Annotated in this window: 55 protein-coding genes and 4 pseudogenes (1 of these 59 cut by a window edge); 25 read left to right on the forward strand and 34 right to left on the reverse strand. The window is 57.3% G+C overall.

Annotated features, from left to right (window positions below; all coding sequences use genetic code 11):
• Nucleotides 1-317: 317 nt before the first annotated feature.
• Complete coding sequence (locus M1E10_RS01455; protein WP_499173246.1) at nt 318-563, reverse strand: DUF982 domain-containing protein; 246 nt, start codon at nt 561-563, stop codon at nt 318-320.
• A gap of 434 nt (nt 564-997) precedes the next feature.
• Here M1E10_RS01455 and M1E10_RS01460 point away from each other — a divergent pair, with 434 nt between their 5' ends.
• Nucleotides 998-1,159 carry a hypothetical protein gene (locus M1E10_RS01460; RefSeq protein WP_499173247.1) on the forward strand — a complete coding sequence of 54 codons (162 nt, stop codon included), beginning with the start codon at nt 998-1,000 and terminating at the stop codon, nt 1,157-1,159.
• A gap of 30 nt (nt 1,160-1,189) precedes the next feature.
• Here the strand turns inward: M1E10_RS01460 and M1E10_RS01465 are convergent, their stop codons facing one another.
• Together M1E10_RS01465 and M1E10_RS01470 are read right to left on the reverse strand one after the other, a co-directional pair.
• Entirely contained in the window at nt 1,190-1,312 is a 123-nt protein-coding gene (locus M1E10_RS01465) for a hypothetical protein (protein WP_499173248.1), read from the reverse strand.
• Between the two features lie 585 nt (nt 1,313-1,897).
• The gene (locus M1E10_RS01470) at nt 1,898-2,446 is read right to left on the reverse strand and encodes a polysaccharide biosynthesis/export family protein (RefSeq protein WP_499173433.1); all 549 of its coding nucleotides are present in this window, start codon (nt 2,444-2,446) and stop codon (nt 1,898-1,900) included.
• Between the two features lie 381 nt (nt 2,447-2,827).
• Between M1E10_RS01470 and M1E10_RS01475 the strand changes: the two genes are divergently transcribed.
• Both M1E10_RS01475 and M1E10_RS01480 read left to right on the forward strand, forming a co-directional pair.
• A complete protein-coding gene (locus M1E10_RS01475; RefSeq protein ID WP_499173249.1) occupies nt 2,828-4,918 on the forward strand; it encodes a GumC family protein in 2,091 nt (696 codons plus the stop codon).
• Entirely contained in the window at nt 4,908-6,446 is a 1,539-nt protein-coding gene (locus M1E10_RS01480; RefSeq protein WP_499173250.1) for a hypothetical protein, read from the forward strand. Before M1E10_RS01475 ends, M1E10_RS01480 begins: the two co-directional genes overlap by 11 nt.
• A 39-nt stretch (nt 6,447-6,485) precedes the next feature.
• Here M1E10_RS01480 and M1E10_RS01485 read toward each other — a convergent pair whose 3' ends face one another.
• Nucleotides 6,486-6,761, reverse strand: a complete 276-nt coding sequence (locus M1E10_RS01485) for a hypothetical protein (protein ID WP_499173251.1) — start codon at nt 6,759-6,761, stop codon at nt 6,486-6,488.
• Nucleotides 6,762-6,948: 187 nt separating this feature from the next.
• Nucleotides 6,949-8,145, reverse strand: coding sequence for a glycoside hydrolase family 5 protein (locus tag M1E10_RS01490; protein WP_499173252.1), 1,197 nt, complete (start codon nt 8,143-8,145; stop codon nt 6,949-6,951).
• A 201-nt stretch (nt 8,146-8,346) separates the two neighbouring features.
• On the opposite strand from M1E10_RS01490, the gene M1E10_RS01495 reads away from it, so the two are divergent.
• Nucleotides 8,347-9,360 carry a glycosyltransferase family 4 protein gene (locus tag M1E10_RS01495; protein WP_499173253.1) on the forward strand — a complete coding sequence of 338 codons (1,014 nt, stop codon included), beginning with the start codon at nt 8,347-8,349 and terminating at the stop codon, nt 9,358-9,360.
• A 144-nt stretch (nt 9,361-9,504) separates the two neighbouring features.
• Here M1E10_RS01495 and M1E10_RS01500 read toward each other — a convergent pair whose 3' ends face one another.
• Together M1E10_RS01500 and M1E10_RS01505 are read right to left on the reverse strand one after the other, a co-directional pair.
• The gene (locus M1E10_RS01500) at nt 9,505-9,717 is read right to left on the reverse strand and encodes a hypothetical protein (RefSeq protein ID WP_499173254.1); all 213 of its coding nucleotides are present in this window, start codon (nt 9,715-9,717) and stop codon (nt 9,505-9,507) included.
• 962 nt (nt 9,718-10,679) lie between these two features.
• Nucleotides 10,680-11,735 (reverse strand): IS110 family RNA-guided transposase, encoded by a 1,056-nt coding sequence (locus M1E10_RS01505; protein WP_499173255.1) that lies wholly within the window; start codon nt 11,733-11,735, stop codon nt 10,680-10,682.
• A gap of 165 nt (nt 11,736-11,900) precedes the next feature.
• Here M1E10_RS01505 and M1E10_RS01510 point away from each other — a divergent pair.
• A pseudogene (locus M1E10_RS01510) lies at nt 11,901-13,003 on the forward strand (IS256 family transposase); the annotation flags it as partial.
• 265 nt (nt 13,004-13,268) lie between these two features.
• Here M1E10_RS01510 and M1E10_RS01515 read toward each other — a convergent pair.
• The gene (locus M1E10_RS01515) at nt 13,269-14,306 is read right to left on the reverse strand and encodes an IS110 family RNA-guided transposase (RefSeq protein ID WP_499172832.1); all 1,038 of its coding nucleotides are present in this window, start codon (nt 14,304-14,306) and stop codon (nt 13,269-13,271) included.
• Between the two features lie 680 nt (nt 14,307-14,986).
• Nucleotides 14,987-15,180: pseudogene (locus M1E10_RS01520) on the reverse strand (transposase); the annotation flags it as partial.
• 1,268 nt (nt 15,181-16,448) lie between these two features.
• On the opposite strand from M1E10_RS01520, the gene M1E10_RS01525 reads away from it, so the two are divergent.
• A complete protein-coding gene (locus M1E10_RS01525; RefSeq protein WP_499173256.1) occupies nt 16,449-16,592 on the forward strand; it encodes a hypothetical protein in 144 nt (47 codons plus the stop codon).
• A 255-nt stretch (nt 16,593-16,847) separates the two neighbouring features.
• On the opposite strand, the gene M1E10_RS01530 is transcribed toward M1E10_RS01525, so the two are convergent.
• Both M1E10_RS01530 and M1E10_RS01535 read right to left on the reverse strand, forming a co-directional pair.
• On the reverse strand, nt 16,848-17,339 hold the full coding sequence (locus M1E10_RS01530; protein WP_499173257.1) for a hypothetical protein: 492 nt from the start codon (nt 17,337-17,339) through the stop codon (nt 16,848-16,850).
• Between the two features lie 3 nt (nt 17,340-17,342).
• Entirely contained in the window at nt 17,343-17,543 is a 201-nt protein-coding gene (locus M1E10_RS01535) for a hypothetical protein (protein ID WP_499173434.1), read from the reverse strand.
• Nucleotides 17,544-17,924: 381 nt separating this feature from the next.
• Between M1E10_RS01535 and M1E10_RS01540 the strand changes: the two genes are divergently transcribed.
• Both M1E10_RS01540 and M1E10_RS01545 read left to right on the forward strand, forming a co-directional pair.
• Nucleotides 17,925-18,200 (forward strand): hypothetical protein, encoded by a 276-nt coding sequence (locus M1E10_RS01540; protein ID WP_499173435.1) that lies wholly within the window; start codon nt 17,925-17,927, stop codon nt 18,198-18,200.
• Entirely contained in the window at nt 18,181-18,360 is a 180-nt protein-coding gene (locus M1E10_RS01545) for a hypothetical protein (protein WP_499173436.1), read from the forward strand. The genes M1E10_RS01540 and M1E10_RS01545 overlap by 20 nt, the downstream gene beginning before the upstream one ends.
• Before the next feature lie 55 nt (nt 18,361-18,415).
• On the opposite strand, the gene M1E10_RS01550 is transcribed toward M1E10_RS01545, so the two are convergent.
• From M1E10_RS01550 to M1E10_RS01570, 5 genes are all read right to left on the reverse strand, one after another.
• Nucleotides 18,416-18,613 (reverse strand): hypothetical protein, encoded by a 198-nt coding sequence (locus tag M1E10_RS01550; protein ID WP_499173258.1) that lies wholly within the window; start codon nt 18,611-18,613, stop codon nt 18,416-18,418.
• 714 nt (nt 18,614-19,327) lie between these two features.
• Nucleotides 19,328-19,687, reverse strand: coding sequence for a hypothetical protein (locus tag M1E10_RS01555; RefSeq protein WP_499173259.1), 360 nt, complete (start codon nt 19,685-19,687; stop codon nt 19,328-19,330).
• Nucleotides 19,688-19,816: 129 nt separating this feature from the next.
• Nucleotides 19,817-20,680: a GNAT family N-acetyltransferase gene (locus M1E10_RS01560; RefSeq protein WP_499173260.1), complete on the reverse strand. Its 864-nt coding sequence runs from the start codon at nt 20,678-20,680 to the stop codon at nt 19,817-19,819.
• A 71-nt stretch (nt 20,681-20,751) separates the two neighbouring features.
• Nucleotides 20,752-21,063, reverse strand: a complete 312-nt coding sequence (locus tag M1E10_RS01565) for a hypothetical protein (protein WP_499173261.1) — start codon at nt 21,061-21,063, stop codon at nt 20,752-20,754.
• Complete coding sequence (locus tag M1E10_RS01570; RefSeq protein WP_499173262.1) at nt 21,060-21,599, reverse strand: GXWXG domain-containing protein; 540 nt, start codon at nt 21,597-21,599, stop codon at nt 21,060-21,062. Before M1E10_RS01570 ends, M1E10_RS01565 begins: the two co-directional genes overlap by 4 nt.
• 145 nt (nt 21,600-21,744) lie before the next feature.
• Between M1E10_RS01570 and M1E10_RS01575 the strand changes: the two are divergent.
• Nucleotides 21,745-21,881, forward strand: a pseudogene (locus M1E10_RS01575) (DUF3606 domain-containing protein).
• A gap of 137 nt (nt 21,882-22,018) precedes the next feature.
• A complete protein-coding gene (locus M1E10_RS01580; RefSeq protein ID WP_499173263.1) occupies nt 22,019-22,147 on the forward strand; it encodes a hypothetical protein in 129 nt (42 codons plus the stop codon).
• Between the two features lie 41 nt (nt 22,148-22,188).
• On the opposite strand, the gene M1E10_RS01585 is transcribed toward M1E10_RS01580, so the two are convergent.
• From M1E10_RS01585 to ku (M1E10_RS01595), 3 genes are all read right to left on the reverse strand, one after another.
• On the reverse strand, nt 22,189-22,515 hold the full coding sequence (locus M1E10_RS01585; protein ID WP_499173264.1) for a hypothetical protein: 327 nt from the start codon (nt 22,513-22,515) through the stop codon (nt 22,189-22,191).
• Between the two features lie 190 nt (nt 22,516-22,705).
• The gene (gene ku, locus M1E10_RS01590) at nt 22,706-23,518 is read right to left on the reverse strand and encodes a Ku protein (protein WP_499173265.1); all 813 of its coding nucleotides are present in this window, start codon (nt 23,516-23,518) and stop codon (nt 22,706-22,708) included.
• A gap of 10 nt (nt 23,519-23,528) precedes the next feature.
• Nucleotides 23,529-24,434 (reverse strand): Ku protein, encoded by a 906-nt coding sequence (gene ku / locus M1E10_RS01595; RefSeq protein WP_499173266.1) that lies wholly within the window; start codon nt 24,432-24,434, stop codon nt 23,529-23,531.
• Nucleotides 24,435-24,764: 330 nt separating this feature from the next.
• Between ku (M1E10_RS01595) and M1E10_RS01600 the strand changes: the two genes are divergently transcribed.
• The 4 genes from M1E10_RS01600 to M1E10_RS01615 all read left to right on the forward strand — a co-directional run bounded on the left by M1E10_RS01600 (nt 24,765) and on the right by M1E10_RS01615 (nt 26,933).
• Nucleotides 24,765-25,394 (forward strand): alpha/beta hydrolase, encoded by a 630-nt coding sequence (locus tag M1E10_RS01600; RefSeq protein ID WP_499173267.1) that lies wholly within the window; start codon nt 24,765-24,767, stop codon nt 25,392-25,394.
• Complete coding sequence (locus M1E10_RS01605; protein WP_499173268.1) at nt 25,391-26,278, forward strand: hypothetical protein; 888 nt, start codon at nt 25,391-25,393, stop codon at nt 26,276-26,278. The genes M1E10_RS01600 and M1E10_RS01605 overlap by 4 nt, the downstream gene beginning before the upstream one ends.
• A 45-nt stretch (nt 26,279-26,323) precedes the next feature.
• The gene (locus tag M1E10_RS01610) at nt 26,324-26,551 is read left to right on the forward strand and encodes a hypothetical protein (RefSeq protein WP_499173269.1); all 228 of its coding nucleotides are present in this window, start codon (nt 26,324-26,326) and stop codon (nt 26,549-26,551) included.
• Between the two features lie 67 nt (nt 26,552-26,618).
• Nucleotides 26,619-26,933 carry a hypothetical protein gene (locus tag M1E10_RS01615; RefSeq protein WP_499173270.1) on the forward strand — a complete coding sequence of 105 codons (315 nt, stop codon included), beginning with the start codon at nt 26,619-26,621 and terminating at the stop codon, nt 26,931-26,933.
• Between the two features lie 1,084 nt (nt 26,934-28,017).
• On the opposite strand, the gene M1E10_RS01620 is transcribed toward M1E10_RS01615, so the two are convergent.
• Entirely contained in the window at nt 28,018-28,410 is a 393-nt protein-coding gene (locus M1E10_RS01620) for a DUF1236 domain-containing protein (protein ID WP_499173271.1), read from the reverse strand.
• Nucleotides 28,411-28,761: 351 nt separating this feature from the next.
• On the opposite strand from M1E10_RS01620, the gene M1E10_RS01625 reads away from it, so the two are divergent.
• Entirely contained in the window at nt 28,762-28,947 is a 186-nt protein-coding gene (locus tag M1E10_RS01625) for a hypothetical protein (RefSeq protein ID WP_499173272.1), read from the forward strand.
• Nucleotides 28,948-28,951: 4 nt separating this feature from the next.
• Here the strand turns inward: M1E10_RS01625 and M1E10_RS01630 are convergent, their stop codons facing one another.
• The 7 genes from M1E10_RS01630 to M1E10_RS01660 all read right to left on the reverse strand — a co-directional run bounded on the left by M1E10_RS01630 (nt 28,952) and on the right by M1E10_RS01660 (nt 36,294).
• On the reverse strand, nt 28,952-29,143 hold the full coding sequence (locus tag M1E10_RS01630) for a hypothetical protein (RefSeq protein ID WP_499173273.1): 192 nt from the start codon (nt 29,141-29,143) through the stop codon (nt 28,952-28,954).
• 374 nt (nt 29,144-29,517) lie between these two features.
• Nucleotides 29,518-30,975: a glycoside hydrolase family protein gene (locus M1E10_RS01635; RefSeq protein ID WP_499173274.1), complete on the reverse strand. Its 1,458-nt coding sequence runs from the start codon at nt 30,973-30,975 to the stop codon at nt 29,518-29,520.
• 23 nt (nt 30,976-30,998) lie between these two features.
• Nucleotides 30,999-32,342, reverse strand: a complete 1,344-nt coding sequence (locus tag M1E10_RS01640) for a lipopolysaccharide biosynthesis protein (RefSeq protein WP_499173275.1) — start codon at nt 32,340-32,342, stop codon at nt 30,999-31,001.
• The gene (locus tag M1E10_RS01645; protein ID WP_499173276.1) at nt 32,339-33,454 is read right to left on the reverse strand and encodes a GNAT family N-acetyltransferase; all 1,116 of its coding nucleotides are present in this window, start codon (nt 33,452-33,454) and stop codon (nt 32,339-32,341) included. The genes M1E10_RS01640 and M1E10_RS01645 overlap by 4 nt, the downstream gene beginning before the upstream one ends.
• A 109-nt stretch (nt 33,455-33,563) precedes the next feature.
• The gene (locus tag M1E10_RS01650; RefSeq protein ID WP_499173277.1) at nt 33,564-34,376 is read right to left on the reverse strand and encodes a WecB/TagA/CpsF family glycosyltransferase; all 813 of its coding nucleotides are present in this window, start codon (nt 34,374-34,376) and stop codon (nt 33,564-33,566) included.
• 413 nt (nt 34,377-34,789) lie between these two features.
• Entirely contained in the window at nt 34,790-35,074 is a 285-nt protein-coding gene (locus tag M1E10_RS01655) for a hypothetical protein (protein ID WP_499173278.1), read from the reverse strand.
• A gap of 140 nt (nt 35,075-35,214) precedes the next feature.
• On the reverse strand, nt 35,215-36,294 hold the full coding sequence (locus M1E10_RS01660) for an acyltransferase family protein (protein ID WP_499173279.1): 1,080 nt from the start codon (nt 36,292-36,294) through the stop codon (nt 35,215-35,217).
• Between the two features lie 324 nt (nt 36,295-36,618).
• On the opposite strand from M1E10_RS01660, the gene M1E10_RS01665 reads away from it, so the two are divergent.
• The 10 genes and pseudogenes from M1E10_RS01665 (at nt 36,619) to M1E10_RS01710 (ending at nt 47,530) form a co-directional block, all read left to right on the forward strand.
• On the forward strand, nt 36,619-37,866 hold the full coding sequence (locus tag M1E10_RS01665) for a GNAT family N-acetyltransferase (RefSeq protein ID WP_499173280.1): 1,248 nt from the start codon (nt 36,619-36,621) through the stop codon (nt 37,864-37,866).
• A 325-nt stretch (nt 37,867-38,191) separates the two neighbouring features.
• Nucleotides 38,192-38,758 carry an acyltransferase gene (locus tag M1E10_RS01670; RefSeq protein ID WP_499173281.1) on the forward strand — a complete coding sequence of 189 codons (567 nt, stop codon included), beginning with the start codon at nt 38,192-38,194 and terminating at the stop codon, nt 38,756-38,758.
• Nucleotides 38,759-38,925: 167 nt separating this feature from the next.
• A pseudogene (locus tag M1E10_RS01675) lies at nt 38,926-40,073 on the forward strand (IS3 family transposase).
• Nucleotides 40,074-40,401: 328 nt separating this feature from the next.
• Complete coding sequence (rfbB, locus tag M1E10_RS01680; protein WP_499173282.1) at nt 40,402-41,451, forward strand: dTDP-glucose 4,6-dehydratase; 1,050 nt, start codon at nt 40,402-40,404, stop codon at nt 41,449-41,451.
• A 253-nt stretch (nt 41,452-41,704) separates the two neighbouring features.
• A complete protein-coding gene (locus M1E10_RS01685; protein ID WP_499173283.1) occupies nt 41,705-42,595 on the forward strand; it encodes a sugar nucleotidyltransferase in 891 nt (296 codons plus the stop codon).
• Between the two features lie 328 nt (nt 42,596-42,923).
• The gene (locus M1E10_RS01690; protein WP_499173284.1) at nt 42,924-44,030 is read left to right on the forward strand and encodes a glycosyltransferase family 4 protein; all 1,107 of its coding nucleotides are present in this window, start codon (nt 42,924-42,926) and stop codon (nt 44,028-44,030) included.
• Nucleotides 44,031-44,067: 37 nt separating this feature from the next.
• Nucleotides 44,068-45,072 carry a Rossmann-fold NAD(P)-binding domain-containing protein gene (locus M1E10_RS01695; RefSeq protein WP_499173285.1) on the forward strand — a complete coding sequence of 335 codons (1,005 nt, stop codon included), beginning with the start codon at nt 44,068-44,070 and terminating at the stop codon, nt 45,070-45,072.
• Between the two features lie 21 nt (nt 45,073-45,093).
• The gene (locus tag M1E10_RS01700) at nt 45,094-45,807 is read left to right on the forward strand and encodes a nucleotidyltransferase family protein (protein ID WP_499173286.1); all 714 of its coding nucleotides are present in this window, start codon (nt 45,094-45,096) and stop codon (nt 45,805-45,807) included.
• Between the two features lie 3 nt (nt 45,808-45,810).
• Nucleotides 45,811-46,734 carry an NAD-dependent epimerase/dehydratase family protein gene (locus tag M1E10_RS01705; RefSeq protein ID WP_499173287.1) on the forward strand — a complete coding sequence of 308 codons (924 nt, stop codon included), beginning with the start codon at nt 45,811-45,813 and terminating at the stop codon, nt 46,732-46,734.
• Nucleotide 46,735: 1 nt separating this feature from the next.
• On the forward strand, nt 46,736-47,530 hold the full coding sequence (locus M1E10_RS01710) for a glycosyltransferase family 2 protein (RefSeq protein WP_499173288.1): 795 nt from the start codon (nt 46,736-46,738) through the stop codon (nt 47,528-47,530).
• Here M1E10_RS01710 and M1E10_RS01715 read toward each other — a convergent pair.
• The 7 genes from M1E10_RS01715 to M1E10_RS01745 all read right to left on the reverse strand — a co-directional run.
• Entirely contained in the window at nt 47,472-49,694 is a 2,223-nt protein-coding gene (locus M1E10_RS01715) for a glycosyltransferase (protein ID WP_499173289.1), read from the reverse strand. The genes M1E10_RS01710 and M1E10_RS01715 overlap by 59 nt on opposite strands.
• A gap of 73 nt (nt 49,695-49,767) precedes the next feature.
• On the reverse strand, nt 49,768-50,514 hold the full coding sequence (locus M1E10_RS01720) for an ABC transporter ATP-binding protein (RefSeq protein ID WP_499173290.1): 747 nt from the start codon (nt 50,512-50,514) through the stop codon (nt 49,768-49,770).
• Between the two features lie 3 nt (nt 50,515-50,517).
• Nucleotides 50,518-51,318, reverse strand: coding sequence for an ABC transporter permease (locus M1E10_RS01725; protein ID WP_499173291.1), 801 nt, complete (start codon nt 51,316-51,318; stop codon nt 50,518-50,520).
• Nucleotides 51,319-51,572: 254 nt separating this feature from the next.
• Nucleotides 51,573-52,727, reverse strand: a complete 1,155-nt coding sequence (locus M1E10_RS01730) for a glycosyltransferase family 2 protein (RefSeq protein WP_499173292.1) — start codon at nt 52,725-52,727, stop codon at nt 51,573-51,575.
• A gap of 36 nt (nt 52,728-52,763) precedes the next feature.
• A complete protein-coding gene (locus M1E10_RS01735) occupies nt 52,764-53,684 on the reverse strand; it encodes a glycoside hydrolase family protein (protein ID WP_499173293.1) in 921 nt (306 codons plus the stop codon).
• An 83-nt stretch (nt 53,685-53,767) separates the two neighbouring features.
• Nucleotides 53,768-54,586, reverse strand: a complete 819-nt coding sequence (locus M1E10_RS01740; protein ID WP_499173294.1) for a phytanoyl-CoA dioxygenase family protein — start codon at nt 54,584-54,586, stop codon at nt 53,768-53,770.
• A gap of 86 nt (nt 54,587-54,672) precedes the next feature.
• Nucleotides 54,673-56,532, reverse strand: the 3' portion of a protein-coding gene (locus tag M1E10_RS01745) for a glycosyltransferase 61 family protein (protein WP_499173295.1). The gene runs 33 nt beyond the window's last position; only the last 1,860 of its 1,893 coding nucleotides appear in the window; the start codon falls outside the window, past its right edge — the gene reads right to left on this strand; the stop codon is at nt 54,673-54,675.

Here is a 56,532-nt window from a genome sequence, read left to right on the forward strand (position 1 = left end):
ACATGGGCCACCGCTTCCTTTACCTAGCCCGCGAAAGACCAATAACGGTCCGTAGGTTCGCTCCAGCGACGTAATTGGCGGAGAAATAAATAACGTCGAAGCGATCTCCCGCAAACTGATCGAGACGATTGCAGACGCCGCTGACGACCCCGAGTGTGCCGCATCGAACTGCCGCGAACGGATCCGTGCGCGCCAAAAGCTGCAAAACGTCCGGCGGACAGGGATCACCTGCCCAGCCTGACCGGTCCCTGTTCGGCAACGGTTGCGAGGTCGACACCCCAGCGTTCCACCTGGCGATCGGGTCGGAAATAGGAAAACTAATGCTTCAGGATACCCGCCGCCTCGGCGGCCTTGATGAACGCGGCTTCAGCGACAGACAAAGGCGCATTTCCCGCAATCGCCTGGAGACACGCTCGCTTCGCAGCCGATTGAGATCTGTCGCAGGACACCGGCCAGGAGTTCGCCAAACAGGCGAGAGCCTCTCTGGGACTACAAACACTTTTGAAGTGATCGCCGCCATCATATGTTATCTCGATCGGCCTGTCCCATATGTCTGTTTGCATGGTTTCGTGGTCCTCTCATTTCAGCAGAATCAACGGCTGCCGCGGAAAGGCGTTCCTGGCCGTGAGGGTAAATGACCGAAAAATGCGCGTACCCGGCATGCGGGAGAAAGCGGCTTTACGCACGTGATGCTTTCGATAACCCTAAGATGCGGCAACAGCGGCTAGAGCCTCTTTGAGACTGTACTGGCACAGTAACCGTAGCCAGCCGGTTATGCGTTGTCCTCCTGTGCTTTCAAGCTGAACCAATCAGTCGCGGTCAGGAGGCCAGGTTGAGGGGAGAGGGGATCGCAGGGGCTCGTCCGGGCAGAACAGGCTTGGGGGCAAGCCGTCGCCCCTGCGATGATTGGTAAACTCGCGAGCGCTCCATAGGTTCCCTGCACCCGTAAATTTGCCTTGCGCCGCGTCCGCTAGTCCAAAAGGCCAAGGGGTTGCCCATGACTGAAGCTGTACCGATTGTCCGCCGACCGAATCCCACCGAAAAGCGGGCGTTGACGGACGCGGCCGCGCAAATCATCATCGACCAGGAGGTCTCGGAGCGGGAGAAGAAGACCGAGCGCTTGCGACATTGCGACTGGCGCAGAGTGTCGCTTCCTTAGATAAGACAAAGCCTAATCGCACTTAGGCCATCAGCTGATCAAAGCCTTCAGCTGCTCTTCTTCTCGAACACCGAGCTGGTAAAGCTGAACCAGTTCGCTCGCGACCAGTTCGGATTCCACATGATTCGAGATTTCTGGTTCCGCGGACTTCATCGTAGACCTCCTGGAGGAGCTGGAGATCTTCGGGAGCGAGGGGTAAGGCGGTCTGTTCTGTCATGTCCCAATCTCGCATGTCTGAAATGAATCAGGCATGAACGGAGACGCGACGCGCAGGACGTCTCGGCGCTAACTCCTGGCGGTGCGCAACCCAAGACCACATCATCACGTGCAGTAACCTTGCCTGCGCCTCGAGCGGTTGCTGAGGATGTTTCTTCGGTCGGGATCCATCACCTTACCCTCAGCTCGACGCGCTGCCGCCTGAGGCAAAAAACAGAGACTTCCGATGCAGAGCGCATATCCAGGCGCGGGAACGAAATCGCGACCCTTGCGTTAACGCGCCTGGAATGCTGACCAGATCCCACTTTACTGAGGCCGGACATTTGCGACGTTTGTTCCACGATGTAGCCGTTCACTTTGGCCCAGCGTGCGTCGTGCTCAGCTTCAGCATGATCGCCATGCGTTATGCCTTGGGCCTCTGAAACAATGGCATCTGTCCGCCAACTGGCGCTGTCGCATAACAGCGCCAGCGTGACGCCGCCCCCTTAGCACCTTCCAACGATCTCAACCTCAACCAGTCCATCAGAAGAAACGTTCGCGAACGTATATGGTATCGCCAGCTAGCACCGAGACCGACGATGGGGTGCGGCCGGTGATGACCCGATCGTTGATCTTGCGGGTCACGTCGACGTCACGCTGGTTGCCCCTTGGCGTGTAGCCGCCGGCGATGGCCACTGCATTCTGCGCTGTCATGCCTGGGACGTAGGCATATTGCCCCGGACGTGCAACCTCACCCATGACGAAGACTGGTCGGTAGCGGTCGATCTCGATCGTCACATCGGGATCGCGCACATAGCCTTGCTTCAGCTGAGCGGCAATCGTTCCTTCCAGTTGCGGCAGCGTCTGTCCGCGCGCCGCCACCTGTCCAATCAGAGGGACCGCGATATAACCCGCCTGGTCCACCGAATAGCTATTGGAAAGGCCTGCCTGCTCGAACACCGTCACCCGCACGCGATCACCACTGTCGAGGCGATAGGGTTGCAGGGCGGCTTGTCCAAGCGTTTGGGGCGCGGGCTGGTAGCTGGAACAGGCGCAAACGCCGCTTGCCAGAAGCGCGATTGCTAGTACCATCATGGGCGGTTGACGGGCGACGACCATGGTAGCGGGCTCCGGCGTGCATCTTGAGGCGCCAGTATCGAACCAACATGGTTAATCAATCCATAAGAGATGTCTTGGTCGTGTGCGGTAGAACGCACCAGGTGGCGGACGTCGTTGCCGGACGCGTCACAGCGGCGCGGCGAGGCCGTCGGCATTCCCCGCCGTCGGTCGGAGAAGGCATGATGGTAACGGTTGGTAAAGGATAATCGCAGACTATCCCTCAGAGCGTCGCCACCAGGCTTCGTCTCAAACCTATGGCCACCGACTTGCACTGGTCCTCGTGGTTGCTTTGGAGCCTGATCGGAAAAAACGGTAATGTCTGGACGTTCTACAGGCCCTGACAGAGGGACTATCTTGCCTCCGGAAGAGCAACCGCTTTTGCCGCTTGGACTGATCATTGCGGCGCTTTGGGAACGCAAGGTCCTGATTGCGGCATGCGTGGCGGCTGCTTTGACCCTGACATCATTGTACCTCCTGATGGAGGAGAAGACCTATAAGGCCACCGCAGTGCTTCTGGTGGAACCGCGCACGCCCAATGTGACCGAGGCGACCGAGGTGCTGCCCGGGTACGGATCAGACAGTGCCGCAATCGCAAGCCAGGTCGAGGTACTGGGCTCCAGCACTCTGCTTGACCGGGTGATTGAAGCCGAACAGGTGGCGCAAGACCCGGAATTCACCAGGACAGGAATGATGGGCCGGCTTTCCGGCTCTGCACCATCGAAGAATGAGATCTTCGAAACGTTCCGCGACAAGCTGGATGTCGTGCGGCAGGGATCAACCTATGTCATCAATGTCTCGTTCTCCTCCACCGATCCAGACAAGGCGGCACGGATCGCCAACGCCGTTGCCGATGCCTATCTTAGTGGCGAGCGGACACAAAGCTCGGCGCTGAACAATCAGGTCAACGAGCAGTTGGGCGGCCGCATTGACGTCCTGCGCCAGAGCGTTGCCAAGGCCGAAGCGGCAGTTGCAGACTATCGGGCCAGCAAGGCAATCGTTGAGACAGGGGCCGGCGGCACCTTGCTGCAAGCGCGTATAGAGCAGGTCAATACGCAGCTGGTCGCCGCGCTCGGCTTTTCCGCTGCAGTCCAGAACGCACTGAAGCTGGCGGAGGAAAACGCCGCTCTCCGTCTCGATCTGGCGGTTGGTTCGGTTGACACGGAAGCTGCCGGGCGCCTGCGCGCGGACCTTGACCAACTGGAGGCGCAAAGATCGCGCCTCTCGACCAGCCTTGGCGCAATGCACCCGCAAATGAGAGCAATTGAGACGGAACTGGCGCGCGTACAGACATCCCTGCGCGCCGAGGTTCAGCGGGATATCATCCAGAAGCGCTCGGAAGCGCAGCGCGCGCAACAGAATGCCGATAACCTCACCCAGGAGTTGTCCCGGCTGAGACGTGAGCTCGATAGCGCCAACCAGCAACAGGTTGAGTTGAACCAGCTTCAGCGTCAGGCCGCGGCAGCGCGTGGGGTCTTGGAGCAGTTCGAGCGCCGGGCTGAAGAGATCGACCAGCTGGATGGCCTGCAGCAACCCAACGCACGGGTCATTACTCCCGCCTCGGCGCCGACGGGTGCCTCCTGGCCAAAACCCAAGCTTCTTCTTCCAGTGATGGGGGCGTTCGGGGCCTTTGTGGGAATCGCGCTGGCCCTCCTGGTCAGTTCCGGAAGCTTTGCATTTCCCATAACCGATCGCGCCGCCGGTGGCAGCGGCCGGGACTCTCGCAGGCACCGGACATGGCCTGTCTGGGGCGCGCGCGCTAAGGCTGCTTCCGCAGCCCTTGACCTTGGCACGCTTGTACTGAACGACAAGTCGCAGCCGGGCGCGCGGCATCTCCAATTTTCTCGCATGCTGCTTCGGATCGTCGGGGCTCTCGAGCCTCGGCCTTCTCCTCACGTCTTGGCTGTCGCAGCGCCCGAGGACGACTTCCTGGGCCTTGAGGTGACCGAGGCCCTGGCGCAGGAGCTCAGTGCTGCCGGCACACAGGTCCTCGTCATCAATGTTGCTGATGAGGCCAGTAGAGAGGACTACAGAATACTCGGTCTTGACGTATGGCCCTCCCAGAACCTGAGCCGCAACCGCGCTCGCTTCGCACAGATGATCGAGCGTCGAGAGCCGGTCTGGATCTCGCTTGCGACAGCAGGGGGAGACGCCGTCCGAGACGACATTGCCCAGCTTCACTCGGATATCGGGAGCGAACCGGACTTTGTGATCATCCGGTCTCTCGGGCCTCAGGTCGCGGAAGCGCTTGGCGAGCTCCTGAGTTTTCAACTCACGGTCCTGGATCATGAGAGCCAGGCTGCAGCTGAGATCCCCCACCCGCAGGGTCATACCCCTTACGGGATCATGCGTGTCGTGCGTGCGCTCGAGCGCCGCTCTGAGACGCCTTACCAAGGTGAAGTGGCGCAGCTGGGTCGCCGGCAGGCACCCTATCGCTATGCCAACTAAGGCGCTGGCTCCTCGCCCGCGGGCCGCCAGCCCCACCGCTTTGCCCGAGCTCAAGATCGATCTCAGCCTCGTTCACCTCGTCGTCCTCGCAGTCACCCTGGTAATCGGCGTCGCGTCATTTGCAGTATCGATGCCGATCGGCTTGCTGGTCACGGCTGTGGTCTCACTGGGTCTTGTGGCCGTGGCACCGGCTCTGGCACCGATGCTGGTCCTCGCCGGCTTCCTGTTTCAAAACCTGCTGACGGCCGCCTTTACCCCTCTCGTGCAAAGCGCCCGCGCGCTCGATGTGCTACGCGGCACCAATTTCGTCATCCTCATGGCCGCCTTTGGAATGCTGATGGCTGTCGCCTTCCTGGCACCCGGCCGCCTGCCACGGCCAACGCGGACCTGGCTCAACGCCATCCTGCTTCTGACTGCAATGATCACATTCTATTTCTTCCTGGGGCTGGTCACAGGCTCGGCAAAGGATGCGCTTGTCTATCTTCGAAACACCATCACGCCGGTCCTGACGTTCGCGGTTGGACTGCTTGCAGCGTCACTCTACCGGGTAGCATTCGAGCGGCTTCTGTTGCTGATGGGTGCACTGGCCTTGCTGTTTGGCTACTGCGAACTGGTCTTTCAGCTTGATTTCCTCGCCCTCTTCAACGGCGACGATTTTTACGCCGCGCGGATTTCCGAAGCATTGCAGACCAACGGCGAATTAGGGACGAGCCTGACCAAGCCTGGAGAGCTTTATCCAGGACTGCAGGGCCTGCTCACCGTGCCCCTGTTCAACCTGACCTTTCTCAACGATTTCGTTCCGCAGCTCTTCCGCCTGAGTGGCCCCAATTTCCACCCCATCAGCTACGCCTACGTCATTGCCGTTCTCGCCTGCTGGCGGCTGTTTTCCGGCCGATGGGGGTTTCTGGTGGCGGCGTTACCGATCCTGATCGCAGTCGGCTCGAAGGGCGCCATCATGGTCGTCATGGCGTCAATCGTCATGCGGGTTTGCCTGACACTGTTTGGGGCGCGCGTGGCCGTCTCCACCACGGCACTGATGTTGATCGGCTACACCACGCTTGCGATCGTCGTCGGCTATGCCAACCGCGACTATCACGTCATCGGTTTCGTTTCCGGCATTCGCTTCTTCTTCGACAATCCAATTGGCCGAGGACTGGGACTGGGCGGCAATCTCTCCGGAACGGCCATGGCAATGATCGACTGGCCAAGAGCGCAGGCCCAGGGCTATACCGATGTTCCCGTCGAGAGCACGCTGAGCGTCATGCTATACCAGATGGGCCTCGCCACAGGCGCCTACTACGGATGGCTGTTCTTGATCATCCGATGCTGTCTGCGCCTGCGAGGCGACGGTTTGCCTGCGCTTCGCTTCTTCCCGGCGGCTGTGATTGCAGCGATTGCCGCCAACTCGGTGCTCCAAGAGGAAGCTGTCTACTCCCCCCTTGCTCTGGGGTTTGCCCTGTTGATCGTCGGCATGTTCATGGGCACCCATTTCAGGCGGTCCGGCCGGTTGGAAACCAGCTGCCTGTGATGTCGAGGGACCTAAATGCTGTTATGACACCATGTCCTATTAGCCTGGACGGAGGGGAACGACGTTGCTGCCTCGCATGAAGGCAAGAGCGCCTTCCATTTCGAGAGCGCCGATCGCCGCCTCGTGCGCCTCCGCATCCGTTACGAACTGCTGATCCCAGACATGGCTTGTGCCCTCCTGATCGACCACTTCCAAGATCCAGGTCTTGTCCCCGTCGAGGCGGTAGATGTCGATTGAAAACAAATAGCCGTCGACGACGATCTTCTGGCTGATTGTGGACGTCACCAGACTGGGCTCATCATCGTCTGCGATCATGGGACATGGCTCTCGATTCTGGAGATGCCACGAGTATGACCTGCCGCGTCGGCTCGTCAACCGAAAAGCCCTGAGGTGACGGGATTTCCACGACAGCAATTCAGCTCCACCTGCGGCCGCTGATAGCCGCGGGCGTGCCCGGGTGACCCCGACGCGTGCAAGGCACCTCCGAAGGACAGATCTCTGGTCAGTCCAGAAGCGCCGACAGCATTCTGGGATCAAAGCTGCGAGGATCGTGCCGGTCCTCCAGGAAGCCAAACCCACCATCAAGCTCCCAGTAGGTCCAGGCGATGCCCGCTGCTTCGGCAGCCTCACGAACGGCTCTGATCCACCGCGCCCGATCGTCCGGTTGCGTCGCAGATCCATAGGCGCCAAACTCATTGAGCACGATCGGGCGGTTGTGTCGCTTTCCCCATTGGCTTGCCTCGGAAAACGACTGCTGCAGGCGTGCAACGGTCCAGGGGACCTGGAAGTCACGCTCCAGCAGATCGATAGCCTCTGCGTTGCCGTCGCGCTGCAGCTGCGATCCCAATACGGTCAGCGACCGGTCGTCGGCCTGGCCAGGGAACGGGACGTTTTTCAATGGCCCGGTCGATGCGCCGGCCCAGTCGGCACCCTGATGGGTAAAACTCATCGGTTCATAGTAGTGTACGGCAATGATAATATTGGGATCTTCAGGGGGGAGGGCATCGTCCAGTTGCCACATGGCCTGATAGAGGGCCGGGCCCCACAGCAATGTATGTTGGGCACTTCGACGCCGCACCTGCGTCGCCAGGGCGGCACCAAAATTATGCCAGTGCGCTGCGTCCATGGGGGGCTCGTTCAGGAGTTCAAAGAAGGTCGTCGCCTCCGGGAGGCTCACCGCCTCTTCCAACAGCAACTCCCAAGCGTGCTCCACGTAGATACGGGCCAAAGCAGGGTCGGCATCAAACAGCGACAGCATCTCTGCCCCGCAATGCATGTCGAGCGTCACGGAATATCCCTGTTGCTGCAAGACGTGTGCTGCAGCCATCACCTGGCCGACGATGCGATCACCCGTCGGCGCCACAAGATCGAAGGGGTCAACTGGCAGCCGGGCGGCAGAAAATCCGACGTCACGCAGTCTCTTCAAGACATCGGGCGCGGGTGCGCGATCATCCCCCTGACCGATCCAGCCGGGAATGTTGAAGCCTCGATCCAGGCTTGGGAGGCGGCTCCAAGCCGGTGAAGGATTGTTGGCATGATCTGCAGATTGCAGCGCCGCAGCAGGGCGCTGACTTGCGACGACCAGGCCGCAGCCTCCACCCAATGCGCACAAGAACTCCCGGCGTAACATCGCATCCTCATCAAAGGCCAATTCTCTAGGCAGCACTGTCGCATGCCCGGCTGTTCTGCGCTGCGCCAAGGACGGGTTAGGGTTAACGTCATCGAGAATGGAGCAGCACTATCGCACACCAGGTGCCTCGCGTATGGTGCGCGCAAAGCGACAGAAACTGGCAAGGCCCCTGTTTTGAAGATTGTCCAGGTTCATACCCAGGCTGCAGCGGGAGGCACGCAACGTGTTTCCGATATGGTCGCTACGGGCCTTACCGCCCGCGGCCATGAAATGCGCACCGTGTTCATGTATCGCTATTCCGATGCTTACGATGGCGTTGAGAATGCCGATATCCTCTCCCTCGAGAAGGCCGATGGTCTCCTCGACAAGGCAAAAGGCGCCAAGGCTCTGATGCACTATCTGCGCCGTACCAGGCCGCAGGCAGTGATCACCTATGATTTTTGGGGCAACCTGATCGGAACGGCCGGCGCCAGGATGGCCGGCATTCCGCTGGTCATCGCCAACCAGGGCCTGGCGCCGACCCAGTCTGGCACGCTGGCAGTCGCGTCATTTCTTGACAAGCTGTGTGGCAGCCTCGGGGGCTATTCCTACAACATTGTCAACTCGACGTGGACCAACGCCCAATACGCCAACCATCCAGCCGCCTATCGGCGCCGGCTCAAGCTCATTGAACACGGATGCTGGCGGCCAGACAGGTTCCTCGACAAAGTTGCGGCGCGCGATCGCTTTCATCTGCCGCAAGACGCCAAGCTGGTGATCTCGGTTGGCAGACTGTCTGACGTGAAGAACCAGTTGGTGCTGGTTTCAGCACTTTCCCGCCTGCCTGATGTTCATCTTGCACTTGCTGGAAACGGACCAGGGCGTGAGGATATCGTAGGGATGGCGCAGGCCAAGGGACTGAGTGATCGTCTCCACCTGATCGGTGAGGTTGCACGCAGCGAAGTCTATGATTTCCTGGTGGCGGGCGATGTTTTTGCCTTTCCTTCCCGCAGCGAAACCTTCGGGCTGGCCGCCGTCGAGGCGGCCATTGCGGGCCTGCCCGTTGTTGCCAGTGATCTTCCCGTATTGCGCGACGTGCTGATCGACGAGCACGGGCAGCCGGCGGCCCTGTTTGCCAAAGCAGATGACGATGAGGCATTTTCCCTAGCAATAGACAAACTTCTCTCGCAGCCGGAGCTGGCCGATCGCCTCAGAAGCAGCGGACGTTCACTGGCCCGCAAATACGATCCTGACCAGATGGCGGGACACTACGCTGCTTTGCTGGAAGGCGCCGGCACGGTCTAGCGCCAGTGTGTTGATCTCCACTGAGGGCTGACCCGGCGTAGCCTGATGTTCTAACGAGATTTGGCTTTGACGCACCTTTGCTGGCGTCAGAGCTGCGAGGAACCGATCAATCCGGCCTGCAGCAGATCGAGTTTGGCTCGTTGTTCAGCGAGGGGCTTTACAGGAGAAATAGCCAAATTCGGGCATGAATGAACCCGCAGCCAGAACGATGACAAGTGCCGTCGTGAACAGCAGATCAGTGTATTGTGATCTTCTGACCGGGGGCCCCTCGGGCGCGTAGCGTGGACGATCCGCTTTGGACGAGCGCCATTCGCGCTCAATCTTCTCGAAGACACTCTGATGTATCGTTTCAGCCATCATGTTGCTCCGCTCCAGAGAGACCGGGTAAAGCACGACAGCCTGCATTGCTCAACGAGATCGTAAAATGATGCTTAAGCCGTATGGTAAACGCGCACATACCCAAATCTCCCTTGATGCCGCCCCGGTGGCGCGTCTTCGACGAAATCAACATGGTTGGTGGACATCGAGGAAGACATTCGTGACGGAAACACAATCCTGTACCCCAAGAAGATGGGCCGCGAACCCCTTGATGGGATTGTGCGGGTGCACAATGCCGCCGAGGGCTCGTGAATGCGCCAGCCTGGTATCTTTCAAAAGACGGTAACTTCGTCTTGCTACCAGTTGTTCCGGCGGCACTACTCCTGCCGCACCGTCAACCCGCGAAAGCGCCTCTTCTTCGGACCAGGAGAAAGATCGTCCTGCGAACCGACGCAGGAGATGCAGTTTTGGTTTGGCGGTTTGCCGAGCACCGCCCCGACACTCAAGAAGGCATCGAATGCACGCTCTTCCGTAACGGGAGGCGCTTGGTGAAAAGACCAAGCAGCTTTTCCCGTCAACCAAAGGATCTACGATCATGACAAATCAAGAAGGAATACTCATGACTACGCTGCAGAAAGAAGCTGCAACGCTTCTGGACGATGAGAATGCGATGCTCGCGCACGCGAGATCAGTAACTGCTCGCCAATAACCTGGGCTTTGAGTTTCTTGTTTGCCAGTGGGTCGGATCGTGTCCCGCAGCGTTCTCTAATCGCGGTTGTCAAGCTGGTCGCAGTGGGCATCGCAGGTCAGGCTCATGGTTCTCTTCGAGGTCGGCACTTTGACCGCCTCATCATGGCGTTGGATAGGCTCAGTCGACCAATGTGGTGTTCGCGGTTATCTGGACGAACCAGCACTCGCATTCGTGGGATCGGTCTCGACTGCGCCATCGTCCTGACCGGACGATCTCGCTGGTCTCAGCTAACCAGAATATTCGGTGTAGCTCATGCGACCTCGCTCGGGTCGTGCGATGACCAACGGAACGGCTCGCCGGAGACCCACATGGCATGAAGGATGACGGCGAGTTTTCGAGCCACGGCAACTTTAGCTTTGCGATAGCCGCCGCGCCGCGCGATGCGCAATCCCCAACTCTTCAAAGCGGAGAACTGCGGGATCCTTGTCAGGAGCGCGTTGGCAGCCTCAAATAGACTGCGTCGAAGAAAGTCGTCACCCCGCTTTGAGACCCGGCCGGATCTCATAGTCTCACCAGAGGCGTAGATGCGAGGTGTCAGCCCAAGATAGGCTCCGGCGCTGGATGATCGTTTGAATCGTGTCGGGTCATCAATGGTTGCGGCGAAGCCGAGCGCAGTGATTACACCGACACCAGGGACCGACATCAGCCGTCTGACGACGATGTTCTGCCGCGCTAGCGAGCGAACCTTCGCCTCGAGATGACGGATCTGCTCAAGGATGTTGGCACGTGCCCGCATCAGTGCTTCCACGACAGCCTGGATTGTCGGCGACGCATGGAGCTCGCCGTCGATGATTTCCTCGGCTCGCTTGGCGAACCCACCAACCCGTTTACCAAACAGGATACCAAAGGTGCGAAGGACACCTCTGATCTGGTTCTCCAGGTCACAGCGGGTTCGTACAAGTTGGCTACGAGTGGCAAGGAGCGCCCGAGCTTCGTGGCTTGCCGTTGACTTGACATGAACGCTCTTGCACCAACCCGTACGAACGATCTGCGCCAGGCCGATGGCGTCGTTGCGGTCCGTCTTGGCAGGCATCATCTTTAAGGCCGCATTGGCATGGCGAGCATCCATGCAGACGATGGGAACGCCGCGTTCCTTCAATCCATTCCATAGCCAGACCGACAGGGGACCGGTCTCAAGTCCTGCACGAGTTACTGCATACGGCTCCAGCGCCTCAGCAATGGCGTCCGGGCACGATGCTACCTTTCGTTCGGCAACAACAGTGCCCTCGTCATCAACGATGCAGACTGAGGTCGTTTGCTGGCTGACATCCAGTCCGGCATAATACTTTATGGCGGTTCTCCTCATAGCTTCGGCACACTGGCCACAGTTGACAAGGGACAGTGTGGAGAGCCGCCGCCTGGAAGGCTAGGCCCTGAGCGATTACGCTATGTGGTGTAGCAGGGTAGCGGTGGTCACCAGTGTTTTCCGATAGGGTCGGGTTGTTGAAGCTCAACCTGAAGGACACCACCGATGACCGACGACATGATGAACCTGCGCTCACTCGTTGAGAAGAGCGCCGACGCCGATTTGCTGCGTGATATGATCGGCTTTGCTGCCGAGAAGCTGATGGCGCTGGAGGTCGGCACGAAGACCGGCGCGGGCTATGGCGAGAAGAATGGCTTTCGACTGGCCCAGCGTAACGGCTATCGCGACCGGGACTGGGAGACGCGGGCTGCCACCGTTGAGCTGCGCATTCCGAAGCTTCGCACCGGCAGCTATTTCCCGAGCTTCCTCGAGCCGCGCCGCATGGCGGAGAAGGCCCTGACGGCCGTTATCCAGGAAGCCTATATTCAGGGTGTTTCGACCCGCTCCGTCGATGACCTGGTCAAGGCCATGGGCATGAGCGGCATCTCCAAGAGCCAGGTGTCCCGGCTTTGCGAGGAGATCGACGACAAGGTTAAGGCCTTCCTCGACAGGCCTATAGAGGGTGAATGGCCCTACCTGTGGATCGATGCCACCTACCTGAAGGTTCGCCGAGGCGGGCGCATCGTCTCGGTCGCCGTCATCATCGCCGTCGGCGTCAATACCGACGGACGCCGGGAGGTGTTGGGCATGGAGATCGGCACATCCGAGGCCGAGCCGATCTGGACGGAATTCCTGCGCAAACTGACAAGAAGAGGCCTGCGCGGCGTCAAGCTGGCTGTTTCCGATGCGCATGAGGGCATCAAGGCAGCAGTGTCGAGGTGCTCTCCGCCACCTGGCAGAGGTGCCGTGTTCACTTCATGCGCAATGCCTTGGCCCATGCTGGAAAGAGCGGACGCCGCGTTGTCTCTGCCTTTATTGCCACGGCTTTTGCTCAGGACACACCGGAGGCGGCAAGCAGTCAATGGCGCATTGTCGCCGACCAGATCAGGCCGAAGGTGCCCAAACTCGCCACGCTCATGGACAACGCCGAGCAAGACGTGCTCGCCTACATGACCTTTCCCAAGCAGCACTGGACCAAGCTGCATTCGACCAACCCCATCGAACGTCTCAACGGCGAGATCAAGCGAAGGACTGAGGTCGTCGGCATCTTTCCCAACGATGACGCCATCGTCAGGCTGGTAGGCGCACTGCTGATGGAGCAAAACGATGTGTATGGACCGCTCCCGGTTTGCAAGGAGTAATTTGAACGTCACGGCAGACACGGTGCTTGCGGTCGTGTATCCGGCCTGTCTGTGCGAGCCGCTAGGCCGCTGGCCTTGATGGTATTCGCGGATCGGCGGCCAGACAAATGGACGAGCTCATATGGCTCGCATCGTTTCATGGGCCTTTGCCGAACCCGGATCATACCGGTTTGCCATCACATTCGCTTACCCTCGCAAGCCAGCACTGATCATAGGAACAGTGCTGGAGCTGTTATGCTGCAGACGGTGCCGCAGCAATTGGTTTGCGGTACTTCTCTTCACGCGTCAGCATTGCCCACAAGGCGCGTGCCGTTTTGTGCGCGACGGCGACAGCGGTGACGTTGGTCGGCCTGCGTGCCGCGAGCGCAAGCAACCATGGACGAGGCGTCACGTTTTTTCGGAACAGCGTTCCGACAATCGCTCTCGCGCCATGGATAAGAAGCGCCCGCAGATATCTGTCCCCTCCCTTGCTGATCCTGCCAATACGCTCCTTCTTGCCGCTGGCATGCATCCTGGGAGTCAGCCCGAGCCAGGCCGCAAAGTGTCGTGCTGATTGGAACTGACGGCCGTCTCCCACAGCTGCGACGATAGCGCTTGCAGTGATCGGGCCCACGCCTGGTGCGGTCGCCAGCCGAAGGCTATCTTCGTTGTTCCTATGCCACTCGACAATCTGTCGTTCGACAGCAGCGATCTGTTCTTCGAGTACATCGATATGATCAAATAGGGTATTGATCGCTTGGCAGGCGATTGCTGGTATTTGGTCTGACGTCATTGCGTTCATGCGCTGCCGCAACTCTGATATGCGGTAGCGGCCTTTTGATGCGATCAGCCCAAACTCACCAACCAGTCCCCGCGCCGCGTTTATCGATGCTGTTCGTTGCCGAACCAGCAATGAACGAGACCGGTGCAGAACAAGCACCGCCTGCTGATCTCGGGTCTTGATTGGAACAAAACGCATGCTTGGCCGACCCGCCGCTTCACATATCGCCTCTGCGTCTGCCGCGTCGGTCTTATTCCGTTTGACATAGGGTTTGACGTATTGCGGCGGAATGAGCCGAACGTCATGTCCAAGAATAACCAGCTCGCGAGCCCAGTGATGGGCGCTGGAGCATGCTTCCATCGCGATCAGGCAAGGAGGCAGCTTGGCAAAATACGCGACCAATTCACTTCGTCCAAGGCGACGGCGCAGAACGGTTTGACCGGCCTCGTCAACGCCGTGCGCTTGAAAGACTGTTTTTGCAAGGTCGAGACCAACGGTAACAACAGGCATGGAAACGCTCCTTCTGGCTAAAAGACACCGCTATATTCGCTGAGGGAAAGGGAGCGGTCCATACCATCAAGTGGGCCGTCCAACGATCCCGTTACATGACACTTGAGACCATCGCCACGATGAGCGATGATCCTCTCATCAGCCTGCCAGCCGCAAGCTGATCCGATCCCGGCTCTGTCCGGAAGGCACGGCGATTGCCGAAGCTACACCATCTCCTGGGACACGATCGTGGGTCGCCCCTACACGACCTCTGAATGACCCTGACTATGTCCGTTGGGTCGAGACGCTCGGGCCGCTGCCGATCCACGTGCTTGACAGCGAGACACTGTTCCCGCCAATCCCGGTAGATTAGCCCTCATGACTCAATCTCCTACGGCACCATCCTTATGATGACGCCGTCTAGAAGGTAGACACCGTTGAAGCGGTTTCCAGTGAAATGAACGCTGCTCGTTCCTTCTACGGGCATAAACTGGCTCAGTCCCTTCATAGTGGGATTGTCGGGGGGCAAACTCTGTGGTGCCTACGTCAAGTCCATGCAAGACGGCAGGGTTTCGCGAGATGGCATCCGCGACAATCCGACAAATTCCCGTTTGTCCGTTACGTCCGCCGCCGGAGTGATCCATTAATCTCCATACATCCGTGTCTAGGTGATGAACCCAAAGAACCGCGCGTGGTTTTACCCGTGTCTCATCAAGCAGGGAGGACTTCATCTGGCTGATCATCGACGCGTCCATACCGCCATATTTGGATCGCCATTTGTAAAAGGACGCCGTGCTCATTCCATGCTCCCGGCAAAGCTCGGGGACAGGGACGCCACCTTCCGCCTGGCGAAGGATGGCAAGGATTAGGGTTCGCTGAACCCGCTCGTCTTCATCAAAATCTCCTCGATCATAAAGCCCGAGAAAATTCTACTTTTGAAGCCCGTTGATTGGCGGGAGATTACCAACCCAAGCTTGATCGCATACCCGGCACATTAGTATGAGTTGGACCACAACTTGTGCTGCAGGAGCAAAATCGCGCCATCAACCTTCACGGATGCCATAGCATGAAGATTTGTGCGTTTCATCGGTCCTTCAGAAGGCCAATGAACCACAAGAACCAATCAGAGTCGACGACAGCGCTAACTGCACGCGCCTAGCCTCGGCCTCACCCGAACGTGAGCAAGCGTTACGCCAGCTTCAGCCCTGGGTGTGGCATTGTCCTGCACGAGAATCGAAGTGCTAGATTGGAATTGTAATGACGACGAGAATGCGTGCGTTGATATCGGGCTTGATCTTCTCAGCTGGGATATGGGCGCTGGCTATTGGTGCTATAGTGAGGTCTTTCCAGAGATGATCCGCATGATCACGGCCGGTCCAAGGCTATATCCATGGACGAAGGGCAACGGCACTTGAGCAAAAAAAGCCCGCCGAGGGGTGGCGGGCTAAGTCTATAACACATCGCCCTGATCAAACCGGCGAAGTAGGCGATAGTTCCCGGCCCAAAACATATTGGCCGACTGCCAGCCTAGCGGGGTTTCTTCAAAAACGTGTTGCGGATGATTGCATACGCACACACCGCCAGTAATGCGACTGCAGCGGCTAACGCCACCGAATAAAACATGGGATTTAGACACGTTGGCTCGACTCCTACATCGCCGCCGACTACGTAACAGACGGCTCCAGGTAGTGCGAGCTTCTGAAGCTGGAGCAAGTAGATCGCCATGACCAATCCGGCCACCGCCCCGATGTAAGGGACGACGGTTCTAAAGGTACGGTGACCTGAACCGTCAGATGTTCCAAAGCTATTGCTTGGCGAGGGGCAAACAGTCTTCAGCTTGCTCATTGCGTGAAGAAAAGTCAGAGCAAATGCGATTGCAGCCGCTATCGCCAGATAACTTCCATGCCGTTTAACATCGCAGAATCCCATTCAGAGGTTGCTGCCCCGGCAAGTTGAAGATATCGATATCGCACCATTTAGCGGATTGAAAAGCGTCAAGCAGGCGCGGGATCGTCAATTTCGTCTGAGGCTCTATACACCCTCGCTAAGATGACCCACACGCCCTAACCTCGTGTAACCCGAATGTGACCCGTCTTTTACGGCAATTCACGCCACGATGTGGCAGTGTCGCAGGCGAATCGAGAGACTTGTTTAGGAGCTGTCATGACCATTAGGGTGCGCGCGATGATTTCGGCGATCATCTTTTCTGTAGCGATCTGGTCGTTGATAGTCGCTGGTGCAATGACGGCGCTCACCGAACAGCCGCACGAGCAAGCGCATTACGACGATGACTTGGATGAAGGCTGACGCCCCACGCGCCCTAACCTCTGAGATTCCGCTTTGCACCAGATGCAGCCATGAGGCTATAAGTGCACAGCAGATCCCATTTAGAAGGTCAAGGTTATGTCCTACCAGTGTAGTAAATGCAGCTCGGACATGGAAGAGGGTTTTTACTTGAGCAAGGGGAGGGGCCCGTTTTGTCGGCAGAGACTTGGGTTTCAGGTAAGCCCGTAAAAAGCTGGCTTGCTGGATTGAACCTCAAAGGCAAGGTACTTCATGAAGTCACGACGTTTCGTTGTATTGCGTGCGGTTACCTCGATTCTTACGCATTGAACAAGCAATGAGTCCGGCGGACGGGGCACCGCCAATGGGTCCGTCCGCGCCGGCAGCCTCGTTGATGACCCGCCGCTTTACCACCACCAACTTCCGCATTAGCGCCCTGACAATGTCACGGACAGCTTCATCACGAGCTGCGTCCCATTCGGCCTTGTCAGTCCAACGCCGGGCGTCCTCGTCGTCGATATCAAACAATGCCGTGAAGACGGTCAAGTAGATATCGACTCGGCCTGCGGGTTCGAAGTTGCCGAAGTCCCAGCGGAAGGAGAAAGGAGGAAGCGCTTCGTCCACGATGCGCCGGGCGATGGTGTGGGAAAGCTGCGTCTCTCGCTTCCTCGTTTGGCCGGTGCCAGCGAAGCCGTTGATGGTCGGGCGGTCAAGGCAAGAAATCCGATGCCTGATCGCGGCCTTCAGCTCCTTGGCAATGTCCTCGGACATGGATCAGGATCTTTCGAAGGAAGGCTGCCACCCGCGCGCGAAGCCTCGGCTGGACGTCACCTCGGTCAGCGCCAGTTGCAGCCTCAGGTGTCTGATGTCGTCCAGTAGGGTCGCGATTGTCTGTTGCGCGTCTCCATCGTGCCAGGCGAGGGCGGCTTCGACTTCGTCAACTGCTTCCTCTTGGGCGGCTCCCTCATTCGGCAATGCTGACACGGGCTCTCCTTCGCGCCGGAGCGCGTTCTGCTGCTTCAGATTCTTGATGGAGCGCCGCCGCCCTGCGGCTCCGATGTTCTATCTATGTTCTCATTGCGGCGGGAGTCAATGCGATTTCTTATCAAGCATTTCCTGCTGCAATGGGCAGACGATAAAGCGTTCCCGGAAGACCACGAAGCCGCTGCTGATCAACGAGGAGTTGCCACTGCAGAGCGGCAAGGTCCGGCGTCGTGATCCAAAGCAGCCGGAGCTCCCGTTTGATCCCATGCGGATAGGATCGAGCCGTGTCTGGCAAAGCTCACACGCAAGCCGCCCCACGGCGACGAGCGGTCCTACGAACTGAAGTGGGACGGGTATCGCCTGGCGGTTCACATTGAGCAGGGCAGGGTGCGGATCATCACCCACGGCGGTCACGACTGGACCTATCGTTTCCCTGGCATCGAGGCCGCGGCGCGGGACTACATGCCGAACACTATGATCCTGGGCGGCGAGGCGGTGGTCCTGGACGAGCAAGGGCAGTCTGACTTCGGGCGGATGCAAAACTCGCCTTGGTGGTCGCGGTGGCAAACTACCGGCTGGCAATGCCATCCTCTATGCTTTCGACCTGCTGTACCTCGATGGGCACGATCTGACGAGGATGGGCTATGATGCGCGGCGAAAAGTCATCGAGGAGGTCGTGCCATCGGGGCAGGAGGGGCCACTCTGCTATCGGAGGAGTTCGTTGTGGATCCCGATGTGCAGCTGGCCCATGCCTGCACCCACGAGCTGGAAGGCATCAGCTAGCGGGCAGGCCTCTTCATTCTCTTGAGGAACGTCAAAAGCTCAGTATCGGCTCGCCCGCGATGAGCGAAGCGAAGGTTTCCCTACACCAATCGCGCAACCAGTTGCTGCTCTTCGCGCAGCCCGTTCTCATAGAGTCCGACGATCGTAGCGGCCATGTCTTCCGCGTCTCGTCCCGCCTTCCTCAGGTCTTTCCGTCCGCATGCGTCGTCGAAGACCCGCTGAAGCATCTGAAGCTCGGCGGGAGAGATGTGATTGGGTCGACTTTCGGCGCTCTTCATGGCGCTTATGCTAGCGCTATGTTTCTGCTAAGTGTGACGGACCTCAGTCTGATAGCGGTAGGAATAGGTCGGAACGTGTGTCTTCTGGCATCCAACCGTAGGAGCGCTTTGCGGAGCGCAAGAGGTAGCTAAATTGATGATGACGCTGGGTGAGCAAGCCAGCGCTTCTATGGCAGGTTCCAGAGCAAACGCAGAGGTGCTGCGCCGATTGCTCCCGCTCCAAACATGAAAAAGCCCGTCAGGGGAAACGGGCTTCTTCCAATGAACTGGACTGGAGATCCTGCTCTAAAAACTCTGGACGGCTGCAGAGGTTCCGCCATGACCGCTTTGGAATTCTCGCCAATCAATCAAAACCGTCCCACAGTATCCCACAGTTCGTCACGACAAACCAAATGATCTTGTTCGACCCGATCCCGTCTCGGTAGCTCACGCGGATAATATTGCGGGAGTTGCCACGGATCTTGTCGAAGAACGAGCTTTGGAAACCTTCTCCCCCAGTCTGGCCTGAACTGCAGCAATCAGCATTGGCTCGTTTGAACTCATGGAGACTGCTGTAGGAGACAAGCGTGCTGGGTTCGCCCGTAATTCTAACAAGCGTATCGAAAGGCCGGGAGGCAAAGACCAGCGTAGTTCGATGCCGAGCAACTGCCGACCAACGCTACAAGCGCAATAACAATGCTCTTAGCGGTCATTGTCGGCCTCGATGATTGCACGTCATTTGAGGGAGCTCGGGGCGGATGGGGAAGATTGTGCTACATGTTCGTCGCAGATCTTTATCTGGGTTTCAGTGTCCGGCACGATATGTAGCGTCCGGATCATGTCGGCCGCGGCCAGCAGCGAAGTCTTTACCTGCGCGTCAGTAGCTTCCCCGATCATGATCAGAACCTCAGTCTGCTGAATGTCCAAGACCTCGTCGGCGGCCGTGTTGCTACTCGGGATGCAGGCGGCCTCGCGCATGTCTCGGATGGCCATTGCGGATCGTTCAAGCAGCCGCCGCTTCTCACGACCCGTGAGCTTGTCTAGCTCATTCGCCGCTCTTACCAGTTCGGCGATGAAGTCAGTCGTCCCGCTCAACGACTTTCTCCGAGATGCCTGCCGTCGCGTTCATTCGTTGAAGATATTGCCGGGCACGCTTCTCGATGACCCCGTAGAAACGGCAGGCGGCCTACAGCTATAGCCTGCTTCGGAGCGCCCCAGCCGCTCTCAGATGGTCATGCTTGAGAGCATGACCGCCCGCTCGCCGACGGGAAGGTCTCCACGCAGCATGTAGCCGTTGTCTCTCAAGGTGCTTGCGTCAGGGGTCCAGGAGAGGCGGTCGGGAGTGAACAGGACAGTTACTTCTCCGCCCTCGAAACCCAAAGCTGAAGCGACCTCTTGAAGCGACGGAATGGAGGACGCCACAATATCGAGTAGCGTGAGTGGAGACCTGGGGTCGGTTTGAACCGCCACGACTGCGTCCAACTGCGGCAGATGGACGAGGTTGACCTTGGGTGTTGAAACAGTCTTTAGCATGAACAGTGCCGGGTGGTCGGTCGCTGAGGCTATCAGGGAGACTGGCTCTCTCCGCCGGAAGAGAGCCATCAGCAACGCGACGTCAGCATCATCCGCTAGGGAAAGCACGCGGCTTCTTGTCTGTTGAGATGGTTGCGGCGGCAGATACCCGTGAAACGAGTACTCCTTGAAGTGCCGAAACCCAAAAGGTTGGTAGAGACCGGGCGTGCCGGTCGTCAGAAGGACATGATCGACCCGGGCATCAGCGTATGCAATAGCTTTCGTCATCAGGTCACGGAACAACCCCTTTCCCCGCCATCCAGGCCGCACAGCGACCGACTGCACCCCGAACGACTTAACTTTTTCGCGCAGCAGCCACAGTTGCCGCTCGTAAAGGCTCACATTGGCGACCAACTCATCGCCGCACCACCAGCCGAAGGAGACGACGCTTGGATCATGCCCCAGCCGGTCAAGGGGCGAGACATCCACTTGAAAGATGTCCATGATCAGCCGCCCAAGCTCCCGCTGAACCACAGTGGAAGGGGCAAACATCGACCGAAACTCTAGCTCCTGCATTCTGATGCCCCTCATGCCCGTCGCGGAATGTCCTGCCAGTTCTCGGAATTATGCTGATCCCGCCGGGAGTCTCAATGGCACCTGAATGGGTGTCCATAGGGCGTGTTCTTCACGAGATGGCGGTTGAAGTCCGGGGCACCGTCTGTCCACCGGACCGGGCCAGGTTCCCCCAAGGCAACCTTCGCGACATCTACAGCTTTCCGCGCTTCACCCAGCTTCTCCAGATCGCCCGTGGCTTCCTTCACTGCCCGGCGGGCGCCCATTAGCTCAGACACGAGGCGCTTCTGCCCGTCTTCCGGGAGGTGCGGGTTCGACTTCCTCCACAGACGGCCTCTGACGATGATGTAGCGGCCGTCCGGAGTTTCGAGGACAGGTTCCTTCATGCTCCGGCTCCGGCCTCGGCCCTCGTCAGCCGGAAGTAGTAGCGGCGCGGGTCGTGCTCAAGGACCATCATTCCGGCGAGCTCGTGCTCGTGTATGCGACGGAAGTAATCGGTGATGGGCTGCCGGTCGTAGACCATTGCCGCAGTCATCACGCCGTCGTTCGCCAGCGCCCGCAAAGTAGCCGTCGCTCCTTGGGCGCGCACGCGCGGCCTGATGTGCGAGAAAAGATTGCGTGCTCGGGTGGACCGGCCGAACGCAGCGAACCTGTTTGCGAACCTGATCGGGAAGAACTTGGGATCAACCGGAACCAGGCGGCCGGGTTCTCCCTCGAGCAGAAGGGCGTCCGCGCGCAGATCGGGATGAAACCGCTTCCCGAACCAGTGCAGGTTCTCCAGCACCCCGTCGAGCGGATGTCCTGAGGGATGTCCGATACCCTTCCACAGTCCTATCATGTCTTCCGGCCGCACTGGATCAAGTGAACGAAACCATCGGGCGACCTCGGTCTGCAACGTCGCCTGCAGCAAAGTTTGCTTCACGGGCGGCTCTCCATTTCCAATCACTGGGTCCTCGCCAGAGACAGATTGTCCAGCAAGCGGGCGTTCTGATGGAATGACGGCGTCCTTCTTAAGTTCCCTATGCTGTCGCAGGTTTGGCGGGGCGCGCGCGCAGGACAGAGCAAGGATTGCAGGCGGGCAGGAGCACGAAGTCCCTATGAAGCAAAGAAAGAAGGCGTCTCGAAGGAAGCCGTGAAGAAGTCGGTTAAAAAGGTCGGAAACAGCCGCGACAAGGTCGAGGCTGACCTAGAGGCCACAAAGTGATCAGGGGCGTCGTTTCGGCTCAGGATCGTGGGGCGGACATCGAGAACCGCTCCGAAGACCGCCTGCGAGATGAACCCGGTCTGACAGGCACCCATCGGTCGTTCCTTGCGCAACGCCAGCATGCGGAGGGCTCTCTGATGTTCAGTAGGAACGCCGGCTTCAAGGCAAGAGCGGAGACCACGACCGGAGGGCTTCTCTCCATCGCGGCGCTCGTCTCGAGTATCCTGCTGACGATTACTGTCCTCGTCCAGGTTGCCTGTCCGTGACGGCAAGCGTTCCCGCTGGCTTCTCTGAGGAAAGTAGCCCTTCACCGGATCGGACGCAGGTCAGCACGCTTCGCGTTCGCTAGAGGTGCTCCACCGCTGCGGGATAGGACGTCGCGCTCGAAGATCCAGATCTTGCCGTTTTGGTCTTCTCCACGCGCCAATGCATTCTCCGCCATGTCCAGATAAACCTCTGCGAACCGCACGAGACGGCCCAAGGAGGCCTTCGGCGGCGAGGCGGTCGCGCGCATCGCTTCGCACGTCACGACGACGATCCAGACGGACGATCCGTCCGTCACACTGAAGTGGCCGTTCGCGCCGAACAGAAATGGTGCCGGCTCGCAGAGTACGAGGTCCACTGGATCCTTCATTTTGGTTCTCCTCCCGTGATCCTTCGCCTCCTGCGGCCACCGGGTGCAGGCCAGGCATGTTGCTGTTGCAGACGGGGCAGGGCATCTCGGCGCCACCGCATCTGCAGCCTTCGACGGCTCCCCCACGGCATCCTCGGATGAGATTCACACACCCATCTGACTCCGCTGCAGTTATCGCAGCCGAAGGTCATTAACCCGCCTTCCGGTCGTCCTTGCGTTCGGCTGCGAGGCTCTGCTTAAGTGCAGCCATGATGTCGACGACGTTGGACGTGGGCGCATCCTCGGCCTTCGCCTTGGCCTTCTTCGCAGGCTTCAGCGCCTTCTTCTTCTCCGCGATGATCGACAGTAGCGCCTCCTGAATGGGGTCGCTCACCATTGTCGGCGACCAATGGGCGGTCTTCTGCTTGATCAGCTTCTGCACGAGGGGGACAAGTTCTGGATCCGGGTCGTCCTCGATGTCTTCGAAGTAGCTCTCCTCCCGGCGTACCTCGTCGCCGAAGCGCAGCGTCCAAAGCACGATGCCTTCCCCGCGCGGCTCCAGAACAACCGCTCGTTCGCGCCGTCCGATCACCAGCTTGGAGATGCCGACGACGTCGTCGGCCTTCATGGCGTCGCGGATGACCGCGAAGGCATCCTGACCTACGGGATCGTCTGGGGCCAGGTAGTGCGGCTTTTCCAGGTAAACCCATTCGATGCTGTCGGCCGGGACGAACTTCTCGATATCGATCGTCCTGACCGTGTCGAGCTGGACGGCGTCGAGGTCGTCGTCCGTCAGGATCACATAGTCGTTCTCGCCGCGGGCATAGCCCTTCGCCTCGTCCTCGTTCTGCACAGACTTGCCCGTGACGGAGTCCACGTACTGCGACACGACGCGGTTGCCCGTCTCCTTGTTGAGGGTATGGAAGCGAACCTTCTCGCTCTCGCTGGTGGCGGGCGTCATGGCGACAGGACATGTCACCAGGGAAAGCTTCAGGTAGCCGCGCCAGTATGGTCTGATTGCCATGACGATCTCCTCAACCGGCCTTACGCTGCGGGGCGGCTTTTGATGCGGCTGCTTTGCCAGCCGTCCCGCGCGCCGCGCGTGGGCGTCCCTCGCCAGCGTTGGCATTGGCGGCCGTCCGTCTTGGTTTCTCGTCTGCAGCCTTCATCATTCCCGCGCTCTCGCGCAGCGCCGCGAGCAGATCGTTCGGCTTTGATGGTTCAATCTTCTTACGCTTCGGCAGGGCCTTGCCCTCGATCTTCGCCTTGACCAGTTCGGCAAGTGCCGTCTCGTACCGGTCGTCGAAGGTTGCCGGATCGAATTCGCCCTTCTTCGTCCCGATGATGTGCTTGGCGAGGTCGAGCATCTCGCCCTCGATCTTCATCTTGGGCATGTCCTCGAAGGCCTTCACACTCGAACGCACCTCGTAGTCAAAGTTCAGCGTAGTCGCGATCAGCCCTTTGCCGTGGGGCCGGATCAACACGGTGCGCATCCGGCGGAAGAGGACAGTCCGAGCGATGGCAGCGACCTTGGATCTGCTCATCGCCTCGCGCAAAGCAACGAAGGCGTCGGCGCCGGTCTTGTCCGGCACAAGATAGTAGGGCTTGTCGAAGTAGACGTCGTCCACCTCCCTGCACGGGATGAAGGCTTCGATCTCCAGCGTCTTGTTGCTCTGGGGGATCGTCGCGGCAATCTCCTCGGGGTCGATGATGATGTATTGGCCGCTGTCGACCTCGAAACCCTTGGTCTGAGCCTCCTTTGGAACAGGCTCCTCCGTCTCACTGTCGATGAAGACGCGGTTGACCCTGTTGCCGGTGGCCGTGTTGATGGTGTTGAAGGCGAGCCGGTCGGAGGTGCTGGCGGCCGTGTAGAGGCCGACGCCGCAGCTCACTTCACCAAACTTTATGAAACCCTTCCACTGTGCCCGATGCCCTGCCATTACGCTGTACTCCGAATCACTCGATTGGAGACTTAATCGGATTCGAAGTGATTCGTTCCGACTCGAAATGAATCTAAATTCAATGGGTTGCGCCTTGAGATTGAGAGTCCGATTCACGTTCCGCACGACGTTAGCTGTCGCCGCAGAAGGTCTTCGGGCCGGTCTTGCGTTCGCGGTGCATAAGCACCATCTAAATCATGCCGCCCCAAAGTAAGCGCGACTTCCGCACCGACCCCCTCGTCGTGCGTAGATGGTCGTGCGCGGGGTGTGAGGGCGCTCCCCGCGAGGGTCGAGCGCCCTCAGCGATCTTCACCGAACCCTTGGATCAACATGCACGACAAGTCTCTCATCATATTCTTCCACGGCATCGGCGCTTCCTCGGCGCAGCTCATGCCACTCGCGAACTCTTATCAGGACTTCCTGCCGGACGCCCGGCTAGTGGTGCCTGACGCGCCATTCCGTCACCAGTACGGCCGTGAATGGTTCAGCATCCGCGGCGATCCACTCGCTCCAGACAGGATCTGTCGCGCGCGTAAGGCCTTCGACGCAACCGTGAACGAGATCGTCATGAGGGAAGGGTTCAATCAGGCGTTGGATCGCGTAGCGTTCGTCGGCGTTTCGCAAGGCGCTATCGTATCACTGGACGCGGTCGCCTCCGGCCGCTGGCAGGTGGGCTCTCTCGTGTCATTTGCTGGGTTGCTTCCCCCCGTTGCGGTTTCCACTGAGAGCAACAGGACGCCTGTTCTGCTCGTGCATGGTGAGGATGATCGGACCATACCTGCATTTGCATCCAGCATCGCCGCTGGCCAACTCAGGGCCGCCGGCTTCCAGGTCGAGCTGGAACTTCAGCCGACTGTCGGGCACACAATCTCGCCCAGAGGTGTCGACTGCGCCCTTACCTTTCTGCAGAAGACGCTCTCGCAGAAACCTGCGACGTCGCCAAATGTTTTGGTGGCATGAGAGACGAAGTATCTGAAGACGAACAGGAGCCGACATCGGAAGCGGTCTCGTTCCCGTTCGACCGGATGACGGTCGCGCGGTTTCGCGAGACCTTCCCTCGTGCCCGATGGAGCGAGGAGCTTCAGGCTTGGGCCGTTCCCGGCACCACCGCCCGACGCCGTATCGACCATTGGCTGGCGGCCGAAGCAGACCGCCGGCGACCGTTTGAGGAGGAGCGTGGGCGCGATGCCTTCGAGTTCGAACCCATCTTCAGCCCATACCTGTCTGTCTACGACCGGGGCTTTCGCATCAAAACGCCATATTCTAGGACGGTCGTAGAGGAGCTGAGACAGATACCCTTCGCGCGCTGGAACGGCGAGGAGAAGGTGTGGGAGGTTCCTTATGCTTCCTACGACGACCTGCAGCACCGGTGGGAGACCATCGAGGAGGCCGCGAAGCGTTGCGAGCCGGAGGAGCGTCGGAAACGTGCCGAAGCACGCAAGGGGACCGAGGAGGAGGCGAAGGCGAGGCGCCGAACTCTGGAGCGCCGTAAGAGGCGCCTTCCCGTGCCGAGCGACAACCTGCCCCCTTTGGACAGGCCGGTCGCCACGGCCAGCTACGGAATAATCGTCCTCACGGAGGTCACGGGCGAACTCGTAGATTTGGAAGAGGTTGCCGAGGCCTATCCCCATGCCAAACAAGAGCATGTCTGGGCCATATGGCGGTCGCCGACCCTGGAGGAACTTGTTCAAACTTGGCCGGCACGGATGGAAGCCGCTGAAGAGGAGCGGCGTCGCGGTTGGTGGCAGCCTACTATTGAGGAACTTCGCGCCGCCCGGCGAAGAGCACGTCCGGCTGAGAGGCGGCTTGAACGGATCAACGAAAGCAAAAACGTTTTTTCGTAGGCGTCGATTTGGGTGGCGTGGTTTTCTAGGTTGAGTAGCGGGCTCTTGAAGGGACAAGATTCCACCCACATCTTCTTCAGTATGAGCCAACTTCAGGCCATCATCGCCATTGTCATGACCAGCGCCGGCATAATAGGGGGCGCGTGGGTTGGCGCGCTGTTGGCCGGATGGATCGGCGCAATGCTCTTCTTCCCTTTCGGAGGGGGCGCCGGTTACCTGATCGGGGCTAAGCCCCGCGTCATCTACGAGTTTCTAGGCGAGTTCCTGTCGTAGTCCAATCGCCTGGGGTGATGGGGCGATTGCGCTTCCTGAGTTGGCGAATAGTCTCCCGTCCTCGGTGATGGTTTTCAACGACGAGGGTAGGGAGGTTGTACGGGGGCAGACTTTTGGAGATGCTCTTGCAGCTATGTTGGAGGCAGTTCCCGCTAATGCTGCTGCCTACGACGATCCTGAACTCGGGCATGTCGAGGTTCTTCTTTCCCGCTCCGTCGCGCGGCTCAAGTGGCGGGTAGGTAAGAGGGCTGAAGACATAAGCTACGAACCCCCGGCGCGCCAGAAGGGTGAAAAGGCAGGCCGGATCGCCAACCTCCACTTCATATCCAAATTTACACAGATTACGCTGGGCCTTGTCGGGCAAGTCGTGGCCGGCCGTTGACAGAATGTAAAGTGGTCAAGCGGCACCCGCCTCGCCAGCCGAACGCCACGTGGAGACCGCCAAAGCCGTCGGCAGCGATGTCGGCGGCTTTCGTCCACTAACACCAGATGCATGCAAAAATAATTGGAATGGAACCCACGCTGCAGCCCTGCGTTACATCCGCATTATCAAACCCGGAGAACAAAGATGTCTGATCGTGGACCCACAGTAGTTACCACAGGCCGAAGCAGCAGCGCCGGATGGGCTGTGGCTGTTATAATCGCGGTGATAGCCGTTGGAGCGCTTCTGATGTTTACCGGCGTCTTCAACATCAATGGTGGTGGTGGCGGCACCGACGTGGATGTCAACGTACCGTCCGCAGGCACAGCAGCTCCTGCCGCACCGAGCACAGCAGCCCCAGCCCCGGCTGCGGACGCCGCACCAAGCGCGCCAGCGCCAAGTAACTAGGCACCTTCGCTTGGAAGGTACCACCAGCCGCTCGACTGAAAAGTCGGGCGGCTTCTTGCTGCCCGAAGAGTGGTGGCGGGTCCAGCAACGGGAAGGACCCGCCACGTCGCGGCCGCCCGCCTCTGCGGCGACAAAGCGGACGGGCGACCTCCACCACCGGCGGACCCAAAGGCCTAAGAGCCTATTGCAATATCTGACATTGGACATATTGTCGCAGATGAGGACCTGGGAGGAGTCCTCTGGTGGTATGCCGTTCGAGGAGGCGAGACTGGCGACGCTTCGGCGTCGCCTCCCATCATCTCGATTGAACGAAGCAAGCGGCGAAGCGCTTTTCATTCAGTACGGGAACCCTCGGTCATGTTGTCAGTTTAATCGACGCGCCGAAAACGATTTTCCACGGCGCGGAGCGCGCGGAACCTACGCGCCTGGGGTGACCCGCGCGCTCCCCCTCTCAATCATGATGCCGATACCGGATTAACCCCAACTGGCAATCTAGGTTGCCCTTACCGAGGCCGGGGAGGACCCTCCTGATGGTGGTCCTAAAGGACAGAGACGGCGCTTCGGCGTCGCCTCCCATCACCACAAGAAAAAGCCCGGTGCAATGCACCAGGCTTTTAGTAACAGGTCAAAACTTGGATCAGTCGAGAACTTGGATGACCGTGTAGTTCTGCGGATCCACGATCACACGGCGATCGTTCACATAGGCGTAGGAGTAGGACGGGGATTCCGGAATCGGCGTCAGGACGACAGTCTGCGGCAACGGCTGGCCGACTGAGATCTCTTGCTGGACCATGACAGGCTGTGCTGGAATGGGCTGTTCGCGGACGTAGGTCACGACACGCTCTGGTGGCGGGTCGATGGCCGTCCCAGCTACTGCGCCGACGATGCCGCCGACAGCAGCGCCGATGGGCCCGCCAACGATGGCGCCTGTGACAGCGCCGCCGACTGCGCCGTTAACGGTGCTTTCCTGGGCCATTGCGCCGGTGGCGAACAGCGCTACTGATGCACCTAATACTATAATTTTATTCATGGCCATCTCCTTTTGGTTGTGGCTGGCCATTCAACGTGGATGAGTTCATTACGTTCCGTCGTTGGACTTAGGTCTGACAGTCAGAGATCTTGTGCTGCTGCAGGAGCGATACTGGATGAGCCCGCGCACGGCAGCCTCTGCCTGCTCAAGATATTGGACATCGTAGCAGAATTCGCTGAGCAGCGCCGCCTGGTTCTTCACCGGAACTTTCCTCCGCCCCCCGCAGTTTCAAACATGCGTCTCCCCGACGCTCGGAACGCGCGGCACCATCTTCTCATTGTGGCTTGCACCCGCCGCGCGTTCCGACTTCCATTCATCCACGATTCATGTGGCACGCCGCATGTTAGATGAATGACAGAATCAGAGAACATTCCCTTCGCGCCCGAAGACCTCCAGTTGCTCCAGGACGTCTACGAAGAAGTCTGCGGTATCCGTAACATCGAGAAGGCGGATGCAGGAGCGGTCGCCAGCGAACTCGTTCAGCTATACCAACTGGGAGTGCGGGACGAGGAGCAGCTAAAGGCCTTGATCAGTTAAAAGGCTACTTCAGCTTTCGCGCCTTGGCCTCCGCGATTAGCACAGCCTCTTTCGCCAGGCGCAGCGCCCGCAAGCGTTCAGTTTTCTTCTCGCGCTCTAAAGCCTCTTTGTCGATGATCTCCAAGGCGGCCGCGTCAGTGGCGGCACGCTTTTCATTTGAAGATGGTCTGCGCGATGTAGGTTCGACCTCGCTCATGGTGCACTCCTGTTTGTCCTTGGATATAGCGCCAGCAACGCGCGCGGCAATCTGCAAGGCTGCAGGAACGATCTCCTCGTCGGCCGTTATTGACGGATCGCGAGGGCGATCAGCCCCCCAGCCCGTCCCCCCGGACACGCCCTCGTGATCCCCCTCTCAAACATCACTGCAGATGGCGCGATCTGGCCGAAGTTGCCTGCCGGCCCTGAGCGAACATGCCGATGACCCGTCAATCGTTTAGGATGTAGGTGATATCAGCAGGACCATTCGCAGAAAATGCAGGGAACGCCATGACAATAGAGATCAGGCTTGCTGAACCTGTTTTCGTCCCACACACAGGTGCTGATTTTCTTGAGATTCCGCAGGCCCTCCGGTCACGGCACGATCCCATCGATCACTTCCAACCGTCCCGCCCGATTGAGGGTATGGATCTTGGGGAACGGCCAATTCCCTTCTGGCCGCACAGGGACAGCGGGGCCGAGCTCGACCAGGTCCTCAGTCAGGCAGACGATTTCGCCAAGCTGCAATCCGCCGCCATAGGTTTCTGTGCCATCCTGAAGAGGAAGAAGGAGCCGTTGGCCCGACAGAACAATGTTGCCTCCAGGCCTTGCACCGGCGCGGTCGATGACGATCGGGTTGGCCGGATGTGGAGTCCACTTCCCATGCAGCTCGTCGGCGAAAAATACCGACATCATGTCGGCCGCACTCCCGGCACCATCCCGCTCAGCGGCAAACAGCCACAACCGTCCGTCGCGTTCCACAAGAGTTGGATCAGCCAGCTCGCGATCCGCGATCAAGGTCTCGTGCCGTTCCCACCGATAAGGGAAATCCGTGGCGCGGTAGAGGACCAGGCTTTTACTAGCGCCACCTTCGGGAAGCATCCAGATATCGTCACCGGACCGAAAGACATTCGGGTAGGAGAGGTGGTACTCCTCTTCGAGGATCTGCCTGGGAGGCGTTGCGCGACCATCGGGCGTAACCTCCGACACCGAAATGACACCCTTGCCTTTCGCATGCTCGTACTCTTCCAGGAAGATATAGAAGCGGCCCTGGTGCTCGAGCGGAAAAGGATCGGCAAAAAAGCGGTGGCTGTCGTCGGCAATCCTGGTCCATGTGGGCCCGGACAGATCACGGGTCTCGGCAACGCCTGGACCATCCAGGAAGCGATAGCCCACACACCAATGGGCGTGCGTCCTGGACGTGCCCCGCCTGTAGGCTTCTTTGGCCAGTCTCGGGATCATATGCGTGGCGTAGGGGACCAGGAAAGCCGGGCTGGCTGCAGACGTCTGCGAGATTGGCAGGGACGTCGGAGGCTTGCCGGAGCAGGACAAGCTGGCTTGGCTGACCACGATCCCTTTCATCAACAGCGAGATCGTTCGAGCAAGAACGTCTTCCAGCCCCCGTGTCAGCACAAAGCGGTTGTCGACCATCGGGTGAGCCGTGCCGATCGGCGTGCCGTCGAGCGTCAGCTGCACGCTGGGTAAATCGCCCCGCGCCAGCGCCATCGCGGCTTCCACAAGTGGTTCGTGGCGCCCATCCTTGATGGCGAGGGTGGGAACTTCCCCCAGTTGGGCTGTGCCACTGAGGTCGATGTAAAGGTCCGGCGGCGCGTCCAATCGCTCTGAGGCGATTGCCTCGCGAACCAGCATAGGGGAAGACCGGCGAAGTAGGATGCGCTGCTCGAACCGCAATAGGCCCTCAAGCAGATACGGCGTTCCGGAAGCGGAGACTGTCTTCACGCCAACCGCGTGCCCTGAGGCGCGGATGCGCGACAGGAGCAAGAGATGCCATCCCCGGGTTTCATGCTGGGGCAGAATAAGCTCGATGTTCATTGGCACAACAATTCCACGCTGGATCATCCTACCGACACCGCGCGGGGAACGGCGAACCTGCTGAGGAGGCGAACCACAGACCCATCGATCCCGGTCAGCCTACGGCTGAGGTAAGACATGGCGGCAGACATGACAATGAAGGACGACGCGGTCACCAAGGTCGCGCCCAGCATCTGGAAGCTTGGGACGAACACCATGAAGCCCACCATGCGGGCAAGGACCGTGGCTGCCAGAACGATGACAATCCAGCCCTCATGTCCGGTAAATGTCAGCACCATTCCCGAAGCACCAGCGCCCAGGATGGCTGCCGTCCCCAGGCACAGCAACAGCAGCAGCGGCGCGTACTGGACGTAATGCGGTTCAAGCACCGAGAGAACGAACGAGCCCAAGAGCCAAACAAGCAGCAAGCCGGCCGGGATCAGTACGGCGCATCCGACGGCCACGACATTGAGATAGTGGCCAAGACGATTGAGATCGCCCTCGTAGTAAAGCCGCGGGATGTGTCGGCTCGCATAAAGCCCAACAGCCCCTGAGGCTATGATGAATACGTTCGCCAGACGCGTCAGGACAAAGTAGGCGCCGGCGATCGTCGGGTTGAGCAGCACGCCTAAAAGCAGCACGTCGAGGAACTGGTTGATGGCCTCCAGACCGTTGTAGAGCCACAGCTTCACGGAACGCCTTCGCCAGGTCCCGAACTCGAATTGCGGCCTGACTTGCCAGAAATCCGGGAAGCGGTCGCGGATCTGCGTCTTAAAGAGATGAACGTGAATTGCAGCCGCAAAGACGGCTCCGAGGGGAAACATGTAGAACAGGCTGACGAGGCTGGCCTGCTGGCGCGCAAGAGCACATCCCAGCAGATACACGATCGGCATTGTCAGCGTGGCGAGACTGGCGACGCCGTCGCCGGCTTCAACGCCAACGGCCGCGCGGATCAGGTGACTGGTGCCAATGACGATCGCCAGACCGGCCATGGACGTTGTCACGGCAAATGCAACAGCCTGGGGTTGCCAGACAACGAGGGCGCTGAAGAGCACCAGGGAGAAAAGGACAACCCCGACCGTCAGCACAATGCCGCTGAAGATAAGTGCACCCTTCAAGCGGGCAGCGTCTCTGTCCGCGCCGTATTCGCTCCATGACCGCATCAGAAGGATCTGCTGCCCGCCGGCGGCGGCCAGGGCCAGCATGCCGGCCAAGCTGTAGAGCATGGAGAAGACACCAAAGGAGCCCACGTCCAGCTCTCGGGCAGCCAGAGCAATGAGCACGAAGATCAGCCCGGCTGTCGCCCCTCTCGCGAGGAAGGCCGAGGCCAGCGAGACAGGCGCCGACCGTTCCAACAAAGCCTTGATCTTGCTGATAGGCCCGATCATGCCGCGCGCCGCTGGTCGCGTATTCGCCGTACCTGGCTCTTGATCTGATCCTTGAACGGGAACGAAGCATGGTAGAGAGCGCTGACACCGGCGCCGATCAGCGAATGCGACCTGGTGACGTTGACCATGGTCGTCCCCACTGCGCGGAAGCGTGCCTTGTAGTCAGGGCTACCCGGACCCAGCGAATAGACGCGATCACCCTGGCCATGCCAGTATTGTGCTGCCAGGAAATGGCACTGTATCCCCAGGGAATAGCGGCCAAGTTCTTCGGTGTCCCCACCCAGCAGCGTTCCGTGGAACACGCCGTCGGCCTGCAGGCCAAACAGCGCGGCTCGGACACGCCCATCGACCAGAACAACGAACATCGACGCCTCTCCTGCGTCGATCGCCTCCAGTGCATAGTCCTTGTAGAAGTCGAAATACGGCTGCTGCCGCAAGATGTCATCCTCGAGCCGATCGACCCGGCAATCTCTGACACATTCGATCGCCTCAACGATCAGGTCATGATCTTCCACTCTCACGAACTCGGATCCCGGAAAATCACGCTGAAGCTTCCTGAATAGCTGTTCGAGCTTCCTGGAGGCCTGCCTGTTCAACGACTCGTACTTCCAGAATTCAAGATCGTCATCCATTTCGCAGTGGAAGGAGACGCTGTCGCTGGGCTGGGTCCGGCAGCCGAGAAACAGCCGGCTGTAGTCAAAGCCATCGGCGCGCACCTTGCGAAACAGAAGCAGCGGTCCGCGGCCGAGAAGCGCATCCAGACGTGCCAACACCTGGGGATCGTCTGCAAGCTGTGTCAGCAGCTCCAAGGACGCGACCACGGCATTATAGTCGCAAACGTCGAAGTCGGCAGGCTGGATGGCAGAAATCCCGTACGTCTTGTGGATCACCATCGGAAAGACGGCGAGCAACTCTTGGGTGAGGCTGTCACGGGCGGCGATGGTGCTTTGCTTGGCTTTGAGTGCCGGTGCAAGGCGCCGGTGAATGTGATCGAGCCAGAGCGGTGACTGGAACACGGTCGCAATGGCATTCCGGTACAGGCGACGATACTCGTCGGATAGGAAATCGAAGGTCGGTTCCAAGGAGAACTCGATCTGCTGCAGGTTGGTCATGATCTACCGGCCTTCTTCTCTCGGTGATCCCCGCCACCGACTGTTGTAGAGCCCACATGAGACTTTTCATCCTCGGCGAGGCAGTGGCAACGGGTATTGTCTGATCCGGTCAGTTTCGCCCGCTCAGGTCCGATCTGACCAGGAGGGCGTAGATCGAAATAGGATTGGTCACCAGGTACCGGCGGCCAAGACGTCTTGGCTCAAGACATGTGCGGAATGCCCACTCCAGTCCAACCTTCTGCATCCATGTCGGCGCCCGCCGGTTCTTGCCCGACAGAAAATCGAACAGGCCGCCTGAGGTCTTCACGACGCCGACACCGCGCAGGTTGTCGATGTTGCGACTGACGAAGGCCTGCTCCGACGGAAAGCCAAGCCCGACCCAAAGAATATCCGGTTTCGCCGCGCGAACCTCGGCCACCACCTCTGCTTCTTCTTCAGCACAGAAATAGCCATTGCGGCGGCCGGCAAACACCAGTGCGGGGTAGGCAGCCCGCATGGCGGCAACGGCTTTGCTGTTGATCTCTTCGGTGCCGCCCAGGAAGTAGAAGCTCACGCCCGTCTTCTGAGCTCGAGCGGCAACGGCATGAACGAGATCCGTGGTCGCAACACGCTCCGGGATGGGGTTGGCCGAAAGCAGCTTTGAAAACAGGACCATTGGCATGCCGTCGGCATGGATCTGATCAGCTTCGGAGATCATATCTCGCCAAGCGGCATTCTGCAGGCACTGGGCAATCACCTGGCCGTTGGCGGAGGTGGAGTAGAATGGACGAAGGTTCCTGCCACGGGCGCGCAGAGCAATTTCGATGAAGCTGTCAGCCGCATCAGGCATGTCGCACACAGCGACAGACAAACCGCCCAACAGCGTGTTCGGCCGGCCATTGCCAGGTCTGCGTATCCCAACATCGGCATCTGTTGTCGTCATCTCGGCCCTCAAACCTCCGCTCGAGCGCGATAGGTAATTTAGAGGTCCGTAAAAATCAAACAGCGTCCACCCGTGTAGTTAATTGAAATTACTACATTTTCATTCAATTTTGATGGGATTTTTGTAGCGTCTGCCTTCAGTGGCCGACCCTGTCGGCCAGCACCACCGGACCCTTCAGCTGCGGATGCGCGGTCGAGCCGAAACCTGATCATCTTCCGTCGCAGGTGCAATGATTGCACAGACAAAATCCGGCCATGCGCGGCCAAGCTGCGCTTCCGTCATCACGCAGGCTGTTATGAGTGGAGTCAATCCGGGAGATACAGGTGTCGCGCCACGGGAATGGATACAAACGGTGAAAGGTCTACCGACGGCGAGCCGTCTAGGCAGAAGCGGCTTTCGTCGATGGCAATGCCTTATGTCCCTGAGCGACTTTCGGCGAACGCTGGTTGCGGCAATTCGTCAGTGGCAACGCCGTGTTCTCCCACCACGGCCTTGAACGCTTCCTTGAGGTTTTGGTACCGGTAGAGGGTTGCGGCGCATTCTTCCTTCAGCCGTTTCAGAAGAGCCAGTTCGAGATCAGCTGTGTCGTTCGACATTGCTCTGAGGCGGATATCGCCTTCGATTTCCGCCAGTTTGGCCTGATATCCAACGACCGTGTCGATGACGTAATGCTGGTGCTTCTGCAGAACAAAGCTCATCCGAGGGATCCGGTGATTGGCTCAAGCCTCTTTGTAGCAGGCGCGGATGCCTGCACACCGCTTCATCGAAAACATGGTTAATGACAGCGGGCCGTCCCGGTCGCCGTTGCGGCAGCAGGTTGCCTGGCCGCCTTGTCAGTTCATTCTGCCGCCACGGATCGCGGCGAGATCGTTTCGACACGATGCGTCGATCCGGGAAGATGCGCCCAGCCGGGTCGCTCAAACAGAAACCTGCCGAAGCCTAGCTTCCTGGTGATCCACAAAAGCACGAGCGGCGATATGATGGCGACCACCATGATGACCAGGCTGACAAGATTTGGCTCCTCAAATCCTAAGGAAAGCAGCAGCGTCCGAGCGATCCCCATCGGCAGGACGAACGCGAGGTAGATCACCAGCGAGTGGGTGCCGAGCCGCCGCAGCCAGTCCATCCGCGGCGAGCAGACCAAGAGCGTGGCGGTCATGATGATTGCCCCGACACCGGCAAATGCAGCCAGCAGATGAACGCCGGGCAGGGCGGCCCAGCCCATCTGGATGTGAACCGGGTCGAGGCGGAAACCCGGCGTGAAGACCAGCAGCGCATTCACCAGCGCCCATAACACCAGGACACCGACGGCCGTCAGGCGATTAGCTTGCGTCCACTCGGCAAGGCGAAAGCACTGCGGCGCAAAGACAAAACCGGCGAAAAAATAGACGAAGTAGGCGGCGAACTGGTCGATCAGATAGCTGCCGGTCTGGATCGACGCCACCTGTAGCACCGCGGCAACGGCCAGGGTTGCCGCGTGCGGGATCCTGGCGTGGTGGAGCAGCTTGCTCACCAGGCTGAATACGCCCAGCATGTAGATAAACCACCAAACTCCATAAGGCTCCACGATGGCAAGGGCGAGAGCGCCAACCGCACCCGCGGGATCGCGCCCCGTCAGCGCGATCTTCAGTATGATGTGAAGGGTCGCCCAGAGGGCATAGAAATAAAAGTAGTGCAGGGCGCGCCGGTCGGCATAGGTGCGCCACGGACGGTCGATCACCTGGCTCAGGAACAGACCAGAGATCAGAAAGAACTCCGGCATCCGAATTGGCATGGCAAAGGCAATGGTCCAGTGGAGGAAGCCGGTCTGGCCGGTGTCCTCGCCGACGCTTGCCGCGCAATACATGATGACCACCAGGAAGATGGACAGGCCCTTGGCCATGTCCACCCAAGCGAGCCGCATCGTACCGGATGTCATCTTCTGCGCTCCAACCTTAACCGCGAGCAGGATAAGGGGGTGGGAGACACCGAAAAGTTAAGTTTTTCTCTGCCCACAAGGCAAATGGATCCCTGGTAACCGAACCGCTAACGTGTCTCCGAAACGGGCCTTGCTGGCATGGGCAGTCGAACATCCCCAAGGAGCATGCAAGCGGTCGAAGCATACTGCGTTAATTTCGGCAGGGCGTAAGAACTGCTTAACCCTCGATCCAGGAATCCGGTCAAACGCCCGTCAATCACGATATATTCAACCCCAATTTACCGGTCGACTTCAATATCTGCTCGACGAGCAAGGGACAGGGCGATGACGACGATGGCAGAGAGCGTGCCGGTGGCGCGAATGACTGGTGAGGTGACGGCTGTCGCTCTGCCACAAGCAGCACGGCCGCTCTCCACCGTCAGCCAACGCGACTTCAAGGTGGCTGCGACGCAACGGATCGAAGAGGTCGAGGCCGTCTGGCGCAAACTGTCGGCCTTGGGCGGCATTGAGTCTCCGGGCCAAAGCTACGATTTTATTCGCCTCTGGATCGCGTACAAAAAGATTGGGCTTGAAGACCAGCGCTTCGTGGTTGCTCACCTCCACGGCCAGCCGATCGCACTTCTGCCGCTGCATCGGCGCCGCGTCGCAGGCATCCGCGTCTTCACCTGGTTTCCCGGAAGCCAAGTGGGCTGCTACGCACCGGTTTGCGACTATACCGCGCTGGCAAGTCTTGGCCCGCAGGGGCGCGAGGCCCTTTGGAAAGCGATGGCTGATTCGCTCAGCGGTGCCGACGCCCTCTATCTGCAATCAGTGTCTAGCAATATCGACGGACGCCACACGCTGTTTAATGAGCTCGGCTCAAGCCTTGCAGCGGAAACTGTTTATCGATCGCAGTTTTCCTCCTGGGAGGAGTGCGACAAGCAGCAGCGCAACCGCTCCCGCCGCAAGCACGACCGGCAGCAGGGCGATAGACTTTCGGCATTGGGCAACGTCCGTTTCGAGCAGGTCGTCGATCCCGTCGCTGGCGCGGAAGCGATCGACGTGATGTTTCGCCAGCGCTCGGCCCGCTTCCGGGCTCAGGGCATCCGCGACGTGTTCGTGCGCGACAAGCTGCTGGGCTTTTATCGTCAGGCCATGCAAGAAGGTTCAGGCGTGGAGGTCCGTCTCCACGTGTTGCGCCTCGACGACGAGATCGTTGCAGTGCGTTACAACATCGTCCATGCCGATCGGATGTTTTGTCTCATCTCGTCTATGAGCGAAAACCCGCAGATCCAGGTCGGCTCTCCGGGAAAGCAGTGCCTTCTGTGGGTGATGCAGGCTGTGTTCGAGGATGGCCTTACGATGTTCGACATGGGCCAGGGGATCACAGACGAAAAGCGCCACTGGTGCAATGTTGAGGTGCCATTACGCCACCACTACATCGGGCTCACCTGGCGCGGTCATGCAGCGATCGACTTGCATCAAGTGTTTCAACACACCCGCAGTAAGGCAAAATCGCATCTTGGCCTTAAAAACTCTCTGCGCCACCTGCGTCAGTGGAGCGGGCTGCTGATCACAGCCGGTCTGTTCTAGATCATTTTTTTCGGTGCAGGGTTCTCCGAGCGAAGGATATGTTGCAGGCAAGCACGGTGTATGATCGTCTCTGCCTTTGATGTGACGCTGACGTGTAAAAGTGTCTCACATCGAAAGACATCACGGGCGATCGACCAATCCCTCAACTCGCCTGACCGCATCTTTCGCCGCACTGGCAAGCTCCTCCTGTTTGTCCCTCATCCTTAGACAAACTTTCCGCAAAGCTGACGATGTCACTGAGGGCCCAAAGAACCGATAGCGGAAGTTTTAATACGCCTCAGGTATGCCAGAGAGATGATTTCACTCAAAAAGGGACGCTGTCGCCATGTCTGGTCGGACGCTATTTCAGTCGCTGAAGCCTGTCCTCCGTATCGTCAGCTCGATCCTGGCAGTCTTGCCTCGCTTTCTCTTCACTTTGACCTGGCCTCTCCTTGAACTTGTGCCGTGGAAACTCGGCATCCTGTTGCGATACCTGTGGGCGAAACGCCTGGCCAAGTCCTGCGGTGACAATGTCTTGTTCGAGACGGGTGTGCGCGTCACTCACTGGGAAGAGATTGAGCTCGGCTCCAACGTGGCAATCTTCGAAATGTGCTATCTGGATGGCAAGGGCGGAATAACGATCGGTAACGACGTGTCGATCGCCCATCAATCCTCGCTGATCAGCTTTGAATTCGACCTCGGTGACATCAGTGTACCCCTGAAATACACACCGCAACGCAAGAAACCGATTAGGATTGGTGACGATACGATGATCTTCTCCGGCGTGCGCATCTTTGCCGGTGTCGAACTGGCGCCACGGACCGTCATTGCCGCCAACGCCGTCGTCAGGGCCGGCATCTATGAGCCGGGCCTCTACGCGGGCCTGCCGGCCGAATTCAAGAAAGTGATTTAGAAGAGCGATTCACGCTGGCTTCAACTGCGCAAAACTCTGTTGGTAGCACCAAGGTCTCCTGAGCAGTCAAAGCGTAGTTGGGTCCGGGTCACCACCCATCTCCTTGGGCTGCTGCCGGTTTTATGGACATCGAGTTGAGGTGTTCCTCCTGAGACCGGAGAGCATGAATGCAAAGACGAATATTCAGCCGCGAGTATAAGCTTGAAGCGGTGAAGCTGGTCAGGGAACGTGGGGTGACTGTTGCCCAGGCTGCCCGCGACTTTGATGTCCACGAGAATGTGTTGCACAAATGGATTCGGGAATACGGCGACGATCCCAGCCAGTCCTTTCCTGGAAAAGGCCATATGAAGCCGGAGCAGCTTGAGATCGAGCGGCTCCGTCGTGAAGTCGCCAAGCTGAAGGCGGAGCGCGACATCCTAAAAAAGGCCGCAGCCTACTTTGCCAGGGACGCGATATGAAGTTCGCGTTCATTGCAAAGCACCGTTCGATCTGGCCGGTGGCATGGCTCTGCAAAGCGCTGGGAGTTTCTCGTTCAGGTTTCTATGCCTGGCTCAATCGTTCTCCGAGCGAACACGCCCGCTATGATGAGGTTCTGCTGGACAAGATCACGCAGAGCTTCAAATCCAGCGACCGCACTTATGGTGCTCGCCGCGTATGGCACGACGTGTTGGAAGAAGGTCTATCCTGTGGCCTCCATCGTATTGAGCGGCTGATGCGGTTGAATGCGCTCAGGGCCAGGCCGAGACGGCGTGGCTTGCCAAAGGATGCCGGTGACCGTGCCGTTATCATGCTGAACGTGCTGGACCGTCAGTTCATGGCAGAGCGGCCGAACCAGAAATGGGTGGCCGACTTCACCTATATCTGGTCCGCAGAAGGCTGGCTGTATGTCGCGGCCGTCATTGACCTGTTCTCACGCCGTGTCGTCGGCTGGTCGATGAATGCCAACATGACGGCCCAGCTCGTCACAGATGCGCTGATCATGGCAATCTGGCGTCGAGGAAAACCAGATGCGCTCCTGCATCATTCCGATCAGAGAAGCCAGTAAACGAGCGAGCAGTTCCAGCGCCTCATGGGCGACCACGGTATCACCTGCTCCATGAGCCGCTCTGGAAATGTCTGGGACAACGCCGCAATGGAGAGCTTCTTCTCATCACTGAAAACGGAGAGAACAGCACGGAAGGTTTATCGCACGAGAAACGACGCCAGACCGGATGTGTTCGATTACATCGAGCGCTTCTACAATCCGAAGCGTCGCCACTCGACACTGGGCTATCTCAGCCCGATGGAATTTGGAATGGAGGTGGGATTAGCCTAACTCGGTGTCCGAAAAACCGGCAGCAGCCCAGTGTTCGGAAATTTGGGCGGCTATCGATGTGGCTGGTATAGCGGACTAGTTCGAGTAACTGAGGTTCTACGTCAGTATGATCTGAAGCCGGGGCATAACAGAAACGTGTGCTCGTACCTTTCCGCTGGGCCGTTCTTTCGGGGGCTTGCTAACGCGCCAACGGGCACGCCATTGGCACAGATTCCGGTACATGGAGTTTGACTTTTTTGTTTGTTTTGAGTCACGTTCCGTGCGCATCGGTTAGATTGGTGGATAGTCCGGCCTTTCTCCGTGCTCTAGGGTGGAAGAGTTATTTGTCATGAGAGTTATTGTCACTGGCGGTGCTGGGTTTATCGGATCTGCAGTCGTCCGCCACCTCGTGTTGGAAAAGGGTTTTGACGTCCTCAATATCGACAAGCTCACCTATGCTGGCACGCTGAGCTCGATTAAAGAGGTGGAAGGTAATAAAAATTATCGTTTCCTGAGGGCAGATGTTGCCGATCGTGGTGCTGTTCAATCGGCTATGGAGACGTTCCAGCCGGATCGTATCATTCATCTAGCGGCTGAGAGTCACGTCGACCGCTCTATTACGGGCGCTAGGGACTTTATCGATACGAATGTGCTCGGGACCTTCAATATGTTGGAGTGCGCGAGGCAGTACTGGTCTGGCCTGGCCGTATCACGACAATCTCAGTTCCGTTTTCTTCACGTATCAACCGATGAGGTCTACGGATCTCTTGGTCCGCAAGGCCTATTCGATGAGGAAACACCGTATGATCCCAGTTCGCCCTATTCAGCATCGAAGGCGGCATCCGATCATTTGGCAAAGGCGTGGGGCCGGACGTACGGCCTGCCGGTAATCGTATCGAATTGCTCCAATAATTATGGACCTTACCATTTTCCCGAGAAACTCGTTCCTCTTACTATCCTTAACGCGATAGAAGGTAGGCCACTGCCGGTCTACGGCAACGGAACAAACATTCGCGACTGGCTCTACGTAGAAGACCATGCGCGCGCTCTTAATCTGATTGCAGACAGCGGACGCATGGGCGAAACCTACAATATAGGGGGCCGTAACGAGCGCAGCAATATAGAGGTGGTTACTCGCATCTGCGAATTGCTGAACGATATTCGTCCTCACGCAGGCGATCATTCTGCTCTCATTACCTTTGTTGCAGATCGTCCGGGCCATGACGCGCGCTATGCTATTGATGCAACCAAGTTGGAACGAGAGCTGGGTTGGAAGGCTCAGGAAACGTTCGATAGCGGCATTGAGAAGACTGTTCGCTGGTATCTTGCCAACGAGTGGTGGTGGTCCCCATTACGGAAGGGTTACGACGGCGGTAGGTTGGGGCTGCTGCCATCGTGAGGCCGTATGTTGTCAGCTGCGAAGTAGTGCCGGTCGCCTCTGAACGTCTCGTTCAGCCGCTGAGGACGAATTAGCGAACCAGCCCGCTGCTACGCAGCGTAAACGCACTCCAAACCCTTTAGGAGCGATAACTCTACAACACAGACCTACCGTAGAATTTTTATCTGGAATGCTATAGCAAATGTGACAGCTCCCCCTCAAAGGGTGAGATGGGCAGATTGTTGATCGGCGGAAAGTGCAGGAGCGATACATCGTGAAACAGACGCTAAAGGGAGTGGTCCTAGCAGGGGGGCGGGGCACAAGGCTTTATCCTTCAACGTTAGTGGCATGTAAACAGCTACTGCCAGTCTTCGACAAGCCAATGATCCATTATCCGCTATCCTTGCTTCTATTACAGAAGATAAAGGATATACTATTAATTACAAACACAGAAGATCTGGATATGATGCAAAGGCTGCTGGGTACAGGGGAGCAGTTCGGTGCAAAATTCTCCTACACCGCTCAATCCGAACCGAGAGGAATTGCGGATGGTCTGGCGCTGGCGAAAGATTTTCTTGCCGGTAGTCCAGTATGCTTTTTGCTTGGAGACAACATTTTGTTCGGGCAGGATGTTCGAAGTGCGATGCAGGATGCCCAAAGAATTGTGACGGAGAGAGACGCCGCCGTGATATTTGGGTACAGGGTCTCCGATCCGCAGAACTTTGGCGTAATTACGTTCAATCCGGACTACAGCGTCGCGGAAGTCGTTGAAAAGCCTCCGCTGCCCCAATCCACGTGGGCATCCATTGGTGTTTATTTCTTTCCGGGAGATGCGCCAGAATTTGCGCTCAGTGTTGTTCCATCCAGCCGGAACGAAATGGAAATTACAGAAGTGCATCGCCGATATATTGCAGAAGGTCGCCTTCAAGCGATTAGGCTGGGTCGAGGAACAGCTTGGCTCGACACAGGTACGCCCGAAGCCATAATGGAAGCCGGTAATTTTTTGCATGCAATCGAGAAGAGGCAAGGGCTGAAAGTGTATTGTCCGGAGGAAGTTGCGTTCCGTTCGGGGTTAATTTCCGACGTGCAACTTGCCGAGAATATAAAGGCGATTCCTAGCGCTAGCTACAGAGATTATCTGTCAAAGATTCTCACCGAGAACTGAACCACAGCATCCTGATGACATACCCAGCAAAGGTCAGCTTCTGCTTTTGGTTTCGAACCACGAGCAAGAGATTCGTGATGATTGTCCTATAATAAACGAGTCCAAGCGGTCTAGATGGAGTTGGACCATGGACGTCGGTAGTGCACTTTCTTTCTACCCAGCAATGTTTTGGGGCGCCGTAGATGTGGTGACAGAGGTCTTCATGCTATCTAGACGGCGTTCTGCGCGAAACCCATTGAGATTGCGAATGCTAATTTGTATCAGACCCCACCAGTTGGTGAGGTGACACTTGGTCTGTGAGCAGGGCTTCAGCCTACGATTGATATACGTGGTCACAGAAGACTGGTTCTTCGCCACCCACTTCCTGCCGATGGCACGTGCGGCTCGGAAGAGCGGGTTCGAAGTTGTTGTTGTGACTAGAGTGGGGGAAAAGGCGAGCGATTTAAGGAGCGAGGGATTTCGTCTGATCGACCTGTCGGCGGATCGATCCTCGTTTGGCCTGATTGGTCTTTTCTCGAGCATTGTTCGGCTGCGATCCATTATGGCTCACGAGCGACCAGCCGTTGTCCATGCCATAGCGCTACGTTCGATTGTGATTGCGGGGGCGGCAACTTTGATGCAGCGCAGGACTGCGGCTGTTTTTTCGCTGACAGGTCTTGGCTATTTATGGAGCGGAAACAGGCTGCCGTTGCGGCTTGCGCGTACTGCCATTCGTCTAATGCTATCTGTATTTTCTAAAAGGACTGCGGCGTTATTTACGTTCGAGAATGAAGATGACGCGTCCGAGTTCCCGTCTCTTCAGCGCAAACTTGTAATAGGGGGATGGGGTGTAGATCCTGCGGCATTACAAGTCAAAGAGAGTGTTGGCCCCTCTTCATCGGTGAACGTGCTTTATCTCGGTAGGATGCTGAAGGCCAAGGGCATTGAATCGGCGGTGGAAGCGATACAGATCGCTAGGAGAAAAGAGGATGTCCATCTCGAACTATGGGGCATGCCTGACCCGGGGAATTTAACTAGCCTCACCGAAGCCCAGTTGAACGGTTTCTCAAGCCTTGACGGGGTCCAGTGGCATGGACGAGCTATGGACATTTCTTCGACCTGGCACCGCGCCGATATTGCAATTTTGCTTTCAGAGCGAGAGGGGATGCCGCGGACCTTGATAGAGGCCGCGGCGGCAGGACTGCCGATGATTGCATATGATGTCGCAGGCTGCCGATCGATTGTTCAGGATGGCATAAACGGCTTTCTGATCCCTCCAGGTGACGTACATGAGGTCGCAGACGCGGTTGTTAGACTCGCCCAAGACTGGCAATTGAGAAGGCGCATGGGTTCAGCTGCCCGTGCGGACTTTGAACGGAGGTTCTCAACCGAGAGTATTGTTCCCCAAATTATCGAGCTCTATTTAAATCTTGTGAGATCACCCAACATGAGCTAATTGCGACCCGCAACCCGTAGAAGAAGAGATTTCGCTTATGATTGACCTCCAGAGCTTTTATCGTGGCAAGAACGTACTTGTAACCGGCGCTGGCGGCTTCATCGGTAGCCACCTTGCAGAAGCGCTTGCGAGGCAGGGCGCAAATGTCACTGCCATGCTTAAGTATGGTTCTTCATCTGGCTGGGGAAATCTAGAGCATGCGGATGTTGAGATTAAGCGCGCACTGCAGGTTACTGCGGGCAATGTTGAGGATTCCGACTTCGTCATGAACCTCGTTCAGGGCAAAGACGTCGTTTTTCACCTCGCCGCATTGATCGCGATACCCTACTCCTATGTTGCGCCGCGCAGCTATGTGCGCACAAACGTCGAAGGCACGTTGAATGTGGTAGAGGCGGCCCGCCGCCACGGAACAAGCCGTGTCGTGCACACATCGACATCTGAGGTCTATGGTACCGCCTTGCGTGAACCGATTGATGAAGACCACCCGCTTCAGGGGCAGTCTCCCTACTCTGCTTCCAAGATTGGCGCTGACAAGATTGCCGAGAGCTATTATCGATCCTTTTCCACACCAGTCGTTACCGTGCGCCCTTTCAACACCTTCGGTCCCCGCCAATCGGCCCGCGCCTTCATTCCCACAATCATTTCCCAGGCTGCAACGCGAGATATGATCGAGCTTGGGGCACTCGATCCTATGCGTGATATGACATTCGTCGATGACACGGTCGACGGATTTCTATTGGCGGGTGCTACCGACGGTGTTGACGGACAAACCATTAATCTCGGAACGGGCAACACGGCATCAATCGGCGACTTCGCGGCAAACATCCTTAGATTGATGAACTCCACAAAGCCGATCGTGCAGGACCCGAACAGACTTCGTCCTGCTGAAAGTGAAGTTCTGAAACTGGTTTCTGACAATAGCAAAGCGAAACGCCTGCTAGGGTGGTCACCCGCTACCTCTGTGGAAGATGGTCTCCAGAAGACAATCCTGTTTGTGGAAGAGAACTTAAATCTATACCGTCCCACAGAATATACGGTCTGATAGCACATGAGAGGAGCCCCGATGAAAGCTGTCGTAATGGCGGGAGGCAAAGGCACACGGCTCCAGCCTTTTACCGCGTCGTTTCCCAAGCCACTGGTTCCGCTGGGTGATATGCCAGTTCTGGAGCTTTTGCTGCGGCAGCTGAAAGCGGCGGGCGTTGAGGATGTCATACTCGCAGTCAATCACCTGCATCATCTCATCCGCGCGTTCTGCGGAGATGGTACCGCATTCGGGTTGAACATTGACTATGTTCTGGAGGATTCTCCCTTGGGAACCGCCGGTCCAATCGCTGCGGTTCTAGATCGGGTCGGTGACGATTTTATTGTAACCAATGGCGATCTTCTCACCAATTTTTCCGTAGCGGAGATGGCACGCAAACACCGAGAGAGCGAAGCAAGCGCATCGATTGCTGTCTATGAGCGCACGCTCAAGATAGATTTTGGTTTGGTCGAGGTCGACGAACACATGCGGCTAACGGGTTATCGTGAGAAGCCATCTTACTCGCACCTTGTAAGCATGGGCCTTTATGTTTTGAACCGTGATGCCGTGGCTCCTCACCTCAAGGTCGGGACACATCTGGATATGCCGCAGTTGATGCAGTCACTTCAGGCCAGAGGAAAGACGGTACAATGCCAGCGGCAAGATTGCGTATGGCTGGATATCGGTCGGCCTGATGACTACGCAGCGGCTCAGGAATTGTTTGAAAAGCAGCGAAGCCTCTTTTTGAAGGACTGAGTGATGGCTGTTGCTTTAGTAACAGGCGCCAGCGGCTTTTTGGGCAGATATGTGTGTCGTGAGATCCGAGAACGGGGCGATGAGGTGGTCAGCCTCACTCGTGGTTCACATGGCGGAATAGACTCGCGATTTGTCCTTTCGTCAAAGCCGACTGCGGAGGAAATCTGTCGAGTCGCGGATGAGACCGGGGCAAGTTTCATCTATCACCTCGCTGGCACAAGCGACAGCTCGGATATTGAGGCGCTCTATCGGGCCAACGTCGTCTATGCCCAATCGGTCCTCACCGGGGCCACGATGGCGAGGCTTCCATCTAAAGTCGTGCTAATTGGCAGTGCAGCGGAGTATGGCAGGCCAATATCCTCCGACAATACGGTGCGAGAGGGGGACGGGTGTAATCCGGTGTCTGCTTACGGAATCTCAAAGCTTGCACAAACGCTTCACGGATTGGCGGCGAGTGCATCGGGGCTTCAGGTCACGGTAGCGCGGCTGTTCAACCCGATTGGAGCGGGTAGCCCAACGAGTACAGCCCTTGGAAGCTTCGTGCGTCAGCTGAGTGCCATGACCGGGGGAGGTGGAGTGTTGAGGACAGGACCTCTTCACAGCATCCGTGATTTCATCGATGTTTCGGAAGCCGCAAGAATCATTGCAAAGCTTCCGACGATGCGGAACGCTCAGGGTGAAGTTTTTAACGTCTGCGCGGGCGCCGGCCTCTTGCTGCAAGATGTCCTAACACAGTTGATCGAGACCTCTGGCCTCACCGTAGAGCATGAGGTGCAAGGCCATCTTCGCGGGACAAGTGACCTCGACATAGTCATTGGCAGCAACGAAAAACTAAGTAAGCTTGGAATTCGGGTATCGAAGCCTGATCTTAAAGCCGTACTTGGACAAATGTTGTCGAGCGAGCGGGCCCGAACAGGAATGCTGTAGCGTGAATACGGTCCCGCTGTCCGTTATTGTGCCGACCTTTCGTGATGGTAAGGCGCTGGCACGGGCGCTATCGTCCATTGACGCTCAGACTTCGCGTCCCAGTGAAATCATCGTTGTCGATGACGCAGGGAATGATGATACGTGCTCAAAAGTTCTGCCGCAATTCCCGACTCTTCCGATCAAGCTAGTGACACTCGAGAAAAATATAGGCCCGGGCGGTGCACGCAATATTGGCATCGCCGCTAGCCGCGAGCCCTATATAGCCTTTCTCGATGCTGATGACGAATGGCATCCCGAGAAAGTCGAACGCCAGATGGGGTTGATGCTTGGGGCAGACGCGCCAGGCCTTACTGCTCACCTCAAATCGTTCTCGGCTCGAGATTGGCGGCCGGTTTCGTCAGCAGACATCTCGGGATTTAGCCGCAACAGAATATTGATGAAAAATCCCGCCTCGATCTCGACCGTGATCATCAGACGCGATTCCATCCGGTACTTGTTTCCGGAATGGTATGCCGGCGAAGACTACGCTTTCGTTGCGGCCAATCTCCTCTCCGGAACATTTGGCTTGAAGATAAACATCGTGCTTGCGCGAGCAGACAAGCTCGCTTTCGGAGCCAGTGGTCTGAGCGCTAGGATGCTCGACATGCAAATTGGCGAGATGCGTACCCATCGTCTTCTGAAGCACGAAGGGCTAATTGGTTCGCCTCAATATTATCTGTTAAATATTTGGACTGTCGTTAAATTTGCTCGTCGACTTGTGCTTCAGTTTCTCCGCGCGCAGCGCCGGAGTCTCTGACTTCACGGTTCATTTTGATAGCGGCCTCCAGCGCTGCTACGTAGCCTGACCCCATACGATCGACCGATAGCTTTTGTATTGCGCATTCACGAGCTGCAGTTTTCATGGCGGCTAGCCTGGCCCTGTCGGAGACGAGGGAACGAATGGCCTCAATGAAATCTGCCGTGTTGGCTGGTCTGCAGAGAATGCCGGCGCCGGATCCTTCTATGAGAGCTGGGATGCCGCCAACCCGCGATGCGACGACGGCGCAACCTGATGACAAGGCTTCCAATAGAGCGATTGGTCGCCCGTCGACATGCGATGGTAGAACAAAGATGTCGTAGGTTGAGAAGAACTCCGTTGTACTGTCCACCAGCCCCATGAATTGAAGCTTGGAATCCTTCGGCAGCTTCTTAATCTCTGAGTCAACATACTCCCTGAGAGGCCCGCCGCCCGTCATGATGAAGCGGATCGACGGCTCGCTGCTAAAAGCGGCTACCAGCTTCAGAAAAATTTCAGGAGCCTTCTCTTCCGAGAGTCGACCAGAGAACCCTATAACGATCTCTTCGGCTTTGAGATTGAGTTCCCTACTGAGCCTCGGTGAACGATCGGTATCGAACGTCGACACGTCCACACCGCTCTCCACTAAACTGACCCGTTGGTCGTTCCAGCCCTGCTTTTTGAACCAGGAGATCACCTCAGGATTCTCAGCGATAGCGTAAGTCAGATAAGGCTGGAATTTGACGTGCGAGTGGGTATGGCCGACGGTGTTAAACAACAGGTCGACGATCGCCACGTCGGGATATTGCGTTGTCAGTTCAGGTAGCATTTCATAAAAGAGACGACTCCCTGCAAGCAGTGCCACGTCGAAGCGGCGCGTTTTCATCAGATAGTGGACGAAATTTTCGTATTCCCATTCTCCCAGAAACCGCGGAAGATTGTAGACTTCGCTAGTGACTTCCCTGAACCAGCCGCTTGCATCCTCAAGTCCTCTCTGCGGCAGGGTGGACACCACAGTGACGTTCCAGCCTTTAGCAACGAGGTAACCAATAACTGTCGATAAGAGTCGCTCGGCTCCTCCCACAATCATAAAAGGAATCACGACGAGCAGAGAGCGAGTCGGTGAATGCGCCTGCGCCCGACGTCGAGGAGGCACAACCCCAGGCGGGGTGCAGACCAACCTTCGCGGCGCTTGGGCTTTTGACCGGGTCATGGCTTCAGACGTAAGAAGCGCTTGATTTCTCTTTAGTATCGCCTTCCTTTGGAAGGCTATGCTGCGGACATTTGTGGTGGACAGGGAGCCGGTGTCGTGCACAGTGTAGTTGAACAGATGCTCGCCTGTTATGTTCCGCACGCGTGCACCAGCGGCAACGCAGCGCAGCCAGAAGTCCCAATCTTCAGCAACATGGTCCTGACCTTTGCCAGTGTCGAAATAGCCGCCCACTTTTTCCCAAAGGGAACGTCGGAAAACTGCGCAAGTTGTGATGTGGTTTCCCTGCGTCATGTCGTTGAGGTTTGGTGTGCCCAGGACGTCGATTGTGCCTGTGCGACTGCCTGCCAGATGGATGCCTGTTGAGACAATATCGTAAAAATGGGCGTCCAACAGATAGGCGGCTTTTTCAAGATACGTAGCGTCCAATGTATCATCTGGATCAAGGCAACAGATGAACTTTCCCCGCGCCACCGCTATCCCGGCATTGCGGTTTGCGCCGACGAGTGTAGGCTTCTCGTGGAGGATGATGCTCGTTTTCGGTTTTTCCAACGCCCGGACGACTTGCGGGGTCTCCGCGTCGGTAGAGCCACCCTCGACGACGATGATCTCAATCTCTTCTAAAGTCTGGCTGAGAATAGAGTCGATTGCCTTTTCCAGGAACCGCCCATAGTTAAAACATGGAATGATGATGGAGACCAGGGGTGTTGCCGCCATCTCTTCCACTTTAGCCGCGTCGTGCTTGGTCGACGCAGAGTCATTCTCTATAAGTGATAACTCTCTCGGAGCGATCGCAACGTATTCAATCGGTATGTGATTCTCTTGGATCGGAAAGAGCTTGCGAAACAAGACCGCGTAAAGAACATTGGTGCGGCCGGTGAGAACTAAACCAAGTCCGGTCTTGAGAACATGACATGCACGCGCGATACGGGCTCGAGTTACCGACATCGTTCTACTTACAGCTGTTGGCTTCATGTGCGATCCAATACGCTATTCAATGTCTGCACTGCGGCAAGAGCTAATAGCGAGTGCAGACAATGCGCTCGCTCTAAGTGGTCCTAGATGCCAGATATGCCTCAGTGATCTCGTCGACGGGCCCGATCGCCTTGGCAACGCCTTTCTCGAGCCAAAGTGCCGTCTTACAAAACTGGCGCGTTATGGAGATGTCGTGCGAAGCGATGACGAAGACGCTCGCATTACCCAATATTTTCTCGATCCGTGTTCTAGCCTTGGTGATGAATTGAGCGTCACCCGCATTTATCATCTCATCCATGATAACGATATCTGGCTCAATCGAGGTCGAAATCGCGAAGGCAAGTCGGACGAACATGCCAGAAGAATAGGTGCGCACCGGCATGTCGAGGAAGTCGCCAAGCTCGCAAAATTCGGCAATTGACGGGGCAAGTTCTGTCGCTTCTTTAAAGCTCAAGCCCATAAAGGCGCAGCGGAAGATGATATTGTCCCAGCCACTCGCTTCCATATCCATGCCGAGGGTTAGGTCTGTGAAAGAACTTATGAGCCCTTCGATATCTACCGTGCCTCTCATTGGCGGATATACACCGGCGAGCGTGCGCAAAAGGGTCGTCTTTCCAGCGCCGTTATGGCCAAGCAAGGCGATTCGATCCCCATTCTCTAGGTTGAGAGTCAGGTCCTTAATGGCATCAACTACGACCGTATTGTTGTGTGAAACTATATTGCCACCTAACTTTGAGAATACGGCAGTCCTCAATGACCGCGAATGCGAGTTGAAAATTGGGTAGGAGATGGAAACGTTCTTTAGCCGGATGTGCGCCATTTGCTAAATCCAATAAATCGCGCGTTTGTGGTATGCGCCAATAAACGGCAAGCCCACAAGCCAAACCAGGGACGTATAAATCACTGCGACCAGCCAAGTGAGTGCCGATGTTTCTAACCCAAGGATGGGATCGCGTATTAACGCCAGAAATACAGCAAATGGGTTGACTATATTAATCCATTGATAGCTTTGAGGAATAAAGTCGGGTTGCCAAAGGACCGGGGTAACGAAATATCCGATTTGCGTAACGCTCTGCGTCAGGGGAGCCGCATCACGAAATCGCGTTGTGATCAAGGCCAGTACGTAGCAGGTAGGAAGCAAAAACACCACCGTCAGCACAAGCCCTGGAATAAGCATTATCAGCTGCCAAGTTGGCAACACTTGAAAACAAGCGAACACCACCACTATTATAATACAATTATATCCTGTTGTGATTAGGTTCCGGTAGATGAGCATATAGATAGCTACCGAGAAACTCGTCTTCTGATTGAGGAAAAGGCTGCCTATCGAAGTCAGTGCGCCTGTGGATTCCATCAGGGTGCCGGATAAGAAGCCCCAAAAAATCATCGCTACGGTGATGTAGGGCATAACCTCGGCGACCGGCATTCTCCAAAGCAGGGACCAGACCAGCCCGAGTGCGAAGATCGTTACACCTGTGGAAAGCGCGATCCAGAATTGGCCGAACTTGGATCTAGAGTGCCGGCGCCGCAGATCCGCAGTGCCAAGCAAATGCCATATGCGCCAACTTTTTATGCCGTCCGCCAGCTCGGCAGAGCCGGCCGAATAGGGGGTCAAGATACTCATCTGCTGACATCACCGTAAATTCATGGTCGTGCTTGCTTCTAGTGTGCTTATCCATGGTTTGACAAGCGAGACCAGGCGGCGAAACCGTGAGACTACGATTATTGATAGATCGTGTCCCGAGTCGGTTCTTAAGCAGCGCTCGCCCATCTGCGAGCGAGGGTAGTGCTCGGTCACCATCAGATGTCTCTGAGTTCAAGGATCTACGTCTATAGGGAGCTCATACGCAGAAGCACGCCCCCGCCTTGATCGAAAATCTAGCTCCTGTCCACGAGCTTTCGAACCAGCTTTCTGGCACGGACGTCAAAAGTTCGCTCACATCTCTGCATCCAGAAGGCAACTTCCTCCGCCAGTTCTGCTACACGGTTCTCTTTCTGCAGTAGTTGGCCTTGCAGCTCTGCGTGTGCGACAATCCCAAATGCATCAGCTTTTCCCATAGCGTCGAAAAAGCAAGGTAAGGTGAAACCTCTATTGGCGAGAATCCGTGCACTATCTGCGTCGGCTAGGACCCGATACATAAGTTCCAGCCCAAACGCCCGCATATGAGGCGTGCCCTGCTTCATCGCGAGATCAGCTAGGATTGCCCTTATTGGCCACTTGTCGTACCGCAGATCCTTCGCCTCGGGAAAGATGCGACTGAAGAACTCGCGGTCCCCAATGCTTGCATATGGTTCGAACACCTTCGCTAACTCCCAGTGAACCTGGGCCTGTTTGAAGGGGGTCGAGGCGCTGGTATTCTGTTGGCCGTCTCGGATTCGGTATTCCGTGAGGCGGTCCGGCATGACGTGAACCTCATGCTGCAGACAAATTCGAATCCACAGGTCGAGATCCTGTGTTTGCAAAAGACGCGTATCAAGAGGCCCAACATTGCTCAAAACGCTCTTGCGTATCATCGCAGTGGGGGCTGACAAACTGTTGCCGGTAATGAAAAAACGGCGAAGCCAGACTTCGCGCGGGCAATTTTCCACCTCAACCCACTTGTAGCCAAAGTGATCCCCTATTTCTGAGCCGGACTCATCGACGTAGCGCATGTAGCTGAAAGCCACAGCCACAGCGGGATTGGAGGATAAGAACGCAAGCTGCCGTTCCAGCTTCTCTGCGCAAAAGAGGTCGTCGGACGCGAGCGGACAGATAAATTCGCCACGCGCATTGCTGAAATTATTGTTCGCAGCAACGCTTGGACCTTGATTAAAAGGAAGCTGAAAAAGCCGGATCCGCGGATCCGCAAAAGATTGAACAGCGGCGACGGTGTTATCGGAAGACCCATCATCGGTGACCAGGATTTCGAAATCTGCGAAGGTCTGATCGAGAACGCTCTGTATGCAATCTCGGATATACCTTTCGTGATTGTAAGCCGGTATGCATACCGAAATGCGAGGCGGTCTCCCGTCCGCTACCATTGACCTCGACATGTAGAAATACCTATCTTACTCTCTGAGATGCAGACGCTATCCGTGCAGTCTCGCAACGCCCACCCCAGTTAGACCAAACCCGTTGCCGTTGTAAAACATAAACGTACCGTGTCTGTTCTCCACGACGGACGCGAAACACGTCATCTCGGAATCCCAGCCGCTCTCAGAGGGCTCCAGGCCACCTACATCGTCGCGTCGGGTCCAATTCAGCCCGTCAGTTGAGGTGGCATATCCGATACTGTAGCCTTTGGAATGAGATCGTGCCGAATACCACATCTCATAGCCAGCGCCGGTCCTCCGGACATGAGGGCGACCGAAGCCGTACTCGTCTGGCCCCTCTGGCTTCAAGACGCTGGTGCTCCGCCCCGGCCAAGTTAGACCATCCGACGATTCGAGATATGCCATGTGGTAGGTAGGCACCCGCTTCTCAGAAGTCTCAACGAAAGCCGAACCTGCAGCGTACCAGATCTTCCATAGGCCGTCGCAACTGTCCCTAACTACATGGGCGCCGGTTCTTACGACGAATTCCTCGGCGTTCCTATCAAGCACAGGCGTCTCCTGGTGCCGGATGAAGGTCTCGCCGCCGTCGTCACTGAACGCGAGCCCCGTAAACAGTAGGTATCGCGCGCGTGGCGTTAGTTGCCAGCCAGCATAGTACATGCGCAGCCGGGTCCCGTCCGAAACCACCGCCAGAGGTGTGACCCCGTTGTCGTCAAAAGCGCCTGGACGGCCAACATCTAACGCGGGCTTCTCGGAAACCGAGATCACCACACGCGGATCCTTGGCGGACACATCTATCCAGCCCAGCCGGCCGACCTGATGCTCATCACGGAACGCGAGAAAGACACGTATGCATTCTTCGTTGATTTGGTGGGTCGTCGGGAGGTAGGCATGGGAACGCATCCACGGCGACCGTCCATCGCTGTTGAATATCGGTCCGAGCCTCTCCCATTTCATAGGCGTACTCCACGCTAGCAAGGTCGTCTCCTCCAGGCGGCTCTAGCACAAGGTCTGGCCAGCTGCTTTCCTTGAAGGTCACACTACTTCGATGCAGATAGTTTCGCCTCACGCCAAGCCTTGACGCTTGGTGCGGGGGACCAGCGATATCCGAGGTAGGAGCGAACAGAAGCATCTTGTGGCGGTTCTGCAAGCATGGAAGGGATACTGATTTGCTGAGAAAGGATCGGAACGCCTATGACATGATTGATTGCGCGTCGTATTCGATTGGACGTGTTAACTCCCGCCCGGTGGAACGTCATGGCGTCGAAAAAGAGGATGGAGCCTGCAGGCGCACTTGGCACAGTGTGTGCAAGAGAGACGAAACTGTCAGAAGGGAAGAGCTCGAATTTATGGCTCGATGGCAAGAACGCTGTTCCGCCAGTTTCGACATTGAAGTCCTCGAGACACACAAGTGCGCTTACGGCCAGTGGCCTGGAGGAAACCCAATGCTGATAGTTCAGATCGCGATGCCAGCCCGTCTGAGCTTGAATGCGCTCGGGCCTATTAATGACGCCATTTTGCATCAGCAGCAGCACATTCTCTCCTAAAATGCGGCGAGGTATCTCCAGCAATTCCGGAAGTGTGGCAAGTTCAAGAAACTCGGCATCATAGGCAAGAGGGCAGCGTACGATATCGCGATCGTTCAGCTTTTCTAAAGCCGTTTCTCCCGACAACTCGTCGCACTGGGCAGCATAAACCTCCTCAAGCTTACCATTAAGGCTAGCAACTTTGGTAGCCGGCAGAACGGATTCCAAAACTCCGAACCCTCGCACTGCGACTTGCTCACAAACTGCAGCCACCTGCCCACTGGCAGAATTCGCCGCGGTGATGCCATAGGTTTTTAAAGCTTCAGCTTCCACTATCTTGCCCCTGAAATGCACTGACCGATTTAAACTGACTTAGCATCTTCACAAACACCCGCCAAGCCTGGCCGGGCGTTTCTGTTCTAAGCCCCGCGGCGCTTTTGTTGGATCGATTCAAGCGCCAGGTCTAAATCTCTCAAATCTATCTTGAAATCGAAGCTCGTATGAATCCAGGAGGAGTGGGGTTGCGGGAAGCCGTCACCCAGACAGATGAAATAGTCCTGGCCGGAGGCTGCGGCGAGACTGCTGAACGCCTCGCCTGCGTCCGCGCTGGAACCGAATAGTAAGGCCTTGCAGGATCTAGGTGCAAAAACGAGGTTCGTAAAGGCAGCGCCTGCCGGCCCCGCGATCACTTCAGCATCAGAGAATAATTGGATTTGAGCGTCTATACTCATGCTACCCGTGCTTACAGGCGTAAACCCCGCGCTCTTAAGGCGCCGCATAACCGCTTCTTCATTCAAGAATCTTGCGTTGCGGCTCCCTCCAGTTCCGCGCATCAAATAAAGGCGCTTGCCGACTTTCGCCCCTTCGTCACCCTGCTTGATGAGCCGTTTGCGTATCAAGTTGATCGCAACCGGATTGGCGAGAAGGTTGCGCGAGACCACGGCGGGTATGTTTAGGTTGCGGAAGCGGAGGGGCGCGCTGAAGTCGACCGCTCTCCAGCGCGAGGGAGGGAATCCAAAACGTATGAGCACCTGCTGCTGCCAGGATTTGATGCCAAGACTCACAAGAAGCGAGCGGCCCGAAAGGCATCCGTGGTCTTCAAGGAGCAGCAGTCTTGGAAGGTCCTCACAAATAAAATGATAGTAGTTTTCATTGTGCCCGAAATAAATAGCATCTTCGGTATCTATGTCTCGCGGAGATTCGCGGCATATTAGGATATCATTTTTTGTCATAGCTAGAATGGATGGGGTGTAACGATGCCAATGGATGGGTGATATATGAGTTGTATCGGCCAGCAAGTATTTTCCTATGGCGATAGAAGTGCCATAGCTAGGCAAGATCTCAACCTCTTGAACTTTATAGGAGTTGACTTCGTCAAAAACCACGTCTCGTTCATAATAGCTGAGTTCGCCTCCCGCCACCACATGAGAAGCCAATCTTAGGGTAGTGCTGCCTGCTAGCTTGGTTAGTTGTATACCAGAGATTTCCCTCGCGCCGAATTGATCCGCAACCTGAACAACAGACGATCTCAGCCAGCCCTTCCATCGGTCCATTTTCTGATCGAGTATTAGTTTGCCTTTGGCTGGGCTCAAGCCGAACTCCCCGATTGCGGCGGCCATATTCTGTTCATACAAAGCGGGAGCAAGGAGAAGATAGGACCTTAACGCGTTCAGCCCGTGTTCCCATTGACCTATTTTAAGGTGTGCTTCGCTCAGCAACCACCAAGCCGATTTGTTTTCAGCGTTGAAATCGATCGCTTTTTGCAGTTGCTCTATAGCGTCGGCAAAGCCGCGGTGGGTCCATGCCCGCGAGCGCAATCGCAAGCAAGGGGCTAGCCTTTCGTCAAGCAATATCCCCGCGTCAAAGTGGGCTTCCGCTTCTATGGTCCAACTAGCCTCGATAATATACAGATCGGCGAGGCCTGTATGTGCGAGGTCCTGTTTGTACTCCGTGTGCAACGCCATTTGATAGGCTATCGAAGCGACATCGAACATGCCGGATACCTTGAATGCATTGGCGAGAAAAAGGAGAAATGATCCGCGAGGGTTGTGGCGCCAGCGGCCTTCATAGCTCTCGGTGGAGAGCGGGTTTACACCCTGAGAGAGAAATATCTGCTGGTTTCGTCCCGGAAGGACTGCGCTACCTCTGGCTAAACGCTTGCACATCGTCAAACTCATCGGCACTGGCGTACGTCCGTAGCGATGCTTGAGTGTCTCCACTCTACGGAATTTGGTGAACGTGAGCCAGAAGACACCGCACACCGCCAATCCATACCTTAT

The organism is Rhizobium sp. PK7-22 (assembly GCF_056530405.1).

What these genes read in the sequence shown, in the direction of transcription:
- M1E10_RS01525 (WP_499173256.1), top strand. Translation starts at nt 16,449, where the DNA reads ATGACCATTAGGGTGCGCGCGATGATTTCGGCGATCATCTTTTCTGTA.
- M1E10_RS01645 (WP_499173276.1), bottom strand. Translation starts at nt 33,454, where the DNA reads ATGACCAACCTGCAGCAGATCGAGTTCTCCTTGGAACCGACCTTCGAT.
- M1E10_RS01705 (WP_499173287.1), top strand. Translation starts at nt 45,811, where the DNA reads ATGGCTGTTGCTTTAGTAACAGGCGCCAGCGGCTTTTTGGGCAGATAT.
- M1E10_RS01580 (WP_499173263.1), top strand. Translation starts at nt 22,019, where the DNA reads ATGTTCAGTAGGAACGCCGGCTTCAAGGCAAGAGCGGAGACCACGACC.
- M1E10_RS01600 (WP_499173267.1), top strand. Translation starts at nt 24,765, where the DNA reads ATGCACGACAAGTCTCTCATCATATTCTTCCACGGCATCGGCGCTTCC.
- M1E10_RS01455 (WP_499173246.1), bottom strand. Translation starts at nt 563, where the DNA reads ATGCAAACAGACATATGGGACAGGCCGATCGAGATAACATATGATGGC.
- M1E10_RS01720 (WP_499173290.1), bottom strand. Translation starts at nt 50,514, where the DNA reads ATGGCGCACATCCGGCTAAAGAACGTTTCCATCTCCTACCCAATTTTC.
- M1E10_RS01735 (WP_499173293.1), bottom strand. Translation starts at nt 53,684, where the DNA reads ATGAAATGGGAGAGGCTCGGACCGATATTCAACAGCGATGGACGGTCG.
- M1E10_RS01485 (WP_499173251.1), bottom strand. Translation starts at nt 6,761, where the DNA reads ATGATCGCAGACGATGATGAGCCCAGTCTGGTGACGTCCACAATCAGC.
- M1E10_RS01695 (WP_499173285.1), top strand. Translation starts at nt 44,068, where the DNA reads ATGATTGACCTCCAGAGCTTTTATCGTGGCAAGAACGTACTTGTAACC.
- M1E10_RS01625 (WP_499173272.1), top strand. Translation starts at nt 28,762, where the DNA reads ATGACAGAATCAGAGAACATTCCCTTCGCGCCCGAAGACCTCCAGTTG.
- M1E10_RS01500 (WP_499173254.1), bottom strand. Translation starts at nt 9,717, where the DNA reads ATGGCTGAAACGATACATCAGAGTGTCTTCGAGAAGATTGAGCGCGAA.
- M1E10_RS01470 (WP_499173433.1), bottom strand. Translation starts at nt 2,446, where the DNA reads ATGGTACTAGCAATCGCGCTTCTGGCAAGCGGCGTTTGCGCCTGTTCC.
- M1E10_RS01605 (WP_499173268.1), top strand. Translation starts at nt 25,391, where the DNA reads ATGAGAGACGAAGTATCTGAAGACGAACAGGAGCCGACATCGGAAGCG.
- M1E10_RS01585 (WP_499173264.1), bottom strand. Translation starts at nt 22,515, where the DNA reads ATGAAGGATCCAGTGGACCTCGTACTCTGCGAGCCGGCACCATTTCTG.
- M1E10_RS01650 (WP_499173277.1), bottom strand. Translation starts at nt 34,376, where the DNA reads ATGACGACAACAGATGCCGATGTTGGGATACGCAGACCTGGCAATGGC.
- ku (WP_499173266.1), bottom strand. Translation starts at nt 24,434, where the DNA reads ATGGCAGGGCATCGGGCACAGTGGAAGGGTTTCATAAAGTTTGGTGAA.
- M1E10_RS01635 (WP_499173274.1), bottom strand. Translation starts at nt 30,975, where the DNA reads ATGAACATCGAGCTTATTCTGCCCCAGCATGAAACCCGGGGATGGCAT.
- M1E10_RS01480 (WP_499173250.1), top strand. Translation starts at nt 4,908, where the DNA reads ATGCCAACTAAGGCGCTGGCTCCTCGCCCGCGGGCCGCCAGCCCCACC.
- M1E10_RS01660 (WP_499173279.1), bottom strand. Translation starts at nt 36,294, where the DNA reads ATGACATCCGGTACGATGCGGCTCGCTTGGGTGGACATGGCCAAGGGC.
- ku (WP_499173265.1), bottom strand. Translation starts at nt 23,518, where the DNA reads ATGGCAATCAGACCATACTGGCGCGGCTACCTGAAGCTTTCCCTGGTG.
- M1E10_RS01460 (WP_499173247.1), top strand. Translation starts at nt 998, where the DNA reads ATGACTGAAGCTGTACCGATTGTCCGCCGACCGAATCCCACCGAAAAG.
- M1E10_RS01665 (WP_499173280.1), top strand. Translation starts at nt 36,619, where the DNA reads ATGACGACGATGGCAGAGAGCGTGCCGGTGGCGCGAATGACTGGTGAG.
- M1E10_RS01465 (WP_499173248.1), bottom strand. Translation starts at nt 1,312, where the DNA reads ATGAAGTCCGCGGAACCAGAAATCTCGAATCATGTGGAATCCGAACTG.
- M1E10_RS01655 (WP_499173278.1), bottom strand. Translation starts at nt 35,074, where the DNA reads ATGAGCTTTGTTCTGCAGAAGCACCAGCATTACGTCATCGACACGGTC.
- M1E10_RS01550 (WP_499173258.1), bottom strand. Translation starts at nt 18,613, where the DNA reads ATGAAGAGCGCCGAAAGTCGACCCAATCACATCTCTCCCGCCGAGCTT.
- M1E10_RS01615 (WP_499173270.1), top strand. Translation starts at nt 26,619, where the DNA reads ATGGTTTTCAACGACGAGGGTAGGGAGGTTGTACGGGGGCAGACTTTT.
- rfbB (WP_499173282.1), top strand. Translation starts at nt 40,402, where the DNA reads ATGAGAGTTATTGTCACTGGCGGTGCTGGGTTTATCGGATCTGCAGTC.
- M1E10_RS01670 (WP_499173281.1), top strand. Translation starts at nt 38,192, where the DNA reads ATGTCTGGTCGGACGCTATTTCAGTCGCTGAAGCCTGTCCTCCGTATC.
- M1E10_RS01565 (WP_499173261.1), bottom strand. Translation starts at nt 21,063, where the DNA reads ATGAAGGAACCTGTCCTCGAAACTCCGGACGGCCGCTACATCATCGTC.
- M1E10_RS01715 (WP_499173289.1), bottom strand. Translation starts at nt 49,694, where the DNA reads ATGAAGCCAACAGCTGTAAGTAGAACGATGTCGGTAACTCGAGCCCGT.
- M1E10_RS01495 (WP_499173253.1), top strand. Translation starts at nt 8,347, where the DNA reads ATGCGCACCGTGTTCATGTATCGCTATTCCGATGCTTACGATGGCGTT.
- M1E10_RS01620 (WP_499173271.1), bottom strand. Translation starts at nt 28,410, where the DNA reads ATGAATAAAATTATAGTATTAGGTGCATCAGTAGCGCTGTTCGCCACC.
- M1E10_RS01560 (WP_499173260.1), bottom strand. Translation starts at nt 20,680, where the DNA reads ATGCAGGAGCTAGAGTTTCGGTCGATGTTTGCCCCTTCCACTGTGGTT.
- M1E10_RS01640 (WP_499173275.1), bottom strand. Translation starts at nt 32,342, where the DNA reads ATGATCGGGCCTATCAGCAAGATCAAGGCTTTGTTGGAACGGTCGGCG.
- M1E10_RS01700 (WP_499173286.1), top strand. Translation starts at nt 45,094, where the DNA reads ATGAAAGCTGTCGTAATGGCGGGAGGCAAAGGCACACGGCTCCAGCCT.
- M1E10_RS01730 (WP_499173292.1), bottom strand. Translation starts at nt 52,727, where the DNA reads ATGTCGAGGTCAATGGTAGCGGACGGGAGACCGCCTCGCATTTCGGTA.
- M1E10_RS01515 (WP_499172832.1), bottom strand. Translation starts at nt 14,306, where the DNA reads ATGCCTGTTGTTACCGTTGGTCTCGACCTTGCAAAAACAGTCTTTCAA.
- M1E10_RS01630 (WP_499173273.1), bottom strand. Translation starts at nt 29,143, where the DNA reads ATGAGCGAGGTCGAACCTACATCGCGCAGACCATCTTCAAATGAAAAG.
- M1E10_RS01725 (WP_499173291.1), bottom strand. Translation starts at nt 51,318, where the DNA reads ATGAGTATCTTGACCCCCTATTCGGCCGGCTCTGCCGAGCTGGCGGAC.
- M1E10_RS01530 (WP_499173257.1), bottom strand. Translation starts at nt 17,339, where the DNA reads ATGTCCGAGGACATTGCCAAGGAGCTGAAGGCCGCGATCAGGCATCGG.
- M1E10_RS01505 (WP_499173255.1), bottom strand. Translation starts at nt 11,735, where the DNA reads ATGAGGAGAACCGCCATAAAGTATTATGCCGGACTGGATGTCAGCCAG.